We start from the raw sequence: 55,391 nt of genomic DNA, 5'->3' as shown, positions 1-55,391 counted from the left end.
ACATGCAGGTGATGGAGCAACTGGGGCATGCAGGTTGGGATGCGCTGGGCATCGTTCGTCATGCCAAAAGCAGCAGGACTGCAGGTGAAACTGGAGATGAGGTATGAAACACGGAGCGCGTGGAGAACGCCAGCAAGGCAAGACGCAGGTGAGTGCAAAGCAGGCACCGTCCTTGGCACCTGAGATTCGTCCGGGGCAATCCATCGAACTGCTCAAGGAACTGCACATTCTCACGCGCGATGGCAAGCTCAACCAGGATTCCCGGCGCAAGCTCAAACAGGTTTACCACCTCTTTCATTTCATCGAGGATCTGCTGCAGGACTTGCAAGCGCAGCGGGAGGATGGTGCATCGCCTCAGGCTGGCATCACGCTGGCCGACCACGGTGCCGGCAAGTCCTATCTGGGATTCATCATCTACGACCTGTTCTTCAAACAGAGCCCCGGTGGTCATGTCTTCGGCATCGAGACCCGGCCCGACCTGGTGCAGAAGTCGCGCGAGCTCGCGCAGCGGCTGGAATTTGCGCGCATGTCCTTTCTGAATCTCAGCGTGGCCGAGTCCATGCAGGCCGGTGAACTGCCCGCACGTATCGACATGGTCACGGCCCTGCATGCCTGCGACACGGCCACCGATGACGCCATTGCCTTCGGCCTGCAGAAACAGGCCCATTACATGGTGTTGGTGCCTTGCTGCCAGGCCGAGGTGGCGCGGGCCTTGAGCTCGGGCAAGGCCTTGTCCTTGTCGCGCACCCCGCTGGCCGAGCTGTGGCGCCACCCCCTGCACACCCGTGAACTGGGCAGCCAGATCACCAATGTCCTGCGCTGCCTTTACCTGGAGGCCATGGGTTATCAGGTGACGGTGACGGAACTCGTGGGCTGGGAACACAGTCTCAAGAACGAGCTCATCATTGCGCGCCATACCGGGCAGCGCAAGCGGGCCGCGGCCCAGCGCCTGCAGGCGATCCTGGAGGCGTTCGGTTTGACGGCCCTGTTGCAAAGCCGCTTTCGTTTGCCCGAGGGTCAACCGCCGGTGCCGGCTGACGTTGCTTGAAGATGCGGCCGAGTCGATGCCGATAAGACAATTTTTTTGAGGATGGAATCATGAAGAAACTTTGGCTTTGGGGTCTGGTGCTGGTACTCACTGGCTGTGCCAGCAGCAGCCCGGACGTGATCCAGCGTGGCGACGCCCAGCGCCTGTCGACCGTGGTGGACGCGGTCGTGCTTTCAGTGCGCCCGGTGACAGTGGAGGGCAGCCAGTCGGGCGTGGGTGCGGCCACCGGTGGCGTGGTCGGCGGCCTGGCCGGCTACGGCTCCGGCAGCGGTCAACGCGAGGCGCAGGTCATCGGCATCCTGGGGGCCGCGGCCGGTGCCGTGGCAGGCAATGTCATCGAGCGGGCGGGCACACGCGAAGAGGCTTATGAAATCCTCGTCCAGCTCAAGAGTGGAGAGCGCCGAGCCCTGGTGCAAGGCAAGGGGGAGGAAATGTTCCAGCCGGGGGACGCGGTGATCCTGATCACCAGCAGCGGCAAGGTGCGCGTGGCCAAGGCGCCCAAACTGTAATCGGGGACAGATTCAACTTATGATGATGCGGACCGTAGCTCCGCATCATCATGGCCCGTCTACCTCGACTCAGCATCCCCGGCTATCCGCACCACGTCATCCAGCGTGGCAATAACCGGCAAGCCATTTTCCTGAGAGATGCCGACCACCAGCGCATGCTGGACTTGCTGGAGGACCACGCCCAGCAGAACGAGGTGGCCGTCCATGCCTACGTGCTCATGGACAACCACTTCCATCTGCTGCTGACACCTCAGAGCAACCAGGGGCTGTCGCGTTTGATGCAGGCGGTCGGTCGCCGTTATGTGCGCTACTTCAATGACGCCCATGGTCGCAGCGGCACGCTGTGGGAGGGGCGCTACCGGTCCACCGTGATCGAGGCTGAGCGTTATCTGCTGGCCTGCATGGCCTACACCGACCTGAATCCGGTGCGCCACGGCCTGTCGGCGCAGGCGCGTGATTTTTTCTGGTCCAGTCATGCGCACTATGCGGGCCTGCGGGTGGATCGTCTGATCGCGCCGCATCCACTTTACTGGGAACTCGGCAACACGCCTTTTGCACGCGAGGCGGCTTATGCCCGGCTGGTGCAAGAAGGTCTGCCTTTGCAATTGCAGCAGGAGTTGACGGATTCGGCGCTGCGGGGCTGGGCACTGGGCGGCCCGGATTTCATGGCCATGCTGCAGAAGAAGACCGAGCGCCGGCTTAGCAAGGCCAGTCCAGGGCGGCCTGTTTCCTCCAAAACCAGCCCTGACTGATTTCCCGCTCAATGAAGGCGGGAGATTGGATACGTCGCTTTAATTAATATGTCCCCAATTATTTGTTGAACAAAAAAATCAAGAAATAATAAGAATCTGACCCTTATTATTTTGCTTGGAAATAATGTTGCGCTGCACTATGCTCGTGACCCCTGCGAAATAATTTAGGAGTGCGCCATGACCACGGCTGCCGAGATCCAGCATCTCCAAGAAAACGGTTTGTATTCGAGCGCCAACGAACATGACGCCTGTGGCGTGGGTTTCGTGGCGCACATCAAGGGTCACAAGAGCCATGACATCGTCCAGGGTGCACTCAAGATTCTCGAAAATCTGGACCACCGCGGCGCAGTGGGTGCCGACAAACTCATGGGCGATGGCGCCGGCATACTGATTCAGTTGCCTGACGCCCTCTACCGCGAGGAAATGGTCAAGCAGGACGTGACCCTGCCGCCGCCCGGCGAATATGGCGTGGGCATGATCTTCCTGCCCAAGGAGCACGCATCCCGTCTGGCCTGCGAGCAGGAGATGGAGCGCGCCATCAAGGCCGAAGGCCAGGTGCTGCTGGGCTGGCGTGACGTGCCGGTCAATCGCGAGATGCCCATGTCGCCCACCGTGCGCGAGAAGGAGCCTATCCTGCGCCAGGTCTTCATTGGCCGCGGCAGCAATGTGATCGTGCAGGACGCGCTGGAGCGCAAGCTCTTCGTGATCCGCAAGACGGCCAGCGCCGCGATCCAGAACCTGCAGCTCAAGCACAGCAAGGAATACTACGTGCCGAGCATGTCCAGCCGCACCGTGGTCTACAAGGGCCTGCTGCTGGCCGATCAGGTGGGCACCTACTTCCTGGACCTGCAGGACAAGCGTTGCGTCTCGGCCCTGGGCCTGGTGCACCAGCGCTTCTCCACCAACACCTTCCCGGAATGGCCGCTGGCCCATCCCTACCGCTATGTCGCGCACAACGGCGAGATCAACACCGTCAAGGGCAACTACAACTGGATGAAGGCCCGTGAAGGCGTGATGTCTTCGCCCGTGCTGGGCGAAGACCTGCAGAAGCTCTACCCGATCAGCTTCGCCGGCCAGTCAGACACCGCCACCTTCGACAACTGCTTAGAGCTGCTGACCATGGCGGGTTACCCCATCAGCCAGGCCGTGATGATGATGATTCCCGAGCCCTGGGAACAGCACACCACCATGGACGAACGCCGCAAGGCCTTCTACGAGTACCACGCCGCCATGCTGGAGCCCTGGGATGGCCCGGCCTCCATCGTGTTCACCGACGGCCGCCAGATCGGCGCCACGCTGGACCGCAACGGCCTGCGCCCCTCGCGGTATTGCATCACCGACGACGACCTCGTCATCATGGGCTCCGAGTCCGGCGTGCTGCCGGTGCCCGAGAACAAGATCGTGCGCAAGTGGCGCCTGCAGCCCGGCAAGATGTTCCTGATCGACCTGGAACAGGGCCGCATGATCGACGACGAGGAGCTCAAGTCCAACCTCGCCAACAGCAAGCCTTACAAGCAGTGGATCGAGAACCTGCGCATCCGTCTGGACGATGTGGTTCAGCCGGTGGCCGGCGAGGGTGAGAGCACGGTGAAGGGCGCAGTTGCGGAGTCGGCGGCCCTGGGCCTGGAGCACGTGGCGCCCACCTTGCTGGATCGCCAGCAGGCCTTCGGCATGACACAGGAAGACATCAAGTTCCTGATGGCCCCCATGGCCGTGAACGGCGAGGAAGGCATCGGCTCCATGGGCAACGACAGCCCGCTGGCCGTGCTGTCGGACAAGAACAAGCCGCTGTACAACTACTTCAAGCAGCTGTTCGCCCAGGTGACCAACCCGCCGATCGATCCGATCCGCGAGGCCATCGTGATGTCGCTGGTGTCCTTCATCGGTCCCAAGCCGAACCTGCTGGACATCAACCAGATCAACCCGCCCATGCGCCTCGAGGTGAGCCAGCCCGTTCTGGACTTCACCGACATGGCCAAGCTGCGCAATATCGAAACCACCACACAGGGCAAGTTCCGCAGCTACACGCTGGACATCACCTATCCGCTGGTCTGGGGCCGTGAGGGTGTGGAGGCCAAGCTGGCCTCGCTGTGCGCCGAGGCCGTGGACGCCATCAAGGGCGGTCGGAACATCCTGATCGTCAGCGACAGCGCCGTCAGCGCCACCCAGGTGGCCATCCCCGCGCTGCTGGCGCTGTCCGCCATCCACCAGCACCTCGTGCGCGAGGGCCTGCGCACGTCCGCCGGCCTGGTGGTCGAAACCGGTACGGCGCGCGAGGTGCACCACTTCGCCGTGTTGGCGGGTTACGGCGCCGAGGCCGTGCACCCCTACCTGGCCATGGAGACCCTGGTCGCGATGCACAAGGACCTGCCGGGCGCCTTGAGCGCCGACAAGGCCATCTACAACTACGTCAAGGCGATCGGCAAGGGCCTGTCCAAGATCATGTCCAAGATGGGCGTGTCGACCTATATGAGCTACTGCGGCGCCCAGCTGTTCGAAGCCATCGGCGTCAACAACGAGACCATCGAGAAATACTTCACCGGTACGCCCAGCCGCGTGGGCGGCATCGGCGTGTTCGAAATGGCCGAAGAAGCCCTGCGCATGCACAAGGCCGCTTACGGCAGCGATCCGGTGATGGCCACGATGCTGGACGCTGGCGGTGAGTACGCCTGGCGCAGCCGCGGCGAAGAGCATATGTGGACGCCCGACGCGATCGCCAAGCTGCAGCACAGCACGCGCGCCAACAACTTCAGCACCTACAAGGAATACGCTCAGATCATCAACGACCAGAGCATGCGCCACATGACACTGCGCGGCCTGTTCGAGTTCAAGATCGATCCGGCCAAGGCGATCCCCGTCGAGGAAGTCGAGGCGGCCACCGAGATCGTGAAACGTTTCGCCACGGGCGCCATGTCCCTGGGTTCCATCTCCACCGAGGCGCATGCCACGCTGGCCGTGGCCATGAACCGCATCGGCGGCAAGAGCAACACGGGTGAAGGCGGCGAGGACCCGGCGCGTTACCGTCAGGAACTCAAGGGCATTCCGATCAAGAAGGGCGAGACCCTCAAAAGCGTGATCGGCGAATCGCAAGTGGAAGTCGACCTGCCGCTGCAGGACGGCGACTCCTTGCGTTCCAAGATCAAGCAGGTGGCCTCGGGCCGTTTCGGCGTCACGGCCGAGTACCTGTCCAGCTCGGACCAGATCCAGATCAAGATGGCTCAGGGCGCCAAGCCGGGCGAAGGGGGCCAGTTGCCGGGTGGCAAAGTGTCGGACTACATCGGCAAACTGCGTTATTCCGTGCCCGGTGTGGGCCTGATCTCGCCGCCGCCGCACCACGACATCTACTCCATCGAAGACCTCGCCCAGCTGATCCACGACCTGAAGAACGTGGCGCCGCACGCCAGCGTCAGCGTCAAGCTGGTGTCCGAGATCGGTGTGGGCACCATCGCTGCGGGCGTGGCCAAGTGCAAGAGCGACCACGTGGTGATCGCCGGCCATGACGGCGGCACGGGCGCCTCGCCCTGGTCCTCCATCAAGCACGCGGGCAGCCCCTGGGAGATCGGCCTGGCCGAGACCCAGCAGACCCTGGTGCTCAACCGCCTGCGCGGCCGCATCCGCGTGCAGGCCGACGGTCAGATGAAAACCGGCCGTGACGTCGCCATCGGCGCGCTGCTGGGGGCTGATGAGTTCGGCTTCGCCACCGCACCGCTGGTGGTCGAGGGCTGCATCATGATGCGCAAGTGCCACCTGAACACCTGCCCGGTCGGCGTGGCCACGCAGGACCCGGTGCTGCGCAAGAAGTTCTCGGGCAAGCCCGAGCACGTGGTGAACTTCTTCTTCTTCATCGCCGAGGAAGTGCGCCAGATCATGGCCCAGCTGGGCATCCGCAGGTTCGACGACATGATCGGCCGGGCCGACCTGCTGGACGTGCGCAAGGGTATCGAGCACTGGAAGGCCCGTGGCCTGGACTTCAGCCGCCTGTTCGCCATGCCCGTCGTGCCGGCTGGCGTGCCCCGCTTCCATGTGGCCGAGCAGGAGCATGGCCTGGAGAAGAGCCTGGACCGCGTGCTGATCGAAAAATCCAGGGCCGCCATCGACAAGGGCGAGAAGGTCCAGTTCATGGAAGTGGTGCGCAACGTCAACCGTTCGGTCGGTGCCATGCTCTCGGGCGCGCTGACCAAGGTGCACCCGGAAGGCCTGACGGACGACACCCTGCGCATCCAGCTCGAAGGCACGGGGGGGCAGTCCTTCGGCGCTTTCCTGGCGCGTGGCATCACCCTGTACCTGATCGGTGACGCCAACGACTACACCGGCAAGGGCCTGTCGGGTGGCCGCATCGTGGTGCGACCGAGCATCGATTTCCGTGGTGAGTCCACCCGCAACATCATTGTCGGCAACACCGTGATGTACGGCGCCACCAGCGGCGAGGCCTTCTTCAGCGGCGTGGCCGGCGAGCGTTTTGCCGTGCGCCTCTCGGGCGCCAACGCCGTGGTCGAAGGAACGGGTGACCATGGCTGCGAGTACATGACGGGCGGCACCGTGGCTGTGCTGGGCAAGACCGGTCGCAACTTCGCCGCCGGCATGAGCGGCGGCCTGGCCTACGTCTACGACGAGGACGGACAGTTCGCCGCGCGCTGCAACACCGCCATGGTGTCGCTGGACAAGGTGCTGCCGGCTGCCGAGCAGGAAAAGAATATCCCGCGCACCATCTGGCACCGTGATCAGACCGACGAGGCCCAGCTCAAGAAGTTGCTGGAAGACCACCACCGCTGGACCGGCAGCAAGCGCGCGCGCGAACTGCTGGACCACTGGAACGAGGCCCGTGCCAAGTTCGTCAAGGTCTTCCCTAACGAGTACAAGCGCGCCCTGGGCGAGATCAACGCCAGGAAGGCTGCCGCGGCTCCGGCCAAGACCGCTGCCAAGAAAGAAACCGCTCCGGCGAAGTAAGAAGAAGGACGAAGGAATACATCATGGGTAAAGTCACCGGCTTCATGGAGTACGAGCGTGTCGAGGAGGGTTATGCACCCGTCACGCAGCGCGTCAAGAACTACAAGGAATTCGTGATCGGCCTGAGCGATGAGCAGGCCAGGGTGCAGGGCGCGCGCTGCATGGATTGCGGAACGCCTTTCTGCAACAGCGGTTGCCCGGTCAACAACATCATTCCGGACTTCAACGACCTCGTCTACCAGGGCGACTGGAAGAACGCGATCGAGGTGCTGCATTCCACGAACAACTTCCCGGACTTCACGGGCCGCGTCTGCCCGGCGCCCTGCGAGGCGGCCTGCACCCTGAACATCAATGACGATGCGGTGGGCATCAAGTCCATCGAGCACGCCATCATCGACAAGGCCTGGGAGCAGGGCTGGGTCCAGCCGCAGCCCGCCGCCGTGAAAACCGGCAAACGAGTAGCCGTGGTTGGCTCCGGCCCGGCCGGCATGGCCGCGGCCCAGCAGCTGGCGCGGGCCGGCCATGCCGTGACCGTGTTCGAGAAGAACGACACCATCGGCGGCCTGCTGCGCTTCGGCATTCCGGACTTCAAGTTCGACAAGTCGCACATCGACCGGCGTGTGAAGCAGATGGAAGCGGAGGGCGTGGTGTTCAAGACCAACGTCATGGTCGGTGAACTGCCCAAGGACTCCAAGGTCACCAACTGGGCCAAGGAAACGGTCAGCCCCGCGCAGCTGCAGAAAGAGTTCGACGCGGTCGTGCTGGCCGGCGGCGCCGAGCAGTCGCGGGATTTGCCGGTGCCTGGCCGTGACCTCGATGGCATTCATTTCGCCATGGAGTTCCTGCCGATGCAGAACCGCATCAACGCCGGCGGCAAGATCAAGGACCAGATTCGCGCCGACGGCAAGCACGTCATCGTGATTGGTGGCGGCGACACGGGCTCCGACTGTGTGGGCACCAGCAACCGCCATGGCGCGGCCAGCGTGACCCAGTTCGAGGTGATGCCGCAGCCGCCCGAGGAGGAGAACAAACCCCTGGTCTGGCCCTACTGGCCGCTGAAGCTGCGCACCAGTTCGAGCCATGAAGAAGGCTGTGCGCGCGAGTTTGCTGTCTCCACCAAGGAATTCATCGGCAAGAACGGCAAGGTCACGGGTCTCAAGACCGTGCACGTCGAGTTCAAGGACGGCAAGTTCGTCGAGATCCCCGGCACCGAGAAGGAATACAAGGCCGATCTGGTGCTGCTGGCCATGGGCTTCGTCAGCCCGGTGGCCACGGTCCTGGACGCCTTTGGCGTGGGCAAGGATGGTCGCGGCAATGCCAAGGCCAGCACGGACTTCCAGGGTGGTTACGTCACCAGTACACCCAAGGTCTTTGCCGCTGGCGACATCCGCCGCGGCCAGAGCCTGGTGGTGTGGGCGATTCGGGAAGGCCGCCAGGCTGCCCGGGCCGTCGATGAGTTTCTGATGGGTAGCAGCACCCTTCCGCGCTAGGCGGCCTTCCCGAATCGCCCGATGGGCGCAACAGGAATGGCGGGCTGGCCGCCCGCCATGCGCGAGGGCCGTCAGGCTGCGCGTGCGCTTGACGAATTCCTCATGGGGTCCAGCACCCTGCCGCGCTGACCCGGCACTATGCCGTATGATGCAAAAGCCGGAGCACGCCGGCTTTTGCATTTTTATGGCTGCATCATCAGATACCTCACTGGTCGAGCTGCGTAACGTCACGTTTGGCTACGGTGACCGTGTCATTCTTGACAAGGTCAGCCTGAGCGTGCCGCGCGGCAAGGTCACCGCGTTGATGGGCGCTTCCGGTGGTGGCAAGACCACCGTGCTGCGCCTGATCGGCGGGCAGAACCGGGCCCAGCAGGGCGAGGTGCTGTTCGATGGCGATGACGTGACCCGCATGGACCCGCAGCAGCTTTACCAGGCGCGACGCCGCATGGGCATGCTGTTCCAGTTCGGCGCCCTGTTTGCCGATCTCAATGTCTTCGAAAACGTGGCTTTCCCCCTGCGCGAGCACACCGACCTGACCGAAGAGCTGGTGCGTGATGTCGTCCTGATGAAACTCAATGCCGTGGGCCTGCGCGGTGCGCGCGACCTGATGCCCAGCGAGGTGTCCGGCGGCATGGCGCGCCGCGTGGCATTGGCCCGCTCCATCGTGCTCGACCCCGAACTGGTCATGTACGACGAACCCTTCGCCGGACTCGACCCGATTTCCCTGGGCACCGCGGCCCAGCTCATCCGTCGCCTCAACGACAGCCTGGGCATCACCAGCATCGTCGTCTCGCACGACCTGGAGGAGACCTTCCAGATCGCCGACCAGGTGGTGATCCTGGCCAACGGCGGGATTGCGGCCCAGGGCACGCCAGAGGAAGTCAGGCGTTCCACCGACCCCCTGGTGCAGCAGTTCGTGCAGGCCCAGGCCGAAGGACCGGTGCATTTCCATTACCCCGGCCCCAGCATCGAGCAGGATTTCGCAGGGGAGTTGCCATGAGCTGGTGGCGCCCCTCCGACGTGGGCTACGCCGTGCGCCGCAAGCTGGCGAACATCGGTTACGCCACGCAACTCTTCCTGCGCCTGATGCGGCTCGCCGGCGCGACTTTCAAGCGCTTTGGCCTGGTGCGCGACCAGATCCATTTCCTGGGCAACTATTCCCTGGCCATCATCGTGGTTTCGGGCCTGTTCGTGGGCTTCGTGCTGGGCCTGCAGGGTTATTACACGCTGCAGCGCTATGGCTCCTCCGAGGCGCTGGGCCTGCTGGTGGCGCTCAGTCTGGTGCGCGAGCTCGGTCCCGTGGTCGCGGCCCTGCTGTTTGCCGGGCGGGCCGGCACCTCGCTCACGGCCGAGATTGGGCTGATGAAGGCAGGTGAGCAGCTCAGCGCCATGGAGATGATGGCGGTGGACCCCGTGCGTCGCATCCTGGCGCCGCGTTTCTGGGGCGGTGTGATCACCATGCCCCTGCTGGCGGCGGTGTTCAGCGCCGTGGGCATCCTCGGTGGCTGGCTGGTGGGGGTCGTCATGATCGGCATCGATGGCGGCGCATTCTGGAGCCAGATGCAGGGCGGTGTGGATGTCTGGAAAGACGTGGGCAACGGCGTCGTCAAGAGCATCGTGTTCGGTTTCACGGTGACCTTCATCGCCCTCCTGCAGGGTTACGAAGCCCAGCCTACCCCGGAAGGGGTGTCGTCGGCCACCACGCGCACGGTCGTGATGGCTTCGCTGTCGGTTCTGGGTCTGGATTTCATCCTGACCGCCATGATGTTTAGCATTTGAGGAGAGTGTGGTGCAACGCTCAAAAAATGATCTGTGGGTCGGCCTGTTCGTACTGATCGGGGGCCTGGCCATTCTGTTCATGGCACTGCAGGCGGCCAATCTGCTCAACCTGAGTTTCCAGTCGACCTACCGCATCGAGGCCCGCTTCGACAATATCGGCGGGCTCAAGCCCCGGTCGGCGGTGCGCAGCGCCGGCGTGGTGATCGGCCGGGTCGAATCCATCACCTTCGACGACAGGACCTTCCAGGCCCGCGTCATCCTGGCGCTGGAGACGCGCTACAAGTTTCCCAAGGACAGTTCGCTCAAGATCCTGACCAGCGGGCTGCTGGGCGAGCAGTACGTGGGCATCGAGGCCGGCGCGCTGGACAATAATCTGGGCAACGGCGATGTCATCACCTCGACCCAGTCGGCTGTGGTGCTGGAGAACCTCATTGGCCAGTTCATCTACAACAAGTCGGCTGAAGGCGCTGGGCCGAACGCGGCCAAGAAATGACCTTGCCGGATTGTTCGCGTCTGGGCCGACCGGCTTGGCAGTCCTGGCGCTTGCGCCTGCTGCCCTTGGTTCTGGGCCTGCTGCTGACCGCTTGTGCCACCGGTCCGCAGGCCAATCCTGCTGACCCGCTCGAACCCTGGAACCGGGGCGTCTACAAGTTCAACGATGCGCTGGACCGAAACGTGCTCAAGCCGGTGGCCACGGTGTACCAGGAGTCCACGCCCGAACTGCTGCGCAGGGGCATAGGCAACTTCTTTGCCAACCTCGAGGATGCCTGGACCACGCTCAACAGTGTCCTGCAGCTCAAGGGGCAGGCGGCGGGTGAGAGTTTCACGCGTTTCTGGGTCAACACCTTCATGGGTCTGGGCGGCGTTCTGGACGTGGCCAGCGAGATGCAGATCCCGCGCCACAACGAAGATTTCGGACAGACCCTGGGCTATTGGGGGGTGGGGGCAGGCCCCTACGTCATGCTGCCCTTGCTGGGCCCGTCCACCCTGCGCGACACTGCCGCCTTGCCGGCGGATTGGCGTGGCGACCTCGTGACCCATGTCGAGGATGTGCCGGTGCGCAACACGCTGATCGGGCTGCGCGCGGTGCACCAGCGAGCACGCCTGCTCAAGCAGGAAGGCCTGCTTGAAGGGGCTGCGCTGGACAAATATACTTTGCTGCGCGATGTCTATCTGCAGCGCCGGCGCAATCTCGTGTATGACGGGAACCCGCCGGAGGAGCCGATGGTGGAAGATATCGAGCCCGACAAGGACGAAACCGCCAAGTGAGTACTTGCCTGTCGGCTTACATGAGCCGGCGGACGTTAAGGATGGGTCGGCGTCCTGCCGGCGCATCCGCTGTGTTCTGGAGAGTTACACCATGCAAAGACGAGTTTTCCATCGCCTGCTGGCCGCCTGTGCCGGTGCGGCCGTCATCCTGGTCCAGGCCTTCACGCCCGTCTGGGCGGCGGACGAAGACGCCGACGTCATGATCCATAAGCTGTCCACCGAGGTGCTCGACAGCATCAAGGCCGACACGGCCATCAAGAGCGGTGACATCTCGCGCCTGATCACCCTGGTCGATACCAAGATCATGCCCAATGTGAACTTCCAGCGCATGACGGCCGCCTCGGTCGGTCCTGGCTGGCGCCAGGCCACGCCCGAGCAGAAGAAGCGCCTGCAGGAGGAGTACAAGATCCTGCTGGTGCGCACCTATGCCGGCGCCCTGTCGCAGGTCAACGACATGAGCGTGTCGCTCAAGCCCCTGCGGGCCGCGCCCGAGGACAAGGAGGTCGTGGTGCGCACGGAAGTCAGGGGCAAGGGCAATCCTGAGCCCGTGCAGCTCGACTACCGTCTGGAGAAAACACCCGGAGAGGGCAAGGGCTGGAAGATCTACAACCTCAATGTCATGGGCGTCTGGCTGGTGGAGACCTACCGCAGCCAGTTTGCCCAGGAAGTCAACACCAAGGGCATCGACGGCCTGATCGCTTCGCTGGTCGAGCGCAACAAGGCCAACGCCAAGAAAGCCTGACATGCTGGTGCTGCCCGCTGAACTGACCCACAAGCAGGCCTCGGCCTGCCTGCGCATGCTGGTGCAGGGCCTGCCCTCGCAGACCGGCTCGGACGTGCTGGTAGATGCCGCCTTGCTCAAACGCTTCGACTCCTCGGCCCTGGCGGTGCTGCTGGAGTTCCGGCGCGCCAGCGTGGCGCGTGGCAAGGGCTTCGAAATTCGCGGCCTTTCGTCCCGGCTGGTCGATCTGGCCAGCCTCTACGGGGTCGCCGAATTGCTGCTGCCGACCGCCTGAGCCCAGGGGAGGGTCTGCAAAACTCGCGCCGTGCGGGAGTTTTGCAGACCCTCCCAAGGTCTCTCCCGACCGCCTAAAATAGCGGGTTCCCATGCCCGCCCTCTCCTTCCAGTCCGTCTCCCGGCACTATCCGCTCGCCCGCGGCCCCAAGGGCGCCACCTTCGCTGCGCTGGACGATGTCAGCCTGGACATCGAGGAGGGCGAGTTCTTCGGCCTGCTCGGCCCCAATGGCGCCGGCAAAACCACCCTGATCAGCATCCTCGCCGGCCTGGTGCGTGCCAGCAACGGCCGCGTGTCCGTGCTGGGCCATGACGTGCAGGCCGACTACGCGCAGGCTCGCAAGAAGCTGGGCGTGGTGCCCCAGGAACTGGTGTTCGACCCCTTTTTCAATGTGCGCGAGACCCTGCGCATCCAGTCCGGCTATTTCGGCGTGAGGAACAACGAGGCCTGGATCGACGAGCTGCTGGAAAGCCTGGGCCTGGCCGACAAGGCGAGCGCCAATATGCGCCAGCTCTCCGGCGGCATGAAACGGCGCGTGCTGGTGGCCCAGGCCCTGGTGCACAAGCCGCCGGTCATCGTGCTGGACGAGCCCACGGCCGGTGTGGACGTGGAGCTGCGCCAGACCCTTTGGCAGTTTGTCGCCCGGCTCAACCGCGAAGGGCACACGGTGCTGCTGACCACCCATTACCTGGAAGAGGCCGAGGCCCTGTGCGGGCGCATCGCCATGCTCAAGGCGGGTCGGGTGGTGGCGCTGGAGCGCACCAGTGAGCTGCTGAAATCGGCGTCCAGCCACGTGTTGCGCATGAAGATCGAGGGCCAGCTGCCGGCCGCTCTGGCCGCGCAGGCACGCGTGACCGGCCGCATCGTGCAGTTCCCGGCGCACGACGCGCGCGAGATCGAAACCTATCTGGCCGCCGTGCGCGAGTCCGGTGTCGTGGTGGACGACGTCGAGATCACCAAGGCCGACCTGGAGGATGTGTTTCTGCAGGTGATGGGCGGCAAGACCAGCAAGACAGGGGCCACACCATGAGCGGCTGGCAGACCCTGCTCTACAAGGAAGTGCTGCGCTTCTGGAAGGTCAGCTTCCAGACCATCGCCGCGCCCGTGCTCACGGCCGTGCTCTACCTGCTGATCTTCGGTCATGTGCTGGAAGACCATGTCAAGGTCTACGACCGCATCAGCTACACCGCTTTCCTGATTCCCGGCCTGGTCATGATGAGCGTGTTGCAGAACGCCTTTGCCAACAGCTCCTCTTCGCTGATCCAGAGCAAGATCATGGGCAACCTGGTCTTCCTGCTGCTCACGCCGCTCTCGCACTGGGCCTGGTTCCTGGCCTACGTCGGCTCCTCGGTCTTGCGCGGTCTGGTGGTGGGCTCGGGTGTGCTGCTGGTCACCTTCTGGTTCACCGATCTCACGATCCAGGCGCCCTTGTGGATCCTGGTCTTTGCCGTGCTCGGCGCGGCCCTGCTGGGCACCCTGGGCCTGATCGCCGGCCTGTGGGCCGAGAAGTTCGACCAGCTCGCCGCTTTCCAGAACTTCGTGATCATGCCCATGACCTTCCTCAGCGGCGTGTTCTATTCCATCCATTCCCTGCCGGCCTTCTGGCAGGGCGTGAGTCACCTCAATCCCTTCTTCTACATGATCGACGGCTTCCGCCACGGCTTTTTTGGCGTGAGTGATGTCTCGCCCTGGCTGAGCCTGGGCATCGTCGGCACCGCCCTGCTGGTGGTGGGAGGGCTGGCCGTGCGCCTGCTGCGCATCGGCTACAAGATACGCGGATGAGCAGCATGACTTCAGATCAACTCCAGGCCATCATCGCCGCCGGACTGCCATGCGAGCACATCGAGCTCAGCGGCGACGGCCGCCACTGGTACGCCACCATCGTGTCTTCCGAGTTTGAAGGCAGGCGGGCCATCCAGCGCCACCAGCGTGTCTATGCCACGCTGGGCCAGAAGATGCAGACCGACGAGGTGCATGCCCTGTCCATGAAAACCTACACGCCGGCCGAATGGGCGGCGCAACCCAAGTGAAGTCCCATGGATAAATTGCTGATACGCGGCGGGCGCGAACTGCGCGGCGAGGTGCCGATTTCCGGCGCCAAGAACGCGGCCCTGCCCGAGCTCTGCGCTGCTCTGCTGACCGCGCAGCCCGTGAACCTGCTCAACGTGCCGCGCCTGCAGGACGTGGCCACCATGCTCAAGCTGATCCGCAACATGGGCGTGCAGGTCCAGCAGGGCGAGGGTGGCACGGTGCGCATCGACGCGTCGACCCTGAGCAGCCCGGAAGCGCCCTATGAGCTGGTCAAGACCATGCGCGCCTCGGTGCTGGCCCTGGGGCCTTTGCTGGCGCGCTTCGGGGAGGCCACGGTCTCGCTGCCCGGCGGCTGCGCCATCGGCTCGCGCCCGGTGGACCAGCATATCAAGGGCCTGACAGCCATGGGGGCCGAGATCACGGTCGAGCACGGCTACATCCTGGCCAAGCTGCCCAAGGGTGCGAAGCGACTCAAAGGTGCGCGCATCACGACCGACATGGTCACCGTCACGGGCACCGAGAACCTGCTGATGGCCGCCACCCTGGCCGAGGGCGAGACCATCCTGGAAAACGCCGCGCAGGAGCCGGAGATTCCGGATCTGGCCGAAATGCTCATCAAGATGGGCGCCAGGATCGAGGGGCACGGCAGCAGTCGCATCCGCATCCAGGGCGTGGGTGCTCTGCACGGCTGTGGGCACCAGGTGGTGGCCGACCGCATCGAGGCGGGCACCTTTCTGTGCGCCGTGGCGGCCACGGGGGGCGACGTGGTGCTCAGGCATGGCCGGGCCGACCATCTGGATGCGGTGATCGAAAAGCTGGTGGCGGCCGGCGCCACGGTGACGGCTTTGCCCGACGGCATTCGCGTCCAGGCCCAGGGCCGCCTGCAGGCGCAGAGCTTCCGCACCACCGAATACCCTGGTTTCCCCACCGACATGCAGGCCCAGTTCATGACGCTCAACTGCATCGCGCAGGGCACGGCCAAGGTGACCGAGACCATCTTCGAGAACCGATTCATGCACGTCAACGAACTGGTGCGCCTGGGCGCGAAGATCCAGATCGACGGCAAGGTGGCCGTGATCGAGGGCGTGACGCAGCTCTCCGGCGCCACCATCATGGCCACCGACCTGCGCGCTTCGGCCAGTTTGGTGATCGCCGGCCTGGTGGCCGAGGGCGAGACCGTGGTGGACCGCATCTATCACCTGGACAGGGGCTACGACCGCATGGAAGCCAAGCTGGCGGCCATCGGCGCGGATATCGAACGCATCAAATGAGCGCCCCCACGCTTGACCACTCCGTGTGGCCGCAGGCGTCAGCCCCGAGGGGGCCCTCGCGCCTTGGGGCGGCCCGGCGGCGCTCACGCCATGAGAAAATGAAAGCCCCACCATGATCACGCTCGCCCTCTCCAAAGGTCGCATCTTCGACGAGACCCTGCCCCTGCTCCAGGCGGCCGGCATCGAGGTGCCGGACGATCCTGAAAAGACCCGCAAGCTCATCCTGGCCACCAACCAGCCGGAGGTACGCGTGGTGCTGGTGCGCGCCACCGATGTGCCGACCTATGTGCAGTACGGCGGCGCCGACCTGGGCATCACCGGCCTGGACACACTGATCGAACACGGCATGGAGTGGGGTGGTGCGGCCGGTAGCACGGGTCTGTACCAGCCGCTGGACCTGCAGATCGCCAAGTGCCGCGTCAGTGTGGCCGTGCGTGAGGGCTACGACTATGCCGCCGCCGTGCGCCAGGGTGCACGACTGCGCGTGGCCACCAAATACGTGGCCATCGCCCGTGAATTCTTCGCCGCCAAGGGCGTGCACGTGGACCTGATCAAGCTCTATGGCAGCATGGAGCTGGCGCCGCTGACCGGCCTGGCCGACGCCATCGTGGACCTGGTGTCCACCGGCAACACGCTCAAGGCCAACCATCTGGTCGAGGTCGAGCGCATCATGGACATCAGCTCGCGCCTGGTGGTCAACCAGGCCGCGCTCAAGCTCAAACGCGAACCCATGCGCAAGATCATCGACGCCTTCGGCAAGGCGCTGGGGCAGCCATGAGTACCGCACGGCCGCCCGAAGGTGCTCGCACCGCAATGCGTAGCATGGAGGTTGATCTGTGAGCCTGATCGCCCGGCCCCTGCGTCTGTCCACCGCTCAAGCGGATTTCGAGCAGCGTTTCAAGGAGCGCCAGCATTGGTCGGGTGAGACCGACGCGGCCATCGAGCAGCGCGTGGCCGAGATCCTGGCCGATGTGCAAAAACGCGGTGACGCCGCCGTGCTCGAGTACACCGCGCGTTTCGACGGCCTGCAGGCTGCCTCGCTCAAGGAACTGGAGCTGAGCCAGGCCGAACTCAAGACGGCTTTCGACGCCCTGCCGGCAGCCCAGCGCGAGGCGCTGCAGGCCGCTGCCCAACGCGTGCGCAGCTACCACGAGGCGCAGAAACGCGCCAGCGGCGAAAGCTGGAGCTACCGCGATGCCGATGGCACCCTGCTGGGCCAGAAGGTCACACCGCTGGACCGCGTCGGCATCTACGTGCCGGGCGGCAAGGCGGCCTACCCCTCTTCGGTGCTGATGAACGCCATCCCCGCCCACGTGGCCGGGGTGGACGAGATCATCATGGTGGTGCCCACGCCGCGTGGCGAGAAGAACCCGCTGGTGCTGGCGGCCGCCTATGTCGCCGGTGTCACGCGTGTTTTCACCATCGGCGGCGCCCAGGCCGTGGCCGCGCTGGCCTACGGCACGGCGACCGTACCCGGGGTGGACAAGATCACCGGCCCGGGCAATGCCTATGTGGCCAGCGCCAAGCGCCGTGTTTTTGGCCAGGTGGGGATCGACATGATTGCCGGCCCCAGCGAGATCCTGGTGCTGGCCGACGGCAGCACGCCGGCCGACTGGGTGGCCATGGACCTGTTTTCCCAGGCCGAACACGATGAACTGGCGCAGAGCATCCTGCTCTGCCCCGATGCGGCCTACATCGAAGCCGTGCAGCGCGAGATCGACCGCTTGTTGAACGAGATGCCGCGCGCCGAGATCATCGCCAAGTCCCTCAACGGCCGCGGCGCCCTGATCCATACGCGCAGCATGGAAGAGGCCTGCGCCATCAGCAACCGCATCGCACCCGAGCATCTGGAGGTCTGCAGCGGCGAGCCGCACCGCTGGGAGCCCCTGCTCAAGCACGCCGGTGCCATCTTCCTGGGTGCGTACACCAGCGAGTCGCTGGGCGATTACTGCGCCGGCCCCAACCACGTGCTGCCTACCAGCGGCACGGCGCGGTTCTCATCGCCGCTGGGGGTTTATGACTTCCAGAAGCGCAGCAGCCTGATCGAGGTCAGCGAAGCCGGCGCGCAGACCCTGGGGCAGATCGCCTCTGTGCTGGCGCATGGCGAAGGCCTGCAGGCCCATGCACGCGCGGCCGAGATGCGCCTGAAAGACCCGAAGAAATGACCGCACTCGACCCGAAGCTCAAGAGCCTGATCCGCCAGGATATCCAGGGCATGCATGCCTATGCCGTGCAGGAGTCGGCGGGTTTGGTCAAGCTCGACGCCATGGAGAACCCCTACGGCCTGCCGCCCGAACTGCAGGCCGAGCTGGGCCGGCGTCTGGGCCGGCTGGCCTTGAACCGCTACCCGGATGGTCGGGTGGACGATTTGCGGGCCGCGCTGGCCCGCTACGCCGGCATGCCCGAGGGCCACGCGCTGATGCTGGGCAACGGCTCGGACGAACTGATTTCCCTGCTGGCCATGGCCTGTGATGTGCCCGGGGCCGCCATCCTCGCGCCCGTGCCGGGTTTCGTGATGTACGCCATGAGCGCGCAGCTGCAGGGCCTGAGCTTCCATGGCGTACCGCTGACGCCCGAGTTCGAGCTCGATGTCACGGCCATGCTGGGCGCCATTGCCAAGCACAAGCCCACCATCACCTACATCGCCTACCCGAACAATCCCACGGCCAATCTGTGGAACGACGCGGCGATCGAGAAGATCGTCGCTGCCGTCGGTGAACAGGGTGGCCTGGTGGTCATGGACGAGGCTTACCAGCCCTTTGCCGCGCGCAGCTGGCTGGAGCGCATCCGCGCCAAGCCGGCGGCCAACAGCCATGTGCTGTTGATGCGCACGCTCTCCAAGTTCGGCCTGGCCGGTGTGCGGCTGGGCTACATGATGGGTCCGGCGGCACTGATCGCCGAGGTCGACAAGGTGCGCCCACCCTACAACGTCAGTGTGCTGAACTACGAGTGCGCCCTGTTCGCGCTCGAACACGCCGAGGTGTTCGCGGCCCAGGCTCAGGACATCAAAGCGCAGCGTGCTATGATTTTGGAAGCGTTGAAGGCCATGCCCGGGGTGCGAGCCTGGAACAGCGACGCCAACATGATCCTGCTGCGCGTGCCCGATGCGGCCAAGACCTTCGAAGGCATGAAGGTGCGCAAGGTCCTGGTGAAGAATGTGTCCAAGCTGCACCCCCTCCTGGCCAACTGCCTGCGTCTGACCGTGGGCACCCCGCAGGAAAACCAGCTGATGCTGGCCGCCTTGAAAGAATCGTTATGAGCACACCACGTACCGCTGAAGTGTCCCGCAACACCGCGGAGACCCAGATCACCGTCAAGGTCAACCTGGACGGGACGGGCGCCTCTCGCCTGTCCACCGGCATCGGTTTCTTCGACCACATGCTGGACCAGATCGCGCGCCATGGCCTGATCGACCTGGACGTCCAGGCCAAGGGCGATCTGCATATCGACGGCCACCACACGGTGGAAGACGTGGGCATCACCCTGGGCCAGGCGGTGGCCAAGGCCGTGGGCGACAAGAAGGGCATTCGCCGCTACGGCCACGCTTATGTGCCGCTGGACGAGGCCCTGTCGCGTGTCGTTGTCGATTTCTCGGGTCGTCCGGGCCTGGACATGCACGTGCCTTTCAAGAGCGGCATGATCGGCGCCTTCGACACCCAGCTCACCTACGAGTTCTTCCAGGGCTTCGTGAACCACGCCTTCATCACCCTGCACATCGACAACCTCAAGGGCGAGAACGCGCACCACCAGGCCGAGACCGTGTTCAAGGCCTTCGGCCGCGCCCTGCGCGCCGCGCTGGAAATCGATCCGCGCTCGGTGGGCACCATTCCCTCCACCAAAGGCTCGCTCTAGCCTCATGACCACTGCTGGACTTCCGGCCCGCACCGTCGCCGTCGTCGACTACGGCATGGGCAACCTGCGTTCGGTCTCGCAGGCCGTGCAGGCCGCAGCTGCCGGTAGCGGCTGGCATGTGCTCATCACCTCGCGCCCTGAAGAGGTGCGCGCGGCGGCCCGTGTGGTGCTGCCGGGCCAGGGGGCCATGCCCGACTGCATGCGCGAACTGCGCGATTCGGGCATGCAGGATGCTGTGCTGGAGGCCGCCGCCCGCAAGCCCCTGTTCGGCGTCTGCGTGGGCATGCAGATGATGCTGGACCACAGCGCCGAGGGTGATACGCCAGGGCTGGGCCTGATCCACGGGGCCGTGATCAAGTTCGATCTGGCCGGCCGCCTGCAGCCCGATGGCAGCCGCTACAAGGTGCCGCAGATGGGCTGGAACCGGGTGCGGCAGATGGACCCGGGCCAGGGGCGTCACCCGGTCTGGGCCGGTGTGCCGGATGACAGCTACTACTATTTCGTGCACAGTTTCTATGCGCGACCGTCGGATGCGCGCCACAGCGCGGGCGAGGCCGACTACGGCGGGCGCTTCACGGCGGCCATTGCACGCGATAATATTTTCGCGACACAATTCCACCCAGAGAAAAGTGCAGCCCACGGCCTTGCCCTCTATCGCAACTTCCTCCACTGGAATCCCTGATTCCTCGCACGATTCCGCCTGATCGCGCTCTGTCCTCGTTCTTGCACCATGCTTTTAATTCCTGCGATTGATCTGAAAGACGGCCACTGCGTGCGCCTCAAGCAGGGCGATATGGACCAGTCCACCACTTTCGGCGAAGACCCGGCGGTGATGGCGCGCAAGTGGGTCAGCAAGGGCGCGCGCCGTCTGCACCTGGTGGACCTCAACGGCGCGTTTGCCGGCCACCCCAAGAACGAACAGGCCATCCGCAGCATCCTCAAGGAAGTCGGCAACGAAATCGACGTGCAGCTGGGCGGCGGCATCCGCGATCTGGACACCATCGAACGTTATCTGGACGCCGGCCTGCGCTACGTCATCATCGGCACGGCCGCCGTCAAGAACCCCGGTTTCCTGCAGGACGCCTGCACCGCCTTTGGCGGCCACATCATCGTGGGCCTGGACGCCAAGGACGGCAAGGTGGCGACCGACGGCTGGAGCAAGCTGACCCGGCACGAGGTCGTCGACCTGGGCAAGAAGTTCGAGGACTACGGCGTCGAGTCCATCATCTACACCGACATCGGCCGTGACGGCATGCTCTCGGGCATCAACGTCGATGCCACCGTCAAGCTGGCCCAGGCCCTGACCATCCCGGTCATCGCCTCAGGCGGCCTGAGCAATATGGCTGACATCGAGGCCCTGTGCGCCGTGGAAGACGAAGGCGTGGAGGGCGTGATCTGCGGCCGCGCCATCTACACCGGCGACCTGGATTTCGAGGCCGCCCAGATCCGCGCCGACGAACTGAATGGCTGAGCCCGGCGAGCTGTTTCACGGCCTCCCCGCACTGACCCTGAGCCTGCCCTGCGGCGACCGCCTGCGCGTCCTGCTGCACGGCGCCCATGTGGTGTCCTGGATATCCGGCGGTCGGGAGCGGCTCTACCTCAGCCCCCGCAGCCTGCTCGATGGCAGGTCCGCGATACGCGGCGGGGTCCCCGTCTGCTTTCCCCAGTTCAATATGCGCGGCACGTTGCCCAAACATGGTTTCGTGCGCAACCTGCCCTGGCAGGCGCTTGCGCGGCCGCAGCTCGGGGCCGAACTGGCGCGCCTGTCGCTGCGCCTGACCGCCAGCGCAGAGACGCGGCAGTTCTGGCCCCAGGCTTTCGAGGCGACCCTGACGCTGGAGCTGCGGCCGGGCAGCTTGCAGATGACGCTGGACGTGCACAACACCGACGCTGTGCCCCTGGGCTTCACCGGGGCCCTGCACACCTATTTCGCAGTCGATGACATCGCAGCGGTGCAGCTCGAGGGCCTGCAAGGCCAGCCCGAGTGGGATGCCCTGACGGACCGGCACGGGCGCGCCAATGGCCCCCTGCGTTTCCAGGGCGAATTCGATCGTGTCTATGACGCCGCCGCCCAGGCGCTGCTCCTGCGCGAAGGCCCGCAGCGTTTGCAGATCGAACAAAGTCCCAGCCTGGCCCATACCGTGGTCTGGAACCCCGGAGCGGAGAAGGGCGCTACGTTGGTAGACCTGCCGGTCGACGGATACCGGCAGATGCTCTGCGTGGAAGCGGCCCAGGTCATGCAGCCCATCACCCTGCCGGCTGGGGGCATGTGGCAGGGCTGGCAGCGTCTCAGCCTGCGCTGAGACCTACAATCCGGGCATGCTGGCCAAACGTATCATTCCCTGCCTGGACGTGACGGGCGGACGCGTCGTCAAGGGCGTCAATTTCGTCGAGTTGCGCGACGCCGGGGACCCGGTGGAAATCGCCGCGCGCTACAACGAGCAGGGCGCCGACGAACTCACTTTTCTCGACATCACCGCGACCAGCGATGGGCGCGACCTGATCCTGCACATCATCGAGGCCGTGGCCTCCCAGGTGTTCATCCCGCTGACGGTCGGTGGCGGCGTGCGCACGGTGGAAGACGTGCGGCGCCTGCTCAACGCCGGCGCCGACAAGACCAGCTTCAACTCGGCCGCCATCGCCAACCCGCAAGTCATCCGTGACGCCTCGCATAAATACGGCGCCCAGTGCATCGTGGTCGCCATCGACGCCAAGCGCCGGTACGGCGAGGACCTGCTGGCGCGGGGCGAGGGCTGGGACGTCTACAGCCATGGCGGGCGCAAGAACACGGGGCTGGACGCCGTGGCCTGGGCGCGCCAGATGGCCGAGCACGGCGCCGGCGAGATCCTGCTGACCAGCATGGACCGCGACGGCACCAAATCCGGCTTCGACCTGGCGCTCACGCGCGCGGTCAGCGATGCGGTGAGCGTGCCCGTCATTGCTTCGGGTGGCGTGGGCAATCTGGATCACATGGTCGAAGGCGTCCAGCAGGGCGGGGCCGACGCCGTGCTGGCCGCCAGCATCTTCCACTACGGCGAATACACCATCGCCCAGGCCAAGGACCGCATGGCCCGGGCCGGCATTCCGGTGCGCCTCGAAACCGCAGCCTGAATCGCGAGACAATCACACCATGAACTGGCTCGACGAAGTGAAATGGGATGCCCAGGGCCTGGTGCCGGTGATCGCCCAGGAGCAGGGCAGCCGTGACGTGCTGATGTTCGCCTGGATGAACCGCGAGGCGCTGCAGAAGACGGCCGAGCTGGGTCGTGCGGTGTACTTCAGCCGCTCGCGCGGCAAACTCTGGTTCAAGGGCGAGGAGTCGGGTCATGTGCAGACCGTGCACGAGATCCGCCTCGATTGCGACAACGATGTGGTGCTGCTCACGGTGACCCAGCTCGGGCACGAGCCCGGCATCGCCTGCCACACGGGTCGCCACAGCTGCTTCTTCAGTGTCTACAAAGACGGCGCCTGGCACGCCGTTGATCCGGTCCTCAAGGATCCCGAAACCATCTACAAGTGAAGACCATGGCCGAGTCTGCAAATTCTGTCGATGCCCTGGCCCGCCTGGCGGCCGTGATCGAGAGCCGCCTGCCGGCGCGCGGCGGTGACCCCGAGAAGAGCTATGTGGCCCGCCTGCTGCACAAGGGGCCGGATGCCTTTTTGAAGAAGGTGGGCGAGGAGGCGACCGAGGTCGTGATGGCGGCCAAGGACGCTGACAGCGGTGGCGATCGCAGCAAGCTGGTCGGTGAGGTGGCCGATCTCTGGTTCCACACCATGATCGCCCTGGCCCATTACGGCCTGAAGCCGGCCGATGTGATTGCCGAACTGGAGCGCCGTGAAGGCACCAGCGGCATCGAGGAAAAAGCCCTGCGCAAGGCGCTGGCCCGCGAGGGCGGTGCGCAGTAGACGCGTTCATCCGCGGCTGGCCCCCAAATTGCTCGACCCCTTGCCATATCCATGGAGTTTTCCGCATGAGCGACGTCAAGCACAGTGACCCGGACTGTATTTTTTGCAAGCTGGTGTCCGGCAAGATCCCTGCCAAAAAGGTCTACGAGGACCAGGACATCTTTGCCTTCCACGATATCAACCCGTGGGCGCCCGTGCATTTCCTGCTGATCCCCAAGTTGCATATCCCCTCCATGGCCCAGGTCGGGCCCGGGCACGCGGACCTGCTGGGGCGCATGATGGCGCTGGCCCCCAAGCTGGCCGCGCAGGAAGGCTGCCGGCCCTACCCGGAGGGAGGCTTCCGCGTCGTCTGCAACACCGGCGGGGACGGGGGGCAAGAAGTGCACCACCTGCACTTCCACGTGATCGGCGGCCCCCGCCCCTGGTTGAAGGGGTGATTTTTCCCCGTTTCGTCCGAGCCGCCCCTGCGGCGATTAAAATCGTGCATTCCTTAGGAGAGATATATGGGTTCCTTTTCCATCTGGCACTGGCTGATCGTGCTGCTGATCGTGGTCATGGTGTTCGGCACCAAGAAGCTGAAGAACCTGGGCAGCGACCTGGGCAGCGCCGTCAAGGGTTTCAAGGACGGCATGAAGGATGGCTCCTCGGCCGAAGACAAACCCGCTGCGGCACCCGCCCCCCAGCAGGTGGCCAGCACGGCGGCCCCGGCTGCCGACAAGAACACCATCGACGTCGAAGCCAAGCCCAAGTCCTGACCGTCCCGCGTAAGGTCCAGGCATGATCGATCTCGGCCTCTCCAAGATGGCGCTGATCGGCGCGGTGGCATTGATTGTCATCGGTCCGGAAAAGCTGCCGCGCGTGGCGCGCACCATCGGCACGCTGCTGGGCAAGGCCCAGCGTTACGTGTCGGACGTCAAGGCCGAGGTCAACCGGTCGATGGAGCTCGAAGAGCTCAAGAAGATGAAAAACACGGTCGAGGGCGCGGCCCAGGAGGTCGAGAACTCGATTCAGACCACGACCTCGGATTTCGAGAAGGACTGGAACACGGCCACCTCGGGGCTGGACAGTGCGACGGATCTGTCCAATAGCCTGCATTCGGTGCCGGAGTACAAGCACCCGGGCAAGAACTGGCGCCTCAAGCGCGGGGCCACGCCCAGCTGGTACAAGGCACGCCAGGGTGTGCGCACCAAGGCGCTGTCGGGCGCGGCCCGGGTGGCCCGCTACCGGCCCCAGAAACTGAATTGAGCCACGCCGGCTCGCCCAGCATGCAAGCTGGGTGTGGGTGGCGCGGCCCCGCAACCTGTAAGAACGCATGGCAGACCCACAAAGCAAAGACGACGAGCTGGCCGGTACCGAACAGCCTTTCGTGCAGCACCTGATCGAGCTGCGCGACCGGCTCATCAAGACGGTGATCGCCATGGCCATTGCGGCAGCCATCCTGGCCATCTACCCGGGCCCGGCCGCGCTGTACGACCTGCTGGCGGCGCCGCTGGTGGCGCACCTGCCCAAGGGGGCGACGCTGATCGCGACCTCGGTCATCTCGCCCTTCATGGTGCCGCTCAAGATCCTGATGATGGCGGCTTTCCTGCTGGCCCTGCCCGTGGTGCTCTACCAGCTTTGGGCCTTTGTGGCGCCCGGCCTGTACACCCACGAGAAAAAACTGGTCCTGCCGCTGGTGATCTCCAGCACGGTGCTTTTTTTCATCGGCGTGGCCTTTTGCTACTTCTTCGTCTTTGGCCAGGTCTTTGCCTTCATCCAGGGTTTTGCGCCCAAGAGCATCACGGCGGCGCCGGACATCGAGGCCTACCTGAGCTTCGTGCTGACCATGTTCATCGCTTTCGGCCTGGCCTTCGAGGTGCCTATCGTGGTCATCGTGCTGGCGCGCATGGGCCTGGTGAGCATCCAGAAGCTCAAGGATTTCCGCGGGTATTTCATTGTGCTGGCCTTCATCATCGCGGCCATCGTGACGCCGCCGGATGTGGTGTCGCAGCTGGCGCTGGCCATCCCGATGTGTCTGCTCTACGAGGTGGGGATCTGGGCGGCGCAGGTCTTCATCAAACACACACGGGCGCCCGACGCCGAGCCGGTCGATTCCTGAGCTGCTTGCCTATTGCTGCGGGGGGACGCGGCGCGGTTTCGGGCGCACGCCCGGTGTGATGCTGATGTCCAGCGTGCGGTCCTGACGGCGTACGCCGAAGCTGGCCGGGTTGCCCGGTTTGAGCGCGGCCACCCGGGTCAGCAGTTCCGAGACATTTTGCACCGGCTTGTCGGCCACGCGGGTGATCACATCACCCGGACGAATGCCGGCCAGGGCGGCCGGACCGTTCTGCAGCACGCCGGTGATGATCACGCCCTCATCGGTCTTGACGCCGAAGGTCTCGGCCAGTTCCGGTGACAGGTCGCTGGGCTCCACGCCGATCCACCCACGGGTGACTTGCCCGTCCTTGACGATGCTTTCCAGCACCTGCTGGGCCGTGGCCACGGGGATGGCAAAGCCTATGCCCATATTGCCGCCCGAACGGGAATAGATGGCGGTGTTGATGCCCAGCAGGTTGCCGCTGGCGTCCACCAGGGCGCCGCCTGAATTGCCGGGATTGATCGCGGCGTCGGTCTGGATGAAGTTCTCGAAGGTGTTGATGCCCAGCTGGTTGCGGCCCAGGGCGCTGACGATGCCGCTGGTCACGGTCTGGCCCACGCCGAAAGGGTTGCCGATGGCCAGCACCGGGTCGCCCACCTGTAGCGCGTCGGAATTGCCCAGCACGATGACGGGCAGCTTGTCGAGTTCGACCTTGAGCACCGCGAGATCGCTGTCCGGGTCGCTGCCGATCACGCGGGCGCGGCTGCGCCGGCTGTCGTTGAGGATGACCTCGATTTCATCGGCCCCCTCGATCACGTGGTTGTTGGTCAGGATGTAGCCGCCGGGGCTGACAATGACGCCGCTGCCCAGGCCCACCTGGGGCTCGTTGTCCTGGTCACCGAAGAAGAAGCGGAACCAGGGGTCGTTGCTGTTGGGATTGCGCCGGGTCGCCTTGCTGGTGTTGATGCTGACCACGGCGGCCGAGGCCTTCTGGGCCGCCAGGCGGAAGCTGCCGGGAGAGGGCGCTGCGTTGCGATCGGAGGGCGCCTGGAAGAGGGCGACCGTCGGTGTTTCGCCCGGCTGCATGACCCAGGCGGGCTTGAGCGTGGCCACGACAAAGTAAGCCGCCAACAGGACGGTGACAGCTTGCGAGAACAGTAGCCAGTATCGTTTCATGTTGGAAATTGTAGAGTGCCTGCTGCCATGTTGCCCCGGATCGTTCATATTCAAGCGCTTGCCCCGCCCAAGCCGGCCCTGGGCCTGCCCTGCAACGGTTGCGGCGTATGCTGCCTGCACGAGCCCTGTCCGCTGGGCATCCTGCTGTCGGGGCGCCGCCGTGGTGCCTGTACGGCGCTGCGCTGGGAGGAGGTCCGGGCCCAGTACCGCTGTGGCGCCATGTTGCAGCCGCGGGAAGTGCTTGGTGCCGCCCTGCCGACCGGCCTGGGCTGGCTGGCGCCCGTCCTGCTGCCGGTGCTGCGGCGGCTGGCCGGCCGCTGGATTGCTGCTGGCCAGGGCTGCGACTGCAGCCTGGAGGTATCGCCAGGCCAGGCGGACCCGCAAACTGACCGACAATCGGCGCCATGACGGACCGCACCCAGCTTCTGCAGGCCTTTGATGCTCTGCTGCAACCCGAGCGCTTTCGCGATTACGGCCCCAACGGCCTGCAGGTGGAAGGGCGCCTGCCGGTGCGCAAGATCGTCTCCGGCGTCACGGCCAGCCGCGCCCTGATCGAGGCAGCGATTGCGGCGCAGGCCGACGCCATCTTCGTGCACCACGGCCTGTTCTGGCGCGGCCAGGACGGCCGCGTGACGGGCTGGATGAAACAACGCCTGGCCCTGCTGCTGGCACATGACATCAATCTCTACGCCTACCACCTGCCGCTGGACGCGCATCCTGAGCTGGGCAACAACGCCCAGCTTGCGGTAAGGCTGGGCCTGCAGGTGCAAACCCGTTTTGGTGAGCAGGATCTGGGTTTCTTGGGGCAGCGCCTGGATGGTGGGCTGTTTGCCGATGCGGCGGCGTTGGCCAGCCACGTGCAGCAAGCGCTGAATCGCACCGTCACGGTGGTGGGTCGTTCCGTCGGTGCTATTAAAAACGTAGCGTGGTGTACGGGCGGCGCGCAAGCTTATTTCGAGGCGGCCATCGCCGCCGGCGCCGACGCCTTCATCACCGGTGAAATTTCCGAACCGCAGGCGCACTACGCACGCGAGTGCGGTGTCACCTTCATCGCCTGCGGTCACCATGCCAGCGAGCGTTATGGCGCGCCGGCCGTGGCGGGACATGTTGCGGCACAGCTGGGGTTGATCCATGAGTTCATCGAGATCGACAACCCGGCCTGACATGACGCGACCGCTGGCCATCACCCTGGGCGATGCCGCCGGCATCGGACCGGAAATCATCGCCAAGGCCTTTCGCGATGCCCCCGAACTGACGCGTGGCTGCTTCGTGGTGGGTGATGCCGCCACGCTGCGGCGCGCAACGCAGTTGATCCGGCGCGAGGGCGAGGCTGTCCAGCCGCTCGTGCTGCTGGACAGTGCAGAAGAGGCGCTGACGGCGCCGCCGCATTGCCTGCCGGTGCTGCAGGTCGAGGCGCTGGCGGCTCCCGTGCCTTTCGGCCGCATCAGCGCCGAGGCTGGCCGTCTGGCCGGGCGTTGTGTGGTGTGGGCGGCACAGGCCGCGCTGCGCGGCGAGATTGCCGGCCTGGTCACCGCGCCCCTGCACAAGGAAGCCCTGGCTGTCGCCGGTGCGCCTTTCGATGCCTTCCCCGGCCACACCGAGCTGCTGCAGGCCGAGGCAGCCGCCTTCCTGGGCAAGCCGGTGGGCGAGCTGCCGGTTCGCATGATGCTGGCCAATGACGAGTTGCGTACCGTGCTGGTCAGCATCCACATGTCGCTGCGCCAGGCCATCGAGGCGGTGACCTTCGGCCATGTTCTGCAGACGCTGCGTATCACGCACGCGGCCTTGACGCCGCTGCTGGGCCGCGCTCCACGCATTGCGGTGGCCGGGCTCAATCCGCATGCGGGTGAAGGCGGGCTCTTCGGGCGGGAGGAGGCCGACATCATCACGCCGGCGCTGGCACAGGCGCGTGCCGAGGGCCTGGATGTGCATGGGCCGTATGCCCCCGATACCGTCTTCATGCGTGCTCGTGCGGTACCTGGCAAGCCTGGGGAATTCGATGTGGTGGTCGCCATGTACCACGACCAGGGACTGATCCCTGTGAAATATCTGGGCGTGGAGAAAGGCGTGAATGTCACGCTGGGCCTGCCGCTGGTGCGTACCAGCCCGGACCACGGCACGGCTTTCGACATAGCGGGTACCGGCCGGGCCGATGCTTCCAGCCTGATCGAGGCGGTTCGCATGGTGCGCCAGTTGAGCCGGTGCCATGCGTGAAATCGGCGCCTACGCCCCTGGGGTTAGCGCTCCCGGTTATTGCGCATCAGTGCGCAAGCTCCCAAACTCCGCTTTGGCCCCGATGACGTCAGCTAGAATCATTAGCTGATCTGAGTGATCATATAAGTCAGTGTTCATATATTCCGAATACGGTAGTTTTGATTGAGGATTTCCATGAGCGACACGCTTGCCGATAAGAGTCAGATGGACCCGAGCAAACGGACGTGGCTGATTGCCACAGGTTGTGCAGGTACCGTGGGTGGCGTGGCAGCCGCCATACCCTTTGTCAGTTCCTTCCAGCCCTCCGAGCGCGCCAAGGCCGCCGGCGCGGCGGTCGAGGTTGACATTTCCGCCCTCAAGCCGGGCGAGAAATTGACCGCCGAATGGCGCGGCAAGCCGGTCTGGATCGTCAAGCGCACGCCCGAGCAGCTTGAGAGCCTGAACAAGACCGAAAACCTGCTCGCGGATCCCAAGTCCGAGCGCAAACCGTCCGAGCTGACGCCCGAATACGCCCGTAACCAGCACCGCTCCATCAAGCCGGAGGTGCTGGTGGCCGTGGGCATCTGCTCCCATCTCGGCTGTTCGCCCAGCGACAAGTTCCAGCCCGGCGCCCAGCCTTCCCTGCCCGACGACTGGCAAGGCGGCTTCCTCTGCCCCTGTCACGGTTCGACCTTCGACATGGCCGGCCGCGTTTTCAAGAACAAACCGGCGCCCGACAACCTGGAAGTGCCGCCGCACATGTACCTGTCCGACAGCAAGCTGCTGATCGGCGAAGACAAGAAGGCTTGAGGAACAAGACATGGCTGAATTCAAGGAACTCCCCGCCGGCGCGCCCGTCAGCGCCCAGATGCTGAACTGGTTCGAGAACCGCTTCCCGACCGCGTTCGACGCCTACCGCGTCCACATGTCGGAGTACTACGCTCCGAAGAACTTCAACTTCTGGTATTTCTTCGGCTCACTGGCCATGCTGGTGCTGGTGATCCAGATCGTGACCGGCATTTTCCTGGTCATGCACTACAAGCCTGATGCAGCCCTGGCCTTCGGCTCGGTCGAGTACATCATGCGCGACGTGCCCTGGGGCTGGCTGGTGCGTTACCTGCACTCCACCGGCGCTTCCGCCTTCTTCGTGGTGGTCTACCTGCACATGTTCCGCGGCCTGATCTATGGCAGCTACCGCAAGCCGCGCGAACTGGTCTGGGTTTTCGGCTGTGCCATCTTCCTGGTGCTGATGGCCGAGGCCTTCATGGGTTATCTGCTGCCCTGGGGCCAGATGAGCTACTGGGGCGCCCAGGTGATCGTGAACCTGTTCGCCGCCATCCCCTTCGTCGGTCCGGACCTGGCCCTGCTGATCCGTGGCGACTACGTGGTGGGTGACGCCACCTTGAACCGCTTCTTCAGCTTCCACGTGATCGCCGTGCCCCTGGTCCTGCTGGGCCTGGTGGTGGCCCATCTGCTGGCCCTGCACGATGTCGGCTCCAACAACCCGGATGGCGTCGAGATCAAGGGCCCGCAAGCGCCCAAGGATGCCAAGGGCAAGCCGCTGGACGGCATTCCCTTCCATCCCTACTACACCGTGCACGACCTGCTGGGTGTGGGCGTGTTCCTGATGGTGTTCTCCGCCATCGTGTTCTTCGCGCCCGAGTTCGGCGGTTATTTCCTCGAGTACAACAACTTCATCCCGGCCGATCCGCTCAAGACCCCGGCCCACATTGCCCCGGTCTGGTACTTCACGCCGTACTACTCCATGCTCCGCGCCATCACCAGCGAGATGATGTACGCGCTGATCGCCTGCGTGCTGCTGGCCGCCGGCCTGGCCGTGGTCAAGGGCAAGTTGCCCACCCTGTTCAAGGGCGCGGTAGCGGGTGGTGCGGTGGTGCTGATCGCCCTCATGCTGGCCATCGACGCCAAGTTCTGGGGTGTGGTCGTCATGGGCGGCGCCGTTGTCATCCTGTTCTTCCTGCCCTGGCTGGACAACAGCCCGGTCAAGTCGATCCGTTACCGCCCGGACTGGCACAAGGTCCTGTACGGCATCTTCGTGATCAACTTCGTCATCCTGGCCTATCTGGGCGTGCAGCCGCCCTCGCCGATCGGTGAGCGGGTGTCTCAGGTGGGTACCCTGTTCTACTTTGGCTTCTTCCTGCTGATGCCCTGGTGGAGCCGTCTGGGTGAATCCAAGCCGGTGCCCAGCCGTGTGACCTTCGAGGCCCACTGAGCCGGAGACTACAAAAATGAAAAAATTCATTCTTGCCCTGACCACTTCCCTCGTCCTCAGCGGCGCTGCCCTGGCCTCCGGCGGCGGCATCGCCTGGGACAAGGCGCCTGTCAACACCAGCGACCATGCCTCGCTGCAGAATGGCGCCCGCCTGTTCGTCAACTACTGCCTGAACTGCCACTCGGCCGCCTACATGCGCTACAACCGCCTGCAGGACATCGGCTTCACCTCCGAGCAGATCAAGGACAACCTGCTGTTCACGACCGACAAGGTTGGCGACACCATGAAGTCGGCCATCGATCCCAAGCAGGCCAAGGAATGGTTCGGCGCCAACCCGCCCGACCTGACCGTGATCGCCCGTTCGCGTGCGGGCCACGGCGGCACCGGGGCCGATTATCTCTACACCTTCCTGCGCACCTTCTATCCCGACGAGACCAAGGCCACCGGCTGGAACAACCTGGCTTTCCCCAGCGTGGGCATGCCGCACGTGCTGTGGGAGTTGCAGGGCCAGCGTCGTCCGGTCTTCGAGACGCACACGGAGCACGGCCACGAAGTCGAGATCTTCAAAGGCTGGCAGCAAGTGGGCGCAGGCAGCATGACCCCGTTGCAGTACGACCAGGCCGTTGGCGACCTGGTGAACTTCCTGCAGTGGATGGGTGAGCCGGCCCAGAACACGCGTGTGCGTGTCGGTGTCTGGGTCATGCTCTTCCTGCTGGTTTTCACGCTGTTCGCCTGGCGTCTTAATGCTGCCTACTGGAAAGACATCAAGTAAGCGGCGATTTTGATTTGTTTTGCACCAAAACGGTGCAAAACTTGCTATTTATAGAGTGGGTTTGCGACAATGCATCCCACTCTTTTTGTTTCGACCTGATCCGCTGACGGAGCAGGCTGCCCTGAAGCAAAGTTTTGATTTTTAGGAGCCTCCCACCATGATGGTGCTGTACTCGGGCACGACCTGCCCCTTTTCCCACCGCTGCCGTTTTGTCCTGTTCGAGAAGGGCATGGATTTCGAGATCCGTGACGTCGACCTCTACAACAAGCCGGAAGACATCAGCGTCATGAACCCCTACGGCCAGGTGCCCATCCTGGTGGAGCGTGACCTGATCCTGTACGAATCGAACATCATCAACGAGTACATTGACGAGCGCTTCCCGCACCCGCAGCTCATGCCCGGCGATCCGGTGGACCGTGCCCGCGTGCGACTGTTCCTGCTCAATTTCGAGAAGGAGCTGTTTGTCCATGTGTCCATGCTGGAATCACGTGCCGCCAAGAGCAACGAAAAAGCGCTGGAGAAGGCCCGTTCGCACATCCGTGACCGCCTGACCCAACTCGCCCCGGTGTTCCTGAAGAACAAGTACATGCTGGGTGACAACTTCTCCATGCTGGACGTGGCCATCGCCCCCCTGCTCTGGCGCCTGGACTACTACGGCATCGAACTGAGCAAGAATGCGGCGCCGCTGCTCAAGTACGCGGAGCGCATCTTCTCGCGCCCGGCCTACATCGAAGCGCTGACGCCGTCCGAGAAGGTGATGCGCAAGTAAGGCCAGCCTCCGTGTCCACGACGAGTGCCAGCGGGCCGACATCGACCCGCCCCTACCTGATCCGCGCCCTCTACGAGTGGTGTACCGATAACGGCCTGACGCCTTATGTGGCGGTGCGCGTTGATGACACGGTGCGTGTCCCGCGCGAGTACGTCAAGGACGGCGAGATCGTGCTCAACATCAGCATGGACGCCACCAGCGCCTTGAAGCTGGGCAATGACTACATCGAGTTCAAGGCCAGGTTTGCTGGCGTGGCGCGCGACATCATGGTCCCGCTGGACCGGGTCATGGCCATCTATGCGCGCGAAAGCGGGCAGGGCATGGCTTTCGCGCTGGACGAGGACGGCCAGCCATCGGCCTCGATCGCCGATGAAACGGGCGCGGTCGGGCTGCCTGAAGAACCTGGCCCGGGGACTGGCCCGACGGGGTTGCTGAGCAGTGTCGAGCCGGCGCACGGTGATGAGGCGGACGACGAGCCCGAGCCGCCCAGACCAGGCGCGGGTCGTCCAGCCCTCAAGCGCGTCAAGTAAACCTGCACGGCTCTTGGGGGGAGCCTCCCAAGAGCCGTGCAGTAAAATTGTCAGCGTGCCGATTTAGCTCAGTTGGTAGAGCAACCGCCTTGTAAGCGGTAGGTCGTCAGTTCGATTCCGACAATCGGCACCAATTCAGCGATAGCCTTGTTTGGGTACGTTTCCTGCTTTCAACGTGAAGCCTGGATTTGTACTTTGAGGCGAATTGCGCTAACCTGCCACCCCTTGGTGCGCAAATGAGCCTCCATCGCCGGCAGGAGCTGGCGGATTTTGGCAGCAGCAGCATTGCTGTTAACAATCAGACACCAATTCGAACCATCGATCGGGCCAGCCGTGACCGCAGGGCGCAGCACGGCCGGTATCATCGCCTCAACGGCTGTGAGCCGAGCGACGGAGTCCTTGCTGAGCTCGCTCAGCCGTGCCAGCATGGGCGATTCCTGTGTTGCCTGCAGCAGAGTGACTGGCTGATGGCGGCGGGTCGTCATTCGAGGGTGGGTTGAGAAGGAATAAAGATGCATTTGATTATCACGGATGCATGGCTGGCCAAAAGCCGTGCAATACATCTGAGTGGTACCAAGCTGCTGCTGGCTGGCCTGAGCCTGTCTTTTGCATTGATGCTGGTGGCTGCCGGCCTCTACCATTGGGTGTTCCTCAAGGGCGCACGCGAGGGCTGGCCGGTGATTGGCGCCCTAGTCAAGCTGGTGGTCAAGGATGAGTTTGCCCTGCGCGACCGTTTCATGCGCGAAAACCTCGACGTCATGGCGCGTCGCCTCGGGGAGATGCAGGCCAAGTTGCTCCAGTTGGAATCGCTGGGTGAACGTGTTTCCGGTCTGGCCGGCATCAACCCCGCTGATATCAAGGCCAAGCCGGGCCAGGGAGGCGCCCTGGTGTCGGGTCGTCCGCTGACCATGGATGAACTCCAGGCCACGCTGGCCGATCTGGACCGGTTGACCGGACAGCGCACCGACCTGCTGTCGGTTGTCGAATCCCGGCTGTTCGAACAGAAAGTTCGCACCATGATGATCCCGACCCAGCACCCGGTCGCCTTTGGTGGCGCCGGCTCGGGTTTTGGCTGGCGTATCGACCCCTTCACGGGACGCTCGGCCCTGCACACAGGCATCGACTACCAGTCATCGGTGGGCACGGCCATCCTGGCCGCAGCCGGTGGTGTGGTGGTGACGCAGGAATTTCGCCCCGACTACGGCAATATGATCGAGATCGACCATGGCAAGGACCTGATCACCCGTTATGCCCATGCGTCCAAGGTCATGGTGAAAAAGGGCGATCTGATCAAGCGGGGACAGAAAATCGGCGAAGTGGGCACCACGGGACGCTCGACCGGACCCCATCTGCACTTCGAGGTCTTGGTCCGCGGCGTGCCCCAGGATCCGCACAAATTCATGAACGCCAGCCGCAGCCTGCCGGCACAGCAGCTCGCACTCGCGGCGGCGCCCCAGATTCCAGCCCCTGCCAGGGTTGCTGCCCCGGCTGTCGCGGCGGTTCCCGCCCTTGCTGCCCCCAAGGCGGCGGCGCCCGTCGCTGTCCAGCCGGCGCCAGTGGTTCCGTCGCTCAAAGTGATGGCGCCGATCGTGCCGTCGTCCTCTGGCGCTGCCCAGGCATCCGCCGCCCCGTCGTCGTCGGTAGCGGCTGCCGTCATGGCGGCTCCGCCCGTATCCCTCGCCCCGGCTGCCCCAGCGGCTCAAAGGTAGAATCAAGCGCTTCGCGCTCCCGGCACTGTCAGGCGCCGGGGACAGCTGTCGCCTTAGCTGGCGACACTCATCATCTAGACTGATAAGGATTGCACGGCCTCGCCGGTTTTCGTGACCGACAGGGCGGTGCGGCGTTCATGGGCATCAACATCCTCACCAAAATTTTTGGCAGCCGAAACGACCGGTTGCTCAAGCAGTACCGCGGCGCGGTTGCCCGCATCAATGCGCTGGAGCCGGAGTTCGAGAAGCTGAGTGACCCCGCCTTGCAGGCCAAGACTGGAGAATTCCGCGAACGCATCAGCAAAGGAGAAAGTCTGGAGGCATTGCTGCCCGAGGCCTTCGCCGTCGTCAGGGAGGGCTCCAGGCGCGTCATGAAGATGCGGCATTTCGACGTGCAGCTCATGGGGGGCATGTCGCTGCACCAGGGCAAGATCTCGGAAATGCGCACGGGTGAAGGCAAGACACTGACTGCCACGTTGCCGGTGTACCTCAATGCCTTGACCGGCAAGGGCGTGCATGTCGTGACCGTCAACGACTATCTGGCCAACCGCGATGCGCGGTGGATGGGCCGCCTGTACAACTTCCTGGGCCTGACGGTGGGGGTAAACCTCCCGCAGATATCGCGCGAGGAGAAGCAGGCGGCTTACCAAGCCGACATCACCTACGGCACCAACAACGAGTATGGCTTTGACTACCTGCGTGACAACATGGTCTACGAGGTGGCGGACCGGGTGCAGCGTGGTCTGAACTACGCCATCGTTGACGAGGTGGACTCCATCCTGATCGACGAGGCGCGCACACCTCTGATCATCAGCGGTCAGGCGGAAGACCATACGGCCATGTATGTGGCCATCAACAAACTGGTGCCAGGGCTGGTGCGCCAGGAGGGAGAGGCCGATCCACGCACCGGCGAAGGCGTCATCACGCCGGGCGACTTCACGGTTGATGAAAAAAGCCATCAGGTCTTCCTGACCGAGATGGGACACGAGAAGGCCGAGACCCTGCTGGCCCAGGCCGGCCTGCTGCCCGAGGGCGCCAGTCTCTACGACCCGGCCAATATCACGCTGATGCACCATCTGTATGCGGGTCTGCGGGCGCGGCATCTCTACCACCGTGACCAGCACTACGTGGTGCAAAACGGTGAAGTGGTCATCGTGGACGAATTCACCGGCCGCCTGATGACGGGCCGCCGCTGGAGCGACGGCTTGCACCAGGCGGTCGAAGCCAAGGAGGGCGTGGCCATCCAGGCCGAGAACCAGACCCTGGCCTCCATCACCTTCCAGAACTATTTCCGTCTCTATGGCAAGTTGTCCGGCATGACCGGCACGGCCGATACCGAGGCCTACGAGTTCCAGGAAATCTACGGCCTGGAAACCGTGGTGATCCCGCCGAACAGGCTCAGCCGCCGCGATGACCAGCTCGACCGTGTCTACAAGAGCACACGCGAAAAATACGAGGCTGCGATCGCGGATATCCGCGATTGCTACGAGCGTGGTCAGCCGGTGCTGGTGGGGACCACCTCGATCGAGAACTCCGAGATCATCGCTCAGCTCCTGGAGAAGGCCAGGTTGCCACACCAGGTGCTCAATGCCAAGCAGCACGCGCGCGAGGCAGACATCATCGCGCAGGCCGGGCGCAGCAAGATGATCACCATCGCCACCAACATGGCGGGCCGGGGCACCGACATCGTGCTGGGCGGCAACGTCGAGAAGGCGATCGAGGCCGTCGAGGCCGATACAACGCTGGACGAGGCGGGCAGGCACAAGCAGATCGATGCCCTGCGCGTGCAGTGGAACCAGGAGCACGAGAAGGTCGTGGCCCTGGGCGGCCTGCGCATCATCGCGACCGAACGCCACGAGTCGCGCCGTATCGACAATCAGCTGCGCGGCCGCTCCGGCCGCCAGGGTGACCCCGGTTCTTCGCGTTTCTACCTGAGCCTGGACGATGCGCTGATGCGCATTTTTGCAGGCGATCGCGTGCGAGCCATCATGGAACGCCTCAAGATGCCCGAGGGCGAGGCCATCGAGGCGGGTATCGTCACGCGCAGCATCGAGAGCGCCCAGCGCAAGGTCGAAGCCCGCAACTTCGACGTCCGCAAACAGCTGCTCGAATACGATGACGTTGCCAACGACCAGCGCAAGGTGATCTACCAGCAGCGCAACGCGATTCTCGACGCGCAAGCCTTGTCGACCCAGATCGCTTCGTTGCGCGAAGGTTGCTTCATAGACCTCGTGCGCCAGTTCGTGCCCGAGGAATCCGTTGAAGAACAGTGGGATATTCCTGCTCTCGAGAAAGTATTGCATGACGAGTGGCAACTTGACGTGCCGCTGCAAAGCGCGGTTCAGAATGCCAGCGCGATCAGCGATGAAGATATTCTTGAGAAGGTGACCGCCGCTGCGCATGCAGCCTATGAAGCCAAGGTGGCCCAGGTCGGCGCCGGCAATTTCACCCAGTTCGAGCGCATGGTGCTGCTGCAAAGCATCGACACCCATTGGCGTGAGCACTTGAGTGCGCTGGACTATCTGCGTCAGGGTATCCATCTGCGCGGATATGCACAGAAGCAGCCCAAGCAGGAGTACAAGCGCGAAGCGTTCGAGCTCTTCGGCCAACTGCTGGACTCCGTCAAGAACGAGGTGACCAAGGTCCTGATGACGGTGCGGGTGCAATCCAGCGAACAGATCGAGCAGGCGGCTGAAGCCATGGAGAGCAAGGCCGAACACATTGCCAACGTGACGTATACCGCGCCGACCGAAACCGGGGAAGTGCAAACCACGGTCGATACTGCCACCCAGGTGGCTGCCGTTGCGCGTGTCGGGCGCAACGAGCCCTGCCCTTGCGGCAGTGGCAAGAAATACAAACACTGTCACGGCAAGCTGAGCTGAGCCGATCGCCCGAACCTCTGATACGAGTTGCAAGATGCCCGTCAATCTGTCTGCACCCAACCCCGTTGAACTCTTTCCCATCGCCGGTGTGCGCATCGGTGTGGCTGAAGCCGGTGTGCGCAAGGCGAACCGCAAGGATCTGACGGTGGTGTTGCTGGATGAGGGGGCGTCCGTTGCCGGTGTCTTCACCCAGAACCGCTTCTGCGCTGCGCCGGTTCAGGTCTGTCGTGAGCACCTGGCGGCAGGGCGTGGCATCCGTGCCATGGTCATCAACACCGGCAATGCCAATGCCGGCACCGGGCAGGAAGGCCTGACGCGGGCGCGCAGCACCTGTGCGGCCCTGGCCCGAGAGTTGAAGATTGCGCCCGAGCAGGTTCTGCCTTTTTCGACTGGCGTGATCATGGAGCCCCTGCCGCACGATCGCATCGAGGCTGGTCTGCCCGCAGCGCTGGCCGACGCGCGCGAGGACAATTGGGCACGTGCAGCCGAAGGCATCATGACCACGGATACCGTGCCCAAAGCCTTCGGTACCCAGCTTGTCATCGCCGGCGTCAAGGTCAGCGTGACCGGCATCAGCAAGGGCGCCGGCATGATCCGCCCCAATATGGCCACCATGCTGGGTTATATGGCGACCGATGCCCGTGTCAGCCCGGCCTTGATGCAGCAGCTGGCACGCGAACTGGCCGAAGGCTCCTTCAATCGTGTGACGGTCGATGGCGACACCTCGACCAATGATTCCTTTGTTGTCATCGCCAGCAACCAGGCCGCGCATCCGGTGATCGAGTCGCTGGACAGCGCGGAGGGCAGGCAGTTGAAGACCGCCATGCTGGAGGTGGCGCGCAAGCTGGCGCAGGCCATCGTGCGCGATGGCGAGGGCGCCACCAAATTCATCACCATCCGCGTGCAGGGTGGCAAGACGGCCGAGGAGTGCCGGCTGGTGGCTTATGCCATCGCGCATTCGCCCCTGGTCAAGACCGCTTTCTATGCGAGTGATCCGAATCTGGGCCGCATTCTGGCGGCGGTAGGTTACGCCGGTATCGACGACCTGGACCAGAGCCGCATCGATCTTTTCCTGGACGATGTGCATGTCGCCGTGCAGGGCGGTCGCAACCCGTCCTACCGCGAGGAAGACGGGCAGCGCGTGATGAAGCAGAGCGAGATCACCGTGCGTGTGGCGCTGGGGCGTGGTCAGGCCGAGGACACGGTCTGGACCTGTGACTTCAGCCATGAGTACGTCACCATCAACGCCGACTACAGATCTTGAATACCCCCAGGCTTCGCTCACTTCGTTCGCTGCGCCACCCCCCCCTTGAGGGGGCGCACCCAGCAGCCCGGCAAAGCCGGTTCTGCGGGTGCCCGCGAATAAACTGTCTTCCATATGAACGAACAATTCTTACGCCTGCTCGAACGCGCTGAGCAGCTGATGCTGCGCATCGAGACCATCCTGCCCCAGCCCCTGAGCCAGCCCGACTGGGAGGCGTCCATTGCCTATCGCTACCGCAAGCGCAGCTCGGGGCACGGTGTCATCGAGCCGGTGCGTCATGTCGGAGAGATGAAGCTGGACCAGCTCAGGGAAATCGACCAGCAGAAGGAAAAAATCCAGCGCAACACCGAACAGTTCGTGCGTGGTCTGCCGGCCAACAACGTGCTGCTGACCGGCGCGCGAGGCACCGGCAAGTCTTCACTGATCCGGGCCTGCCTGCACACCTATGCCGGCCAGGGCCTGCGCCTGATCGAGGTCGACAAGACCGACATGGTGGACTTGCCCGATATCGTTGAGGTCGTGTCCCAGCGTCCCGAAAAATTCATCGTCTTCTGCGATGACCTGAGTTTCGAGGAGGGCGAGCCCGGTTACAAGGCGCTCAAGTCCATCCTGGATGGCTCGGTGGCGGCCACCACGGCCAATGTGCTGATCTACGTGACCAGCAACCGGCGCCACCTGCTGCCCGAGTACATGAAGGACAACCTAAGCTACACGCATACCGATGATGGCGAGATCCATCCCGGCGAGGTGGTGGAGGAAAAGATTTCCCTGTCCGAGCGCTTTGGCCTGTGGGTCAGCTTCTATCCTTTCAGCCAGGATGAATACCTGAGCATCGTGGCGCAGTGGTTGTTGTCCTTTGGTGTGTCGGAGCCGGCCATCACGGCGGCCCAGCCTGAAGCCCTGGTCTGGGCGCTGGAGCGCGGTTCCCGCAGCGGCCGTGTCGCCTACCAGTTCGCCAAGGATTACGCCGGCAAGCACACGGGCCGGGCATGAGCCGGCCCCTGGTCGCTGACGGAGACAGGCCGCGCGAAGGTGGCGTTGACCGGCCGGTGACCGAAGTCGCTGTTGGCGTGCTGATCCAGTCAGACGGGCGTTTCCTGTTGACCTCCCGGCCTGAAGGGAAAGTCTATGCGGGTTACTGGGAATTCCCTGGCGGCAAACTGGAGGTCGGCGAAAGCGTGGCCCAGGCCTTGCGGCGTGAACTGCACGAGGAACTGGGCATCGAGGCGCTGGGGATCGAGGCCTGGAAGACGGAGTTGGTGGATTACCCGCACGCGCTCGTGCGACTGAATTTCTGCAAGGTGTCGGTCTGGCAGGGCGAACTGCAGATGCGCGAAGGCCAGTCTTCTGCCTGGGAACAACTGCCGGTGCGGTCGGTGCCGGTGCTGCCCGGCACGGTGCCTGTCCTGCAGTGGCTCGCGCAGGAGCGCGGCTACACTGGGTCCACGCACAAGGTGGTCACCAAAGCCTGAAGGCCTTGGCGTATGGGGCTGCAGGCTATTGCAGCTTGGGGTCGCCAAATTCCTGGTCGTCCGGCGGTGCTTCGGCTGGCATGCGGAAACTCTCGCTGGCCCAGGCCCCCAGGTCGATCTTCTTGCAGCGCTCGCTGCAGAAAGGGCGATAGGGGTTGCTGGGGGTATACACGCTGTCGCCACCGCAGCTGGGGCAGGTGACCAGGCGTGGTTTTCCGGAGGGGAGACTGTCGTCGGAGCGGGGCATGCTCGAACTCGCTGGAAGAAGACGATGATCAGGAACAGAGCGTCAGGTCGAAGACCGCGTCCTGGTTGCCGGCATGCAGGCGGTCATCGTCCTGCAGTTGCATGAGCCGGATCGAGACGATCAGGCGGTTGCCGCTGATTTCGGGGATCAGACCCAGGGCGGGATCGATGCTCAGGCGCAGCAGTTGGAAAGTGCGTCCCTGGGGCAGGGGCTGCTGGTACTGACCACCCGACGCCATGACTTTTTGTGCAACACCCGAGTCACGCAGCAGGCTCAGCAACAGGCTGATGGCGTCGGCCAGAGGGGTCAGCGTGGCGATCCAGCCCTGCAGGTCGGCGCGGCGCTGCTCTCCCGTTTCATGCTGCCAGGCGTAATAGGCCGGTAGATCGAAGGCACAGGTGCCACCCGGGATGCCGATGCGGCTGCGTATGCTCATGAGCCAATCATTCTCGGTCAGGTGGTGACCGGCCTTGCCTGTGAGGCTGGCGAGCTGGTTATGACAATGCTCGATCTGTTGCAGGACTTCGTCGAGTACGGCCTGGGCGATGCTCGGGTTGCCGCGATAGCCGTTCAAAACCTGTTTCTGGCGATCGAGGTCGCGCAGCACGTCGGCCTTGAGATCGGCGCGGGCGCCCACGTCCATGACTTCGAAGAGACTGGCCAGGGCGTAGTGGTGATCGAGTGCCTCATCGCGTGCCACCAGATCCAGCAGACGGCGGAACAGGTTTTCCAAACGCAGGTAGGTCCGGATGCGTTCGTTGAAAGGGTATTCGTAGGTGATCACGCTGGTATTTCCCGACGGCGAATCATAGCCCGAAGCGACTGGCCAGCAGCCCGACCAGGCCGGCCAATTCAGGCAGGCTCAGATCGTCGTTACAGATCACAAGATCGGCGGCCTGCAGGCGCCGGCGCCGGCTCACCTGTTGGGCCAGGATGCTTTCGACTTCGTGACGGCGGAGCCCGCTGCGCTGCATCACCCGCTCGATCTGGGTCTGGGGGCGGCAGTCCACGACCAGCACCTGGTCGAGCTCGGCCCGCCAATGGGCGGATTCGACCAGCAGGGGGATGTCAAAGACGATGCAGGCATGGCCAGCTTCGATGGCGGCCCGAACCTGGCGCCGGGTTTCCAGGCCGACCAGCGGGTGCACGATCTGCTCCAGCTTTTGTCGTGCTGTGGCATCACTGAAGACCAGCGCACGCATGTGATCGCGGTCCAGTGCGCCTTCCACTGTGATGAATTCCGGACCGAAGGCCCGTCGGATGGCGTCGATGGCTGGGCCACCTGCTGCGGTGGTCTGGCGGGAGATGGCGTCGGCGTCAATGATGATGGCGCCACGTTCGGCCAGCATGCTGGCCACGGTGCTCTTGCCGCTGCCCATGCCGCCCGTGAGTCCGAGACGCGTCACGCCCCGCATCGTTCACAACCCGACGAAACGCAGGATGCTTTGCGGGCCGAAGATCATGGCGGTCAGCCCGGCTGCTGCCAGGAAGGGGCCGAAAGGCACATAGCCCCCTTCGCGCAGGCCGCTGCTGAATTTCAGGGTGATGCCGACGATGGCGCCGATGACCGAGGCCATCAGGATGATGGGCACCAGTGCCGTCCAGCCGAACCACGCACCCAGGGCCGCATAGAGCTTGAAATCACCGAAACCCATGCCTTCCTTGCCGGTGGCGAGTTTGAAGCTCCAGTAGACCAGCCACAGGGCCAGATAACCGGCCACGGCCCCCCAGAGGGCATCGGGAAGGGTGATGCTGCCCCACTTCAGCGCGGCCACGATCAGGCCGGCCCAGAGCAAGGGCTGTGTGATGCTGTCGGGCAGCAGCGTGGTGTCCCAGTCGATCAGGGCCAGCGCCACGATCGCTGCCGAGAAGCCGCACCAGGCCAGACCGGCTGGGGTTCCCCCCCACTGCCAGACACAGTAGAAAAACAGAGCACCCGTGCTCAGTTCAACCATGGGATAACGCAGGCTGATGGGTGTGCCGCAGGCCGAGCATTTGCCGCGCAGAAAGAGGTAGCTCAGCACGGGGATGTTCTCGTACCAGCGAATCTGGTGACCGCATTTCTGGCAGCGTGAGCGGGGTACCAGCAGATTGAACGTTTCGGTCTGCGGCAATTCCTTGCCGGCCAGTTCGGCGCACTCGGCGGTCCATTGCCGCTCCATGATCTTGGGCAGACGGTAGATCACCACATTGAGAAAACTGCCGATCAGCAGCCCCAGCACACCGGCCAGGCCGGCGTCGAACCCGTGGGAGACGAGCATCAGACCACCTGGCCCAGCTTGAAGATGGGCAGGTACATCGCGACCACGATGCCGCCGACAATAGTGCCCAGGAACACGATGATGATGGGCTCCATCAGGCTGGACAGGCCGGCCACCATGTCGTCGACCTCGGCTTCGTAGAAGTCGGCCGCTTTGCCCAGCATGTGGTCGATCGAGCCGGACTCCTCACCGATCGCGCACATCTGCAGCACCATGCTCGGGAACAGGTGCACATTGGTCATGGCGGCCGTCAGGCTGGTGCCTGTGGAAACCTCGTGCTGGATTTTGAGGGTGGCATCTTCGTAGACCGAGTTGCCCGCGGCGCCACCCACCGAATCCAGGGCTTCCACCAGCGGCACACCGGCTGCGAACATGGTGGAGAGTGTCCGGGTCCAACGTGCGATGCACGATTTGTCGATCAGGGCGCCGAAAACCGGTATTTTCAACAGCAGCCGATCCATGAATTTCTGCATCTCGCGATTGCGCTGCCATGCCTGGAAGAAGAAATAGAGGCCACCGCCGATGCCACCGAAAATCAGCCACCACCAGGCGACGAAGAATTCACTCATGCCGATCACGATCAATGTGGGGGCCGGCAGGTCGGCGCCGAACGAAGAAAAAACCTGCTTGAAGGCCGGAACCACGAAGATCATGATCACGGCCACCACCACGAAGGCCACCACCACCACCGAGATCGGGTACATCAGCGCCGACTTGATCTTGGACTTGATGGCCTGGGTCTTTTCCATGTAGACGGCCAGGCGGTCCAGCAACTGGTCCAGGATACCGGCGGCCTCACCGGCTTCGATCAGATTGCAGTAAAGGTTGTCGAAGTAGAGCGGGTACTTGCGGAAGGCCGTGCTCAGCGAGGTGCCGGTTTCGACATCGTTGCGGATGTCATTGAGCAGGCGCGTCACACTCGGGTTGGCGTTGCCGCGGCCCACGATGTCAAAGGCCTGCAGCAGGGGCACGCCGGCCTTCATCATGGTGGCCAGCTGGCGCGTGAACAGGGTCAGATCCTTGGCGGTGATTTTCTTGCCGGAGCGCATCCGCCGTTTCTTGACCTTGCCCGGCAGGACGCCCTGGCGGCGCAGCGAGGCCATCACCTGGTTTTCGCCAGCGGCGCGCATCTCGCCGCGCACCAGCTTGCCATTGCGATCCTTGCCCTCCCACTCGAAGACCTGTTCCTTGCTGCCTTTGGATTGTGCTGTTGCCATGCTGTCCCCTGAAGCTCCCGTTTGTTATTCGTTGGTGACGGCCAGGACTTCCTCGAGTGAAGTCAGACCCTGCTTGACCTTGTGCAGGCCGGACTGCCGCAGCGAGCGAACGCCCTCTGCCTGCGCCTGTTTGGCAATCTCCAGGGCCGAACCGTCGCGCAGAATGATGCGTTGGAGTTCCTCGCTGATCGGCATGACCTGGTAGATGCCCACGCGTCCCTTGTAGCCGTTGTTGCAGGCCGAGCAGCCGACCGGCCGGTAGTTGATCCAGGAGCCGTCCAGTTCTGTGGGCGTGAAGCCGGCATCGAGCATGGTTTTCTTGGGGACTTCGACCGGCGCCTTGCAGCTGGGGCACAGGCGGCGCGCCAGGCGCTGCGCCGTGATCAGGATCACGCTGGAGGCGATGTTGAAGGGCGCGATGCCCATATTGCGCATGCGCGTGAGCGTGGTGGGCGCGTCGTTCGTGTGCAACGTGGACATCACCAGGTGACCGGTCTGGGCTGCCTTGATGGCGATGTCGGCGGTCTCCAGGTCGCGGATTTCACCCACCATGATGATGTCGGGGTCCTGACGCAGGAAAGACTTGAGCGCGGCGGCGAAGGTCAGTCCGGCCTTGTCGTTGACATTGACCTGGTTCACGCCCGGCAGGTTGATTTCCGACGGGTCCTCGGCCGTGGCGATGTTCACGCCGGGCTTGTTGAGCAGATTCAGGCAGGTGTAGAGCGACACCGTCTTGCCCGAGCCGGTGGGGCCGGTGACCAGGATCATGCCGTAGGGACGCGCGATGGCCTTGAGCAGACGTTCCTTCTCCTCCGGCTCATAACCCAGCGCGTCGATGCCCACTTTGGCGCTGCTCGGGTCCAGGATACGGATCACGATCTTCTCGCCAAAGAGTGTGGGCAATGTGCTGACGCGGAAATCGATGACCCGTTCCGGGCCGACCTTGAGCTTCATCTTGCCGTCCTGCGGCACCCGCTTCTCGGAGATGTCCATCTTGGAAATCACCTTGATGCGCGAGGCCAGCTTGTCCTTGATGGCCACGGGCGGTGAGGCGATCTCGCGCAATTCACCGTCAATGCGGAAGCGCACGCGGTAGTTGTGCTCGTAAGGCTCGAAGTGCAGGTCCGAGGCGCGCATGCCGATGGCGTCGATCAGCATCTTGTGCAGGAACTTGACGACGGGTGCGTCGTCCACATCGGAGGCGGCGGATTCGGCGCTGTCGTTGACCGCCTCGGTCGTGAACTCGTCGAACTCGATGTCGCCGCCGCCGATGATGTTGTCGATGGCTTCCGAGGCCGTGGTGGCATGCACCTCCACCAGTTTGAGCAGCTTGTCGTACTCCGCAATGACCCAGTCCACACCCATCTGGCTGGCGAACTTGATCTTTTCGGCGGCAGCCTGGTCCGAGGGGTCGGCGGTAGCGACGACCAGGCGGTTGCTGCGTTTGCCCAGGACCACCACGCGGTAGTCATGACAGATCCGGGGGTCCAGCAGTTCCTTGGGCAGGCGCTGTGTATCGACAGCGTCCAGGTCAATCAGCGGCGCGGCGAAAGCCGCCGACATGGTGTGCGCGAGATCGGCCGCGGACACGGCCCCCGAACCTGTGAGTTCGGCAATGAAGCTGCTCTTGTTGCTGGAGGCCCGACGGAAGAGCTCTTCCGCCGACTTCTGCTCCAGCTTGCCCGCCAGTATGAGGGCGCGCCCCAGTCCAGGCAGGGCGATGGGAGCGTTATCGCGGTGGATGGCGGTATCGACGGCGGCCATGGACTGTATTTTTCGATATTCCGGGAGGAAAACCCACGGATCATCGCCGATTGCCCGGCTGATGTAAACGAAAGCCCGGCGCCATTTTGCAAGCAGACGTTGCTGCGCAACATGAAAAGTACAGGGGGAGAAAACCGGGTTGGGATGCCCTTGGGGCTGCCCGGACCTGCCCATGAGAGGAAGGCAGGTGATTGGTCGGAATGAGAGGATTCGAACCTCCGACCCCTTCGTCCCGAACGAAGTGCGCTACCAGGCTGCGCTACATTCCGATGTCCCCGACTGCCGGGCGGGCGTCAGGCTTGACGTTCCAGCAGTTGAGACGCCAATTGTATCAAACTGGCGGCATGGGGTCCGGCAGGCAGGCACCGTGCGGCAGCCACGGCGCGTTCGGCCTCGCGGGCCGCGGCCTGGCGCGACACCTCCAGGGCGCCGGTGCGTCGCACAATGGCGATCACCTGATCCAGCTCATCCACCGAGCCGTGCTCGATGGCGTCGCGGATCAGCTTGCGCTCAGGGTCCGAGCCGCGTTGCATGGCGGCGATCAGCGGCAGCGTCGCCTTACCCTCGCGCAGATCGTCTCCCAGGCTCTTGCCCATCACCGCGGCATCACCCGCGTAGTCCAGCACGTCGTCGATGACCTGGAAAGCCGTGCCCAGGGCCTGGCCGTATTCGGCGCAGGCCCCCTCCAGCAGGGGTTCTGCGCTCGCCAGGATGGCGCCGCAGCGGGCGCTGGCCTCGAACAGCTTGGCCGTCTTGGAGCGGATCACCTGCAGGTAACCGGCCTCGTCCAGGTCGGCGTTGTGCATGTTCATGAGCTGCTGCACCTCACCCTCGGCGATGACGTTGGTGGCGTCGGCCAGCACCTGCATGATGCGCATGCTCTGCGCGTCGACCATCATCTGGAAGGCGCGGGAATAGAGGAAGTCGCCCACCAGCACGCTGGCCGGGTTGCCGAAGGTCTCGTTGGCGGTGGCGTTGCCGCGGCGCAGGGTGGAATCGTCCACCACGTCGTCGTGCAGCAGGGTGGCCGTGTGGATGAACTCGACCACGGCCGCGAGGTTGTAGCGTTGCTCGCCGCGGTAACCCAGGGCGCCGCAGGCCAGCAGCAGCAGGGCCGGGCGCAGGCGCTTGCCGCCGGCGCCGATGATGTACCGCGCCACCTGGCCCACCAGGGGAACCCCGGAATCCAGCTTTTCGGCGATGACGCGGTCCACCTCCCGCATGTCGTCGGCGATCAGGGCGAGCGGGGAGGCGGGGTGGGGGGCGTTCACGGGTGGAATGGAGGTAAACCGGTGCGGAAGTGGCCCGATTATAGGAAGGCGTGCCCCCACCTCAGCCGGTCCCCAAGGGGGCTATGTCAGTAAGCGCAAACCGTGCTACAATATTGGGCTCTGCGGAAATCCGTCTGCGGAGGCTCATACAAAGAGGTCATACATGTACGCGGTCATAAAAACCGGTGGCAAACAGTATCGTGTTGCTGCTGGCGAAAAAATTAAAGTAGAACAGATTGCTGCGGACGTAGGCCAGGAGATTGTCATCGATCAGGTTCTGGCTGTCGGCAACGGCGCTGAACTCAAGGTCGGTACGCCCCTGGTGTCCGGCGCGACTGTCAAAGCCACGGTCGTGGCTCACGGCAAGCACGACAAGGTTCGCATCTTCAAGATGCGCCGTCGTAAGCACTATCAGAAACGTCAAGGGCACCGCCAGCAGTTCACCGAACTGCAAATCGGCGCCATCTCCGCATAAGGAGCACGAGTCATGGCACAGAAAAAAGGCGGCGGCTCTACGCGTAACGGGCGCGATTCGCAGCCCAAGATGCTCGGTGTGAAGGCTTTCGGCGGCCAGCAGGTCAGCGCCGGCTCCATCATCGTGCGCCAGCGTGGCACCAAGTTCCATCCCGGCACCAATGTCGGTATCGGCAAGGACCACACCCTGTTTGCGCTGGTCGACGGTCAGGTGTCGTTTGCCATCAAGGGCGAACTCAACAAGCACATGGTGAACGTCACCGCCGCTTGAGGCAGCCCTGGCTCCACACGAAACCCTGCGCCCCGCGCAGGGTTTTTGTTTTCGGCCCACTGTGTTTAACTTCGCTGCGCGAAGTTAGCCTGCAACGCAAGCCGCCAGCGGCTTGTCATTTGGGAAGATTGTTCTCATGAAATTCGTTGACGAAGCCTTTATCGACATCGCCGCCGGCGATGGGGGGAACGGCTGCGTCTCGTTCCGGCATGAGAAGTACAAGGAGTTCGGTGGCCCCAACGGGGGGGATGGCGGCCGTGGCGGCCACATCTTCGCCGTGGCCGATTCCAATCTCAACACCCTGGTCGATTTCCGCTTCACGCGTCGCTTCGACGCCAAGCGCGGTCAGCACGGCATGGGCTCGGACATGTTCGGCGCCGCCGGCGATGACATCACGCTCAAGATGCCCGTTGGCACCATCATCACCGATGCCGAGACCGGCGAGGTGCTGTACGAGCTGCTGACGCCGGGTGAAGTCATCACCATCGCCAAGGGCGGTGACGGCGGTTTCGGGAACATGCGCTTCAAGAGCGCCATCAACCGTGCCCCGCGCCAGAAGACGCCCGGCTGGCCGGGCGAGAAGAAGAACCTCAAGCTCGAACTCAAGGTGCTGGCCGACGTCGGCCTGCTGGGCCTGCCCAATGCCGGCAAGTCCACTCTGATCACGGCCATCTCCAACGCGCGTCCGCGCATAGCCGACTACCCCTTCACCACTCTGCACCCCAATCTGGGCGTGGTGCGCGTGGGCCCAGAGCAGAGCTTTGTGGTCGCCGACCTGCCGGGTCTGATCGAAGGCGCCGCCGAAGGCGCCGGTCTGGGCCACCTCTTCCTGCGCCATCTGCAGCGCACCCGCCTGCTGCTGCATGTGGTGGACCTCGCGCCCTTCGACGACAACGTCGACCCCGTGGCCCAGGCCAAGGGCATCGTGGCCGAGCTCAAGAAATACGACGCGGCGCTCTATGAGAAACCGCGCTGGCTGGTGCTCAACAAGCTCGACATGATCCCGGTCGACGAGCGCGAGGCCCGCGTCAAGGACTTCGTCAAGCGCATGAAATACAAGGGTCCGGTGCTCCAGATCTCCGCGCTCACGCGCGAGGGATGTGAGCACCTGGTCAAGGCCGTCTACGAACAGGTCAAGATCCAGCAGGTGGCCGAGCAGCCGCATGTCGAGATCGACCCGCGCTTCAAGGACGTCCCCCCGGAAGATTTGTGAGATCCCCCACGCTTGCCACTGCGTGTGCTGCGCTGCCCCCTGAGGGCGCGCGTGCGCCTTGGGGCGGCCCGGCGGCGCACTAGAATCCCCGGATTCCCATCCAACGCTGCCGGCGCCCGTCCTGCAGTTGCCGCCTCAACATGAATCAGAATTCCGCGACATCTGTTATGCGCGCCGCCCGGCGCATCGTGGTCAAGGTCGGTTCCAGCCTGGTGACCAACGAGGGGCGCGGGCTGGACGAGGCCGCGATCGAGGAATGGAGCCGCCAGATCTCGGTGCTGATCGGCGACGGGCGCGAAGTCATCATGGTCTCCAGCGGGGCCATCGCCGAGGGCATGAAGCGCCTGGGCTGGATCACCCGCCCCAAGGAAATCCACGAATTGCAGGCCGCCGCCGCCGTCGGCCAGATGGGCCTGGCGCAGATGTACGAGACGCGGCTGCGCGCGCATGGCCTGGGCAGCGCCCAGGTGCTGCTCACGCATGCCGACCTGGCCGACCGCGAGCGTTATCTCAATGCCCGCTCCACCCTGCTGACCCTGCTCAAGCTGGGCGTGGTGCCGGTCATCAACGAGAACGACACCGTCGTCAACGACGAAATCAAGTTCGGCGACAACGACACCCTGGGCGCCCTGGTGGCCAACCTGGTCGAAGCCGACGTGCTCATCATCCTCACCGACCAGAAAGGCCTGTACACGGCCGATCCGCGCAAGGACCCGGCGGCGAAGTTCGTGCATGAAGCTCAAGCCGGCGACCCGGCTCTCGAAGCCATGGCCGGCGGGGCTGGGTCCAGCCTGGGCAAGGGCGGGATGATCACCAAGATTCTGGCGGCCAAGCGCGCGGCGGGGTCCGGTGCGTCCACCGTGATTGCCTGGGGCCGCGAACCCGATGCACTGGTGCGCCTCACGCAGGGGGAATCCATCGGCACCCTGCTGGTGGCACAGACCGCCAAGAACCAGGCGCGCAAGCAGTGGATGGCCGACCATCTGCAAATGCGCGGCGCTGTCGTGGTGGATGCCGGCGCGGTGCGCAAGCTGCAGGAGGAAGGCAAGAGCCTGCTGCCCATCGGCATGACGGCCGTGGAAGGTGAATTCTCACGTGGCGAGGTGATTGCCGTGCGCGACGCGCAGGGCGCCGAGATTGCGCGTGGCCTGGCCAACTACGCCAGCGCCGAGGCGCGCCTGCTGTGCCGCAAGCCTTCGAGCGAGTTCGAGAAGCTGCTGGGCTACACAGCCGAACCCGAGATGGTGCACAGGGACAACCTCGTGATCACGCGCTAAGGCCGCACCGCCAGGGGCGTTTCACTGCCCCTGCGGTTCCGTGCGGTCCTTGCCGGGCTGGTCCGACTGTGGATCGGGGTTGAAGCTGGCGCCCGGGGGCAATTCCATGCCGTGGTTGCCGGTCTCCCGGGTCGAGGGCAGGGGCTCGTTCTCGCGCAGGCGATGGCCCTGGCGCAGGAAACGGTTGCGCTGGTCGTTGCGCGGCAGGTAGCGCGCCAGTTCGGTCAGCGCCATCTCGTAGACACCACGCTTGAACTCCACCACCATGTCCAGCGGCACCCAGTACTCGTTCCAGCGCCAGGCGTCGAACTCGGGGTGGTCGGTGGCGCGCAGGTTCAGGTGCCAGTCCTGGCCCAGCAGCTGTAGCAGGAACCAGATCTGCTTCTGGCCCTTGTAATGCCCACGTGCTTCGCGTCGGATGTAACGATCCGGCACCTCGTAGCGCAACCAGTCGCGGGTCCGGGCCATGATGCGCACGTGCTCGGGCTGGAGCCCGACCTCCTCGTGCAACTCGCGGAACATGGCCTGTTCCGGGGTTTCGCCCCGGTCGATGCCACCCTGCGGAAACTGCCACGAGTGGGTGCGTATGCGTTTGCCCCAGAAAACCTGGTTTTTCTGGTTGAGCAGGATGATGCCGACATTGGGCCGAAAGCCGTCCCGGTCAAGCATAATCAAACCCCAAATTTTGAACTGATTCCATTATGCACGGCGCCTGTCGCCGGGCAAGGGGATCAGCCTGCATCCGCCAGAAAAAGCCCCCATGAAAGCCTCCCAATTTTTCGTCTCCACCCTCAAGGAAGCACCGGCTGACGCCGAGGTGGTGAGCCACAAGCTCATGATGCGCGCCGGCATGATCAAGAAGCTGGGCGCCGGCATCTACAACTACATGCCCATGGGCCTGCGCGTGATCCGCAAGGTGGAAGCCATCGTGCGCGAGGAGATGAACCGCGCCGGCGCCGTGGAGCTGACCATGCCCGTGGTGCAGCCCGCCGAGCTCTGGCAGGAGACCGGGCGTTTCGCCAAGATGGGCCCCGAGCTGCTGCGCATCAAGGATCGCCACGACCGCGATTTCGTCATCCAGCCCACCAGCGAAGAGGTGGTGACCGACATCGCGCGCCAGGAGATCAAGAGCTACAAGCAGCTGCCCAAGAACCTGTACCAGATCCAGACCAAGTTCCGCGACGAGCGCCGTCCGCGTTTTGGCCTGATGCGCGGGCGCGAATTCATCATGAAGGACGCCTACAGCTTCGACCGCGACCAGCTTGCTGCCAAGGCCAGCTACCAGGTGATGGCCCAGGCCTACCGCAAAATCTTCGACCGCTTCGGTCTGAGCTATCGCGCCGTGGCCGCCGACAGCGGTGCCATCGGCGGCGACCTGAGCGAGGAATTCCAGGTGATCGCCGCCACGGGCGAGGACGCCATCGTCTACTGCCCGGGCAGCGAGTACGCGGCCAATATCGAGAAGGCCGAGGCCCTGGCGCCGCAGGCGCCGCGTCCGGCCGCCGGCCAGGCCCGGCAGAAGACGGCCACGCCGGGCAAGAGCACCTGCGCCGATGTGGCTGCGCTGCTGGGCCTGCCGCTGGCGCGCACGGTCAAGTCCATCGTGCTGGCGAGCGACACGCTCAATGAAAAAGGCGAGACAGCCAAGACGCGCATCTGGCTCTTGCTGCTGCGCGGCGACCACGACATGAACGAAGTCAAGGTCGGCAAGCTGCCGGGCATGGAAGGTGGTTTCCGCTTCGCCACCGAGGCCGAAATCGTCGATCACTTCGGTACCAAGCCGGGTTACCTGGGCCCGATCGGCCTGAAGCAGCCGGTGCACATCGTCGCCGACCGCGAGGTCGCCGTCATGGCCGACTGGGTTTGCGGCGCCAACGAGGTGGACTTCCACCTCACGGGCGTCAACTGGGGCCGTGACCTGCCCGAACCCGATCTCGTGGCCGATATCCGCAACGTGGTGGCGGGCGACCTCTCGCCCGACGGCAAGGGCGCGCTGTCCATCGAGCGCGGCATCGAGGTCGGCCATGTGTTCTACCTGGGCACCAAGTACAGCCGTGCCATGAACGCCACCTTCCTCGACGAGAACGGCAAGCCGCAGTTCATGGAGATGGGCTGCTACGGCATCGGCATCACGCGCCTGCCTGCCGCCGCCATCGAGCAGAACCATGACGACAAGGGCATCATCTGGCCCGACGCCATCGCCCCCTTCACCGTGGTGATCTGCCCCATCAACCCGGACCGCAGCCCCGAGGTGAAAGCCGCCTCCGAGATGCTCTATGCCGAGTTGATGGCGGCCGGCATCGACGCGATCCTGGACGACCGCGGCGAGCGCCCCGGCGCCATGTTCGCCGACTGGGAGCTGATCGGCGTGCCGCACCGCGTCACCATCGGCGACCGCACGCTCAAGGAAGGCAAGGTCGAGTACCAGCATCGCCGCGATGCGGCCGCCACCCCTCTGCCGTTGGCGGACATGGCCGCCGTGCTGAAGTCCAAGCTCGGCGCCTGACGATGACAGGGCCGGCCATGCAGCGGCGCACAGGGCTGCGGGCCTTGCTGGCGCTCGCTGCCGGTATGGGCCTGCCACCGCTGGCGCGTGCCGGTGGCCAGATCGAAGAGCCCTTGGCCGACGCCGTGCGCACGGCCCTGGGCGCGGCCATTGCCAACACCGCGCCGCCGGTGCCCGTGTTCACCGACACCGAGGCGCGCCTGGCCTATCTGCGCTGGCTCGGCGCCATGAGCGAGCGTATGCGCAAGAAAAAGGCGGAGTGGCCCGAGCGCCGCGACTTCCTGCAGACCGTCTGGTACGAAAGCAAACGCGCCGGCCTGGACACGGCCCTTGTGCTGGGCCTGATCCAGGTGGAAAGCAACTTCCGCAAATTCGCCGTGTCCGGCGTGGGCGCGCGCGGCTACATGCAGGTCATGCCCTTCTGGTCGCGCCTGATCGGCGATGGTGATGTGGGCAAACTGTTCCACATGCAAACCAATCTGCGCTTCGGCTGCGTGATCCTGCGCCACTACCTGGAGCGCGAGCGCGGGGACCTCTTCATGGCGCTGGGGCGCTACAACGGTTCACGCGGCAAATCGCCTTACCCGAACGCGGTGTTCGCCGCGCAGCGGTCCTGGCAGTTCCGCGACGAGCCTAGGGCGCCGGTGGAGCGTTGAGCGGCGCGGCTGCCGCCCCGTTGCGCGTGACCATGACCTGGTCGATGCGGTAGCTGTCCACATCCAGCACCTCGAAGCTGTAGCCTTCCCACAGCACGCGGTCCGTGCGGCGCGGCACACGGCGCAGCATCACCATCAGAAAGCCGGCCAGGGTCTCGTAGTCCGCAGCGTGCGGCAGGGTTTCCAGGCCCAGCACCCGCTGGACATCGGCCATGGGGGTGATACCGTCGATCAGCCAGGAGCCTTCCTCGCGCTGCACGATCAGGTCCTCATCGGCCGGTGCGACCAGGTCGCCCATGACCGTGCTCATGACGTCGTTGAGTGTGACCACCCCCACCACCAGGCTGTACTCGTTGACGATGACGGCGAAGTCCTCGTGCGCCTGGCGGAACTGCGCCAGCACCTCGGTCAGTGTCAAGCGGTCGGGCACCACCACGGCCTTGTGCAGCAGGGCGGGGTCGTCCAGGCGGATGGGCTGGTTCTTCAGGATGCGCTGGAACAGGTCCTTGGCGTCCACATAGCCGACCACGTGGTCGATGTTGCCGTCGCACACCGGGTAGGTGGAAAAGGGCTCGGCCGTGATGCGGGCGCGCACGATGGCATCGCTGTCGTTCTTGTCGAACCAGGCAATGCGGTCGCGCGCCGTCATGGTGCTGCTGACCGTGCGTGTGTCGAGCTCGAAGACGTTGGCGATCACCTGCTGCTCATCACGGGCCAGCACACCGGCCTGGGCGCCGGCTTCCGTCAGGGCCAGGATGTCGTCGGGGGTGACGCGGTCGTCGCGCTGGGATGAGAGCCCCAGCAGGCGGAACAGTCCATCGGTGGTGCGGCTGTAGGCCCAGACCACAGGTTTGAAGACCTGCATGCACAGGCGCATGGGGCCATGAAGCAGCAGGGCCAGGCGCTCGGGCTCGGCCATGGCCAGTCGCTTGGGGAAAAGGTCGGAGAAAACGATGAACAGCGAAGTCACCAGCGCAAAAGACAGCACGAAACCCGTGGTCTCGGCTGCAGGGGCCGACAACCAGGCCTGCAGCAGGCGGTCCAGCAGCGGGCTGAAAGCCCCTTCACCCACGATACCGCCCAGGATGGCCACCGCGTTCTGGCCGATCTGCACCACGGTGAAGTAGTGCCCCGGCTGTTCCTGGATGCGCAGCACCCGCTCGGCGCGTGCATCCCCCTCGTCGGCCAGCTGGCGCAGGCGCAGGCGACGCGAGGCGGCCAGCGACATCTCGGCCATCGAGAAGAAGGCGCTGACGCCGATCAGCAGGGTGATGACGATGAGGCTTT

The 55,391-nt window shown here is 64.3% G+C and carries 58 protein-coding genes, 2 tRNA genes and 2 pseudogenes (2 of these 62 running past the window's edge); 50 read left to right on the top strand and 12 right to left on the bottom strand.

The window, feature by feature from the left end:
- The 30 genes and pseudogenes from ACYVH8_RS17750 to tatC all read left to right on the top strand — a co-directional run.
- Positions 1-107 carry the 3' portion of a DUF1415 domain-containing protein gene (locus tag ACYVH8_RS17750; RefSeq protein WP_460490142.1) on the top strand. The gene continues 514 nt to the left of window position 1, outside the view, so the window shows 107 of its 621 coding nt (coding positions 515-621); its start codon lies off the left edge, out of view; the stop codon is at positions 105-107.
- Positions 104-1,048 carry a class I SAM-dependent methyltransferase gene (locus ACYVH8_RS17745; RefSeq protein ID WP_460490141.1) on the top strand — a complete coding sequence of 315 codons (945 nt, stop codon included), beginning with the start codon at positions 104-106 and terminating at the stop codon, positions 1,046-1,048. The genes ACYVH8_RS17750 and ACYVH8_RS17745 overlap by 4 nt, the downstream gene beginning before the upstream one ends.
- Before the next feature lie 50 nt (positions 1,049-1,098).
- Entirely contained in the window at positions 1,099-1,557 is a 459-nt protein-coding gene (locus ACYVH8_RS17740; RefSeq protein WP_460490140.1) for an outer membrane lipoprotein, read from the top strand.
- A gap of 50 nt (positions 1,558-1,607) precedes the next feature.
- Complete coding sequence (locus ACYVH8_RS17735; RefSeq protein ID WP_460490139.1) at positions 1,608-2,309, top strand: transposase; 702 nt, start codon at positions 1,608-1,610, stop codon at positions 2,307-2,309.
- Positions 2,310-2,486: 177 nt separating this feature from the next.
- Complete coding sequence (locus tag ACYVH8_RS17730; protein WP_460490138.1) at positions 2,487-7,256, top strand: glutamate synthase-related protein; 4,770 nt, start codon at positions 2,487-2,489, stop codon at positions 7,254-7,256.
- A gap of 23 nt (positions 7,257-7,279) precedes the next feature.
- A complete protein-coding gene (locus tag ACYVH8_RS17725; protein WP_460490137.1) occupies positions 7,280-8,746 on the top strand; it encodes a glutamate synthase subunit beta in 1,467 nt (488 codons plus the stop codon).
- A 184-nt stretch (positions 8,747-8,930) separates the two neighbouring features.
- Positions 8,931-9,746 (top strand): ABC transporter ATP-binding protein, encoded by an 816-nt coding sequence (locus ACYVH8_RS17720; RefSeq protein WP_460490136.1) that lies wholly within the window; start codon positions 8,931-8,933, stop codon positions 9,744-9,746.
- Positions 9,743-10,525, top strand: a complete 783-nt coding sequence (mlaE, locus tag ACYVH8_RS17715; protein ID WP_460490135.1) for a lipid asymmetry maintenance ABC transporter permease subunit MlaE — start codon at positions 9,743-9,745, stop codon at positions 10,523-10,525. Before ACYVH8_RS17720 ends, mlaE begins: the two co-directional genes overlap by 4 nt.
- A 10-nt stretch (positions 10,526-10,535) precedes the next feature.
- Positions 10,536-11,018, top strand: coding sequence for an outer membrane lipid asymmetry maintenance protein MlaD (gene mlaD, locus ACYVH8_RS17710; RefSeq protein WP_460490134.1), 483 nt, complete (start codon positions 10,536-10,538; stop codon positions 11,016-11,018).
- Positions 11,015-11,794 carry an MlaA family lipoprotein gene (locus ACYVH8_RS17705; RefSeq protein ID WP_460490133.1) on the top strand — a complete coding sequence of 260 codons (780 nt, stop codon included), beginning with the start codon at positions 11,015-11,017 and terminating at the stop codon, positions 11,792-11,794. Before mlaD ends, ACYVH8_RS17705 begins: the two co-directional genes overlap by 4 nt.
- A 91-nt stretch (positions 11,795-11,885) precedes the next feature.
- Positions 11,886-12,536: an MlaC/ttg2D family ABC transporter substrate-binding protein gene (locus ACYVH8_RS17700; RefSeq protein ID WP_460490132.1), complete on the top strand. Its 651-nt coding sequence runs from the start codon at positions 11,886-11,888 to the stop codon at positions 12,534-12,536.
- A gap of 1 nt (position 12,537) precedes the next feature.
- Positions 12,538-12,810, top strand: a complete 273-nt coding sequence (locus ACYVH8_RS17695; protein WP_460490131.1) for an STAS domain-containing protein — start codon at positions 12,538-12,540, stop codon at positions 12,808-12,810.
- 91 nt (positions 12,811-12,901) lie between these two features.
- The gene (locus tag ACYVH8_RS17690; RefSeq protein WP_460490130.1) at positions 12,902-13,840 is read left to right on the top strand and encodes an ABC transporter ATP-binding protein; all 939 of its coding nucleotides are present in this window, start codon (positions 12,902-12,904) and stop codon (positions 13,838-13,840) included.
- Complete coding sequence (locus tag ACYVH8_RS17685; protein WP_460490129.1) at positions 13,837-14,592, top strand: ABC transporter permease; 756 nt, start codon at positions 13,837-13,839, stop codon at positions 14,590-14,592. Before ACYVH8_RS17690 ends, ACYVH8_RS17685 begins: the two co-directional genes overlap by 4 nt.
- Positions 14,593-14,597: 5 nt before the next feature.
- Positions 14,598-14,840, top strand: coding sequence for a BolA family protein (locus ACYVH8_RS17680; protein ID WP_460490128.1), 243 nt, complete (start codon positions 14,598-14,600; stop codon positions 14,838-14,840).
- Between the two features lie 6 nt (positions 14,841-14,846).
- On the top strand, positions 14,847-16,112 hold the full coding sequence (murA, locus tag ACYVH8_RS17675) for a UDP-N-acetylglucosamine 1-carboxyvinyltransferase (RefSeq protein WP_460490127.1): 1,266 nt from the start codon (positions 14,847-14,849) through the stop codon (positions 16,110-16,112).
- A gap of 112 nt (positions 16,113-16,224) precedes the next feature.
- On the top strand, positions 16,225-16,890 hold the full coding sequence (gene hisG / locus ACYVH8_RS17670) for an ATP phosphoribosyltransferase (RefSeq protein ID WP_460490126.1): 666 nt from the start codon (positions 16,225-16,227) through the stop codon (positions 16,888-16,890).
- A gap of 58 nt (positions 16,891-16,948) precedes the next feature.
- Positions 16,949-18,277 (top strand): histidinol dehydrogenase, encoded by a 1,329-nt coding sequence (gene hisD, locus ACYVH8_RS17665; RefSeq protein WP_460490125.1) that lies wholly within the window; start codon positions 16,949-16,951, stop codon positions 18,275-18,277.
- Positions 18,274-19,371, top strand: coding sequence for a histidinol-phosphate transaminase (hisC, locus tag ACYVH8_RS17660; protein ID WP_460490124.1), 1,098 nt, complete (start codon positions 18,274-18,276; stop codon positions 19,369-19,371). Before hisD ends, hisC begins: the two co-directional genes overlap by 4 nt.
- Positions 19,368-19,964: an imidazoleglycerol-phosphate dehydratase HisB gene (hisB, locus tag ACYVH8_RS17655; protein WP_460490123.1), complete on the top strand. Its 597-nt coding sequence runs from the start codon at positions 19,368-19,370 to the stop codon at positions 19,962-19,964. The genes hisC and hisB overlap by 4 nt, the downstream gene beginning before the upstream one ends.
- Before the next feature lie 4 nt (positions 19,965-19,968).
- On the top strand, positions 19,969-20,646 hold the full coding sequence (gene hisH, locus ACYVH8_RS17650; RefSeq protein ID WP_460490122.1) for an imidazole glycerol phosphate synthase subunit HisH: 678 nt from the start codon (positions 19,969-19,971) through the stop codon (positions 20,644-20,646).
- A 48-nt stretch (positions 20,647-20,694) separates the two neighbouring features.
- Positions 20,695-21,435 (top strand): 1-(5-phosphoribosyl)-5-[(5-phosphoribosylamino)methylideneamino]imidazole-4-carboxamide isomerase, encoded by a 741-nt coding sequence (gene hisA, locus ACYVH8_RS17645; protein WP_460490121.1) that lies wholly within the window; start codon positions 20,695-20,697, stop codon positions 21,433-21,435.
- A complete protein-coding gene (locus ACYVH8_RS17640; RefSeq protein ID WP_460490120.1) occupies positions 21,428-22,267 on the top strand; it encodes a D-hexose-6-phosphate mutarotase in 840 nt (279 codons plus the stop codon). Before hisA ends, ACYVH8_RS17640 begins: the two co-directional genes overlap by 8 nt.
- Before the next feature lie 16 nt (positions 22,268-22,283).
- Complete coding sequence (gene hisF, locus ACYVH8_RS17635; protein ID WP_460490119.1) at positions 22,284-23,075, top strand: imidazole glycerol phosphate synthase subunit HisF; 792 nt, start codon at positions 22,284-22,286, stop codon at positions 23,073-23,075.
- 16 nt (positions 23,076-23,091) lie between these two features.
- Positions 23,092-23,484: pseudogene (gene hisI, locus ACYVH8_RS17630) on the top strand (phosphoribosyl-AMP cyclohydrolase); the annotation flags it as partial.
- 5 nt (positions 23,485-23,489) lie between these two features.
- Positions 23,490-23,870: a phosphoribosyl-ATP diphosphatase gene (locus ACYVH8_RS17625; RefSeq protein WP_460490118.1), complete on the top strand. Its 381-nt coding sequence runs from the start codon at positions 23,490-23,492 to the stop codon at positions 23,868-23,870.
- 65 nt (positions 23,871-23,935) lie between these two features.
- Entirely contained in the window at positions 23,936-24,307 is a 372-nt protein-coding gene (locus ACYVH8_RS17620) for a histidine triad nucleotide-binding protein (protein WP_460490117.1), read from the top strand.
- A 66-nt stretch (positions 24,308-24,373) separates the two neighbouring features.
- Entirely contained in the window at positions 24,374-24,625 is a 252-nt protein-coding gene (tatA, locus tag ACYVH8_RS17615; protein WP_460490116.1) for a Sec-independent protein translocase subunit TatA, read from the top strand.
- A 22-nt stretch (positions 24,626-24,647) separates the two neighbouring features.
- Positions 24,648-25,115, top strand: coding sequence for a Sec-independent protein translocase protein TatB (tatB, locus tag ACYVH8_RS17610; protein WP_460490115.1), 468 nt, complete (start codon positions 24,648-24,650; stop codon positions 25,113-25,115).
- A gap of 67 nt (positions 25,116-25,182) precedes the next feature.
- Positions 25,183-25,968, top strand: a complete 786-nt coding sequence (gene tatC, locus ACYVH8_RS17605) for a twin-arginine translocase subunit TatC (protein ID WP_460490114.1) — start codon at positions 25,183-25,185, stop codon at positions 25,966-25,968.
- Between the two features lie 9 nt (positions 25,969-25,977).
- Here the strand turns inward: tatC and ACYVH8_RS17600 are convergent, their stop codons facing one another.
- The gene (locus ACYVH8_RS17600; protein WP_460490113.1) at positions 25,978-27,123 is read right to left on the bottom strand and encodes a S1C family serine protease; all 1,146 of its coding nucleotides are present in this window, start codon (positions 27,121-27,123) and stop codon (positions 25,978-25,980) included.
- A 27-nt stretch (positions 27,124-27,150) separates the two neighbouring features.
- Between ACYVH8_RS17600 and ACYVH8_RS17595 the strand changes: the two genes are divergently transcribed.
- From ACYVH8_RS17595 to ACYVH8_RS17555, 9 genes are all read left to right on the top strand, one after another.
- Complete coding sequence (locus ACYVH8_RS17595) at positions 27,151-27,531, top strand: hypothetical protein (RefSeq protein WP_460490112.1); 381 nt, start codon at positions 27,151-27,153, stop codon at positions 27,529-27,531.
- Positions 27,528-28,286 carry a Nif3-like dinuclear metal center hexameric protein gene (locus tag ACYVH8_RS17590; protein ID WP_460490111.1) on the top strand — a complete coding sequence of 253 codons (759 nt, stop codon included), beginning with the start codon at positions 27,528-27,530 and terminating at the stop codon, positions 28,284-28,286. The genes ACYVH8_RS17595 and ACYVH8_RS17590 overlap by 4 nt, the downstream gene beginning before the upstream one ends.
- 1 nt (position 28,287) lies before the next feature.
- Positions 28,288-29,337, top strand: coding sequence for a 4-hydroxythreonine-4-phosphate dehydrogenase PdxA (gene pdxA / locus ACYVH8_RS17585; protein ID WP_460490110.1), 1,050 nt, complete (start codon positions 28,288-28,290; stop codon positions 29,335-29,337).
- A 174-nt stretch (positions 29,338-29,511) separates the two neighbouring features.
- Entirely contained in the window at positions 29,512-30,126 is a 615-nt protein-coding gene (gene petA / locus ACYVH8_RS17580) for a ubiquinol-cytochrome c reductase iron-sulfur subunit (RefSeq protein ID WP_460490109.1), read from the top strand.
- Positions 30,127-30,136: 10 nt separating this feature from the next.
- Positions 30,137-31,549: a cytochrome b gene (locus ACYVH8_RS17575; RefSeq protein ID WP_460490108.1), complete on the top strand. Its 1,413-nt coding sequence runs from the start codon at positions 30,137-30,139 to the stop codon at positions 31,547-31,549.
- Between the two features lie 16 nt (positions 31,550-31,565).
- Complete coding sequence (locus tag ACYVH8_RS17570) at positions 31,566-32,321, top strand: cytochrome c1 (RefSeq protein WP_460490107.1); 756 nt, start codon at positions 31,566-31,568, stop codon at positions 32,319-32,321.
- A gap of 157 nt (positions 32,322-32,478) precedes the next feature.
- On the top strand, positions 32,479-33,090 hold the full coding sequence (locus tag ACYVH8_RS17565; protein ID WP_460490106.1) for a glutathione S-transferase N-terminal domain-containing protein: 612 nt from the start codon (positions 32,479-32,481) through the stop codon (positions 33,088-33,090).
- 11 nt (positions 33,091-33,101) lie between these two features.
- On the top strand, positions 33,102-33,620 hold the full coding sequence (locus ACYVH8_RS17560; RefSeq protein ID WP_460490105.1) for a ClpXP protease specificity-enhancing factor: 519 nt from the start codon (positions 33,102-33,104) through the stop codon (positions 33,618-33,620).
- Between the two features lie 57 nt (positions 33,621-33,677).
- Positions 33,678-33,753, top strand: a tRNA-Thr gene (locus ACYVH8_RS17555).
- 37 nt (positions 33,754-33,790) lie between these two features.
- On the opposite strand, the gene ACYVH8_RS17550 is transcribed toward ACYVH8_RS17555, so the two are convergent.
- A complete protein-coding gene (locus tag ACYVH8_RS17550; protein WP_460490104.1) occupies positions 33,791-34,048 on the bottom strand; it encodes a hypothetical protein in 258 nt (85 codons plus the stop codon).
- 84 nt (positions 34,049-34,132) lie between these two features.
- On the opposite strand from ACYVH8_RS17550, the pseudogene ACYVH8_RS17545 reads away from it, so the two are divergent.
- From ACYVH8_RS17545 to ACYVH8_RS17525, 5 genes and pseudogenes are all read left to right on the top strand, one after another.
- Positions 34,133-35,107: pseudogene (locus ACYVH8_RS17545) on the top strand (peptidoglycan DD-metalloendopeptidase family protein); the annotation flags it as partial.
- A 359-nt stretch (positions 35,108-35,466) separates the two neighbouring features.
- Positions 35,467-38,211 carry a preprotein translocase subunit SecA gene (gene secA / locus ACYVH8_RS17540; protein ID WP_460490103.1) on the top strand — a complete coding sequence of 915 codons (2,745 nt, stop codon included), beginning with the start codon at positions 35,467-35,469 and terminating at the stop codon, positions 38,209-38,211.
- Positions 38,212-38,245: 34 nt separating this feature from the next.
- Complete coding sequence (gene argJ, locus ACYVH8_RS17535) at positions 38,246-39,475, top strand: bifunctional glutamate N-acetyltransferase/amino-acid acetyltransferase ArgJ (protein WP_460490102.1); 1,230 nt, start codon at positions 38,246-38,248, stop codon at positions 39,473-39,475.
- Positions 39,476-39,589: 114 nt separating this feature from the next.
- The gene (locus ACYVH8_RS17530) at positions 39,590-40,468 is read left to right on the top strand and encodes an ATP-binding protein (RefSeq protein WP_460490101.1); all 879 of its coding nucleotides are present in this window, start codon (positions 39,590-39,592) and stop codon (positions 40,466-40,468) included.
- Positions 40,465-40,947, top strand: a complete 483-nt coding sequence (locus ACYVH8_RS17525) for an NUDIX domain-containing protein (RefSeq protein ID WP_460490100.1) — start codon at positions 40,465-40,467, stop codon at positions 40,945-40,947. Before ACYVH8_RS17530 ends, ACYVH8_RS17525 begins: the two co-directional genes overlap by 4 nt.
- A 25-nt stretch (positions 40,948-40,972) precedes the next feature.
- On the opposite strand, the gene ACYVH8_RS17520 is transcribed toward ACYVH8_RS17525, so the two are convergent.
- The 8 genes from ACYVH8_RS17520 to ACYVH8_RS17485 form a co-directional block, all read right to left on the bottom strand.
- Positions 40,973-41,194: a DNA gyrase inhibitor YacG gene (locus tag ACYVH8_RS17520; protein WP_460490099.1), complete on the bottom strand. Its 222-nt coding sequence runs from the start codon at positions 41,192-41,194 to the stop codon at positions 40,973-40,975.
- Positions 41,195-41,222: 28 nt separating this feature from the next.
- The gene (gene zapD, locus ACYVH8_RS17515) at positions 41,223-41,978 is read right to left on the bottom strand and encodes a cell division protein ZapD (RefSeq protein WP_460490098.1); all 756 of its coding nucleotides are present in this window, start codon (positions 41,976-41,978) and stop codon (positions 41,223-41,225) included.
- A gap of 22 nt (positions 41,979-42,000) precedes the next feature.
- A complete protein-coding gene (coaE, locus tag ACYVH8_RS17510; protein WP_460490097.1) occupies positions 42,001-42,609 on the bottom strand; it encodes a dephospho-CoA kinase in 609 nt (202 codons plus the stop codon).
- 3 nt (positions 42,610-42,612) lie between these two features.
- The gene (locus ACYVH8_RS17505; protein WP_460490096.1) at positions 42,613-43,455 is read right to left on the bottom strand and encodes a prepilin peptidase; all 843 of its coding nucleotides are present in this window, start codon (positions 43,453-43,455) and stop codon (positions 42,613-42,615) included.
- Entirely contained in the window at positions 43,455-44,672 is a 1,218-nt protein-coding gene (locus ACYVH8_RS17500; RefSeq protein WP_460490095.1) for a type II secretion system F family protein, read from the bottom strand. Before ACYVH8_RS17500 ends, ACYVH8_RS17505 begins: the two co-directional genes overlap by 1 nt.
- Positions 44,673-44,696: 24 nt before the next feature.
- Positions 44,697-46,436: a type IV-A pilus assembly ATPase PilB gene (pilB, locus tag ACYVH8_RS17495; protein WP_460490094.1), complete on the bottom strand. Its 1,740-nt coding sequence runs from the start codon at positions 46,434-46,436 to the stop codon at positions 44,697-44,699.
- 192 nt (positions 46,437-46,628) lie between these two features.
- A tRNA-Pro gene (locus ACYVH8_RS17490) sits at positions 46,629-46,705 on the bottom strand.
- Between the two features lie 24 nt (positions 46,706-46,729).
- Positions 46,730-47,659, bottom strand: a complete 930-nt coding sequence (locus tag ACYVH8_RS17485; RefSeq protein ID WP_460490173.1) for a polyprenyl synthetase family protein — start codon at positions 47,657-47,659, stop codon at positions 46,730-46,732.
- A gap of 211 nt (positions 47,660-47,870) precedes the next feature.
- Here ACYVH8_RS17485 and rplU point away from each other — a divergent pair, with 211 nt between their 5' ends.
- The 4 genes from rplU to proB all read left to right on the top strand — a co-directional run bounded on the left by rplU (position 47,871) and on the right by proB (position 50,942).
- Positions 47,871-48,182, top strand: a complete 312-nt coding sequence (gene rplU, locus ACYVH8_RS17480) for a 50S ribosomal protein L21 (RefSeq protein ID WP_082605348.1) — start codon at positions 47,871-47,873, stop codon at positions 48,180-48,182.
- A gap of 12 nt (positions 48,183-48,194) precedes the next feature.
- The gene (gene rpmA, locus ACYVH8_RS17475) at positions 48,195-48,452 is read left to right on the top strand and encodes a 50S ribosomal protein L27 (protein ID WP_460490093.1); all 258 of its coding nucleotides are present in this window, start codon (positions 48,195-48,197) and stop codon (positions 48,450-48,452) included.
- 136 nt (positions 48,453-48,588) lie between these two features.
- Positions 48,589-49,665, top strand: coding sequence for an Obg family GTPase CgtA (gene cgtA, locus ACYVH8_RS17470; protein ID WP_460490092.1), 1,077 nt, complete (start codon positions 48,589-48,591; stop codon positions 49,663-49,665).
- 140 nt (positions 49,666-49,805) lie between these two features.
- Positions 49,806-50,942 carry a glutamate 5-kinase gene (gene proB / locus ACYVH8_RS17465; protein ID WP_460490091.1) on the top strand — a complete coding sequence of 379 codons (1,137 nt, stop codon included), beginning with the start codon at positions 49,806-49,808 and terminating at the stop codon, positions 50,940-50,942.
- A gap of 21 nt (positions 50,943-50,963) precedes the next feature.
- Here the strand turns inward: proB and ACYVH8_RS17460 are convergent, their stop codons facing one another.
- On the bottom strand, positions 50,964-51,611 hold the full coding sequence (locus ACYVH8_RS17460; RefSeq protein ID WP_460490090.1) for an RNA pyrophosphohydrolase: 648 nt from the start codon (positions 51,609-51,611) through the stop codon (positions 50,964-50,966).
- Between the two features lie 91 nt (positions 51,612-51,702).
- Here ACYVH8_RS17460 and ACYVH8_RS17455 point away from each other — a divergent pair, with 91 nt between their 5' ends.
- Complete coding sequence (locus ACYVH8_RS17455) at positions 51,703-53,448, top strand: proline--tRNA ligase (RefSeq protein ID WP_460490089.1); 1,746 nt, start codon at positions 51,703-51,705, stop codon at positions 53,446-53,448.
- A gap of 17 nt (positions 53,449-53,465) precedes the next feature.
- Entirely contained in the window at positions 53,466-54,104 is a 639-nt protein-coding gene (locus ACYVH8_RS17450) for a lytic transglycosylase domain-containing protein (protein ID WP_460490088.1), read from the top strand.
- On the opposite strand, the gene paeA is transcribed toward ACYVH8_RS17450, so the two are convergent.
- Positions 54,082-55,391 carry the 3' portion of a polyamine export protein PaeA gene (gene paeA / locus ACYVH8_RS17445; RefSeq protein WP_460490087.1) on the bottom strand. The gene runs 13 nt beyond the window's last position, so the window shows 1,310 of its 1,323 coding nt (coding positions 14-1,323); its start codon lies off the right edge, out of view; its stop codon occupies positions 54,082-54,084. The genes ACYVH8_RS17450 and paeA overlap by 23 nt on opposite strands.

This window comes from Curvibacter fontanus (assembly GCF_054780335.1).
This window is presented reverse-complemented; position numbering and strand designations above follow the sequence as displayed.

Bases quoted from the DNA above. Each gene is read 5' to 3' on its own strand.
- ACYVH8_RS17745 (WP_460490141.1), top strand. From the start codon at position 104: ATGAAACACGGAGCGCGTGGAGAACGCCAGCAAGGCAAGACGCAGGTG.
- ACYVH8_RS17740 (WP_460490140.1), top strand. From the start codon at position 1,099: ATGAAGAAACTTTGGCTTTGGGGTCTGGTGCTGGTACTCACTGGCTGT.
- ACYVH8_RS17735 (WP_460490139.1), top strand. From the start codon at position 1,608: ATGGCCCGTCTACCTCGACTCAGCATCCCCGGCTATCCGCACCACGTC.
- ACYVH8_RS17730 (WP_460490138.1), top strand. From the start codon at position 2,487: ATGACCACGGCTGCCGAGATCCAGCATCTCCAAGAAAACGGTTTGTAT.
- ACYVH8_RS17725 (WP_460490137.1), top strand. From the start codon at position 7,280: ATGGGTAAAGTCACCGGCTTCATGGAGTACGAGCGTGTCGAGGAGGGT.
- ACYVH8_RS17720 (WP_460490136.1), top strand. From the start codon at position 8,931: ATGGCTGCATCATCAGATACCTCACTGGTCGAGCTGCGTAACGTCACG.
- mlaE (WP_460490135.1), top strand. From the start codon at position 9,743: ATGAGCTGGTGGCGCCCCTCCGACGTGGGCTACGCCGTGCGCCGCAAG.
- ACYVH8_RS17705 (WP_460490133.1), top strand. From the start codon at position 11,015: ATGACCTTGCCGGATTGTTCGCGTCTGGGCCGACCGGCTTGGCAGTCC.
- ACYVH8_RS17700 (WP_460490132.1), top strand. From the start codon at position 11,886: ATGCAAAGACGAGTTTTCCATCGCCTGCTGGCCGCCTGTGCCGGTGCG.
- ACYVH8_RS17695 (WP_460490131.1), top strand. From the start codon at position 12,538: ATGCTGGTGCTGCCCGCTGAACTGACCCACAAGCAGGCCTCGGCCTGC.
- ACYVH8_RS17690 (WP_460490130.1), top strand. From the start codon at position 12,902: ATGCCCGCCCTCTCCTTCCAGTCCGTCTCCCGGCACTATCCGCTCGCC.
- ACYVH8_RS17685 (WP_460490129.1), top strand. From the start codon at position 13,837: ATGAGCGGCTGGCAGACCCTGCTCTACAAGGAAGTGCTGCGCTTCTGG.
- ACYVH8_RS17680 (WP_460490128.1), top strand. From the start codon at position 14,598: ATGACTTCAGATCAACTCCAGGCCATCATCGCCGCCGGACTGCCATGC.
- murA (WP_460490127.1), top strand. From the start codon at position 14,847: ATGGATAAATTGCTGATACGCGGCGGGCGCGAACTGCGCGGCGAGGTG.
- hisG (WP_460490126.1), top strand. From the start codon at position 16,225: ATGATCACGCTCGCCCTCTCCAAAGGTCGCATCTTCGACGAGACCCTG.
- hisC (WP_460490124.1), top strand. From the start codon at position 18,274: ATGACCGCACTCGACCCGAAGCTCAAGAGCCTGATCCGCCAGGATATC.
- hisB (WP_460490123.1), top strand. From the start codon at position 19,368: ATGAGCACACCACGTACCGCTGAAGTGTCCCGCAACACCGCGGAGACC.
- hisH (WP_460490122.1), top strand. From the start codon at position 19,969: ATGACCACTGCTGGACTTCCGGCCCGCACCGTCGCCGTCGTCGACTAC.
- hisA (WP_460490121.1), top strand. From the start codon at position 20,695: ATGCTTTTAATTCCTGCGATTGATCTGAAAGACGGCCACTGCGTGCGC.
- ACYVH8_RS17640 (WP_460490120.1), top strand. From the start codon at position 21,428: ATGGCTGAGCCCGGCGAGCTGTTTCACGGCCTCCCCGCACTGACCCTG.
- hisF (WP_460490119.1), top strand. From the start codon at position 22,284: ATGCTGGCCAAACGTATCATTCCCTGCCTGGACGTGACGGGCGGACGC.
- ACYVH8_RS17625 (WP_460490118.1), top strand. From the start codon at position 23,490: ATGGCCGAGTCTGCAAATTCTGTCGATGCCCTGGCCCGCCTGGCGGCC.
- ACYVH8_RS17620 (WP_460490117.1), top strand. From the start codon at position 23,936: ATGAGCGACGTCAAGCACAGTGACCCGGACTGTATTTTTTGCAAGCTG.
- tatA (WP_460490116.1), top strand. From the start codon at position 24,374: ATGGGTTCCTTTTCCATCTGGCACTGGCTGATCGTGCTGCTGATCGTG.
- tatB (WP_460490115.1), top strand. From the start codon at position 24,648: ATGATCGATCTCGGCCTCTCCAAGATGGCGCTGATCGGCGCGGTGGCA.
- tatC (WP_460490114.1), top strand. From the start codon at position 25,183: ATGGCAGACCCACAAAGCAAAGACGACGAGCTGGCCGGTACCGAACAG.
- ACYVH8_RS17600 (WP_460490113.1), bottom strand. From the start codon at position 27,123: ATGAAACGATACTGGCTACTGTTCTCGCAAGCTGTCACCGTCCTGTTG.
- ACYVH8_RS17595 (WP_460490112.1), top strand. From the start codon at position 27,151: ATGTTGCCCCGGATCGTTCATATTCAAGCGCTTGCCCCGCCCAAGCCG.
- ACYVH8_RS17590 (WP_460490111.1), top strand. From the start codon at position 27,528: ATGACGGACCGCACCCAGCTTCTGCAGGCCTTTGATGCTCTGCTGCAA.
- pdxA (WP_460490110.1), top strand. From the start codon at position 28,288: ATGACGCGACCGCTGGCCATCACCCTGGGCGATGCCGCCGGCATCGGA.
- petA (WP_460490109.1), top strand. From the start codon at position 29,512: ATGAGCGACACGCTTGCCGATAAGAGTCAGATGGACCCGAGCAAACGG.
- ACYVH8_RS17575 (WP_460490108.1), top strand. From the start codon at position 30,137: ATGGCTGAATTCAAGGAACTCCCCGCCGGCGCGCCCGTCAGCGCCCAG.
- ACYVH8_RS17570 (WP_460490107.1), top strand. From the start codon at position 31,566: ATGAAAAAATTCATTCTTGCCCTGACCACTTCCCTCGTCCTCAGCGGC.
- ACYVH8_RS17565 (WP_460490106.1), top strand. From the start codon at position 32,479: ATGATGGTGCTGTACTCGGGCACGACCTGCCCCTTTTCCCACCGCTGC.
- ACYVH8_RS17550 (WP_460490104.1), bottom strand. From the start codon at position 34,048: ATGCTGGCACGGCTGAGCGAGCTCAGCAAGGACTCCGTCGCTCGGCTC.
- secA (WP_460490103.1), top strand. From the start codon at position 35,467: ATGGGCATCAACATCCTCACCAAAATTTTTGGCAGCCGAAACGACCGG.
- argJ (WP_460490102.1), top strand. From the start codon at position 38,246: ATGCCCGTCAATCTGTCTGCACCCAACCCCGTTGAACTCTTTCCCATC.
- ACYVH8_RS17530 (WP_460490101.1), top strand. From the start codon at position 39,590: ATGAACGAACAATTCTTACGCCTGCTCGAACGCGCTGAGCAGCTGATG.
- ACYVH8_RS17525 (WP_460490100.1), top strand. From the start codon at position 40,465: ATGAGCCGGCCCCTGGTCGCTGACGGAGACAGGCCGCGCGAAGGTGGC.
- ACYVH8_RS17520 (WP_460490099.1), bottom strand. From the start codon at position 41,194: ATGCCCCGCTCCGACGACAGTCTCCCCTCCGGAAAACCACGCCTGGTC.
- coaE (WP_460490097.1), bottom strand. From the start codon at position 42,609: ATGCGGGGCGTGACGCGTCTCGGACTCACGGGCGGCATGGGCAGCGGC.
- ACYVH8_RS17505 (WP_460490096.1), bottom strand. From the start codon at position 43,455: ATGCTCGTCTCCCACGGGTTCGACGCCGGCCTGGCCGGTGTGCTGGGG.
- ACYVH8_RS17500 (WP_460490095.1), bottom strand. From the start codon at position 44,672: ATGGCAACAGCACAATCCAAAGGCAGCAAGGAACAGGTCTTCGAGTGG.
- pilB (WP_460490094.1), bottom strand. From the start codon at position 46,436: ATGGCCGCCGTCGATACCGCCATCCACCGCGATAACGCTCCCATCGCC.
- ACYVH8_RS17485 (WP_460490173.1), bottom strand. From the start codon at position 47,659: ATGCGGGAGGTGGACCGCGTCATCGCCGAAAAGCTGGATTCCGGGGTT.
- rplU (WP_082605348.1), top strand. From the start codon at position 47,871: ATGTACGCGGTCATAAAAACCGGTGGCAAACAGTATCGTGTTGCTGCT.
- rpmA (WP_460490093.1), top strand. From the start codon at position 48,195: ATGGCACAGAAAAAAGGCGGCGGCTCTACGCGTAACGGGCGCGATTCG.
- cgtA (WP_460490092.1), top strand. From the start codon at position 48,589: ATGAAATTCGTTGACGAAGCCTTTATCGACATCGCCGCCGGCGATGGG.
- proB (WP_460490091.1), top strand. From the start codon at position 49,806: ATGAATCAGAATTCCGCGACATCTGTTATGCGCGCCGCCCGGCGCATC.
- ACYVH8_RS17460 (WP_460490090.1), bottom strand. From the start codon at position 51,611: ATGCTTGACCGGGACGGCTTTCGGCCCAATGTCGGCATCATCCTGCTC.
- ACYVH8_RS17455 (WP_460490089.1), top strand. From the start codon at position 51,703: ATGAAAGCCTCCCAATTTTTCGTCTCCACCCTCAAGGAAGCACCGGCT.
- ACYVH8_RS17450 (WP_460490088.1), top strand. From the start codon at position 53,466: ATGCAGCGGCGCACAGGGCTGCGGGCCTTGCTGGCGCTCGCTGCCGGT.